A 57671-nucleotide genomic window follows, 5' to 3' on the forward strand; every position below is an offset into this window, starting at 1 on the left:
ATAGGATCTTTACGCTGCAATGCGGCGAGGATTTTAGCGTGATCGTCTAACCACTCTTCACGGTAGTCTTGACCAGCAATGTGAGAGTGTAGTTTCTTCCACATTGGGCTGCTCTCGCGTCGCTCCCAAGATTGCTTCAGCATGTCCACCAGCACAGAGTTTTGAGTTGCCTCTGCGATGCACATATGAAACTTCTCATCACCGTTACAATCTGCGGTGCCACTGGCGAGTTCTTCTCGTTCTAACTCAAGGGCTGCGCGCATTTTCACGATGTCGCCCGGCGTTACTTGCATCGCTGCAAATTCAGCAATGTTACTTTCAAGCAACTGGCGAGCTTGGAGCATTTCAAACGGACCAGCATCATCGCTGATCACGTTCTCACGGGAGTTCGGTTGAGATGGAATATTGATGACATACACCCCAGAACCTTTCTTCACTTCGACAAGGTTTTCCAACTCCAGCATGATGATCGCTTCACGCACTACTGTGCGGCTAACGTCGAGACGTTCTGCAATATCGCGCTCAGGCGGCAGCCTATCTCCGACCACGTAACGGCCATTGATAAGTTCTTGTCTAAGGACTAAACCGATCTCTTGATACGGTCTTTTCGGTTCAAAAGGCATCATGATGATATTATCACTATATTCCATCTAACTTCTCACGCCATCATAACGACCAATAACAATTGGTCAACCTCTATGTACCAGAATGTGGTAACACCTAATTTTCGATTGTTTATTACTAATTAATTTGTGAATTACTTAACCGATTTGATCTTCTCAACCAGTTCATTTAATTCAGGATTTGTCTTTTCTAGGTCCGCATACATTGGTTGAACCGCTTCAGCAAATGCCGCTTTGTTTGGTTCAACAAAAGTCACGCCCATCTTCTCTGCTTTCTTGCGCTCTTTTGCTTCTGACTCTGCCCATAGTTTCTTCATGTATTCTGAAGAATCTGCCGCTGCTTTCATCAGTGCTTCTTGCTGCTCTGGTGTTAGCTTATCGTAGGTCTTAGTTGAGATAACCAAAACGTCCGGAACCATAGTGTGTTCATCTAGACTGAAGTATTTTGCGACTTCGCTGTGACGGCTCAAGCTAAACGATGGGATGTTATTTTCCGCAGCATCCACAACTCCTTGTTGCAATGCCGTGTATAGCTCACCATATGCCAGTGGTGTTGGGTTACCGCCAAGCGCTTTCACCATCGCAATCGCTGATGGACTCGGCTGTACGCGCACTTTCAGACCTTTTAGATCTTCTGGTGTATTGATTGGTTTGTTGGTGTAGAAGCTACGAGCGCCTGCGTCGTAGTAAGTCACACCAATAAAACCGCTGTCTGCCGAAGAGTTGAGGATTTCACGACCTACTTCACCGTCTGTCACTTTGTAGTAGTGGTCTTTATCGCGGAACAAGTAAGGCATGTTAAATGCTGCGTAAGCTGGGGAGAAAGCTTCCAATTCTGCCGCGTTACTCTTCACCATATCTAGAGCGCCGTTTTGCATCAGCTCCATCGATTCACGCTGTGTACCTAGTTGTGCATCAGGGTAAATACGAATACGAACTTCACCGTCTGTCATTTCACGCACTTCTTTTGCCATAAAGTCCATTGCTTTATGTACCGCATGGTCACGAGGGTGGTTGTGACTCAGTTTCAAAGTGGTCGCAGCATAAGCAGAAGCAGTGGCGCCGAAGGTCATTGCAGCACCTACTACAGCGCATAGAAGAGTCTTACGCGTCATCATTGTTCTATTCTCCTTGGATTGGTTGTCCAATATGTAGGGTAGTTTTAATTTTTTAACGGTATTTCTTGTTTCGAGGCCATTATTGGCGATCAAAAAAGCCATCGTCAAAACAAAAATGTAAATTGATTGACCAAAATCACAATAGCAATCGTTAAATTGGTCAACCAATCCATTTGTAAACCCGCTCACGTGACAACCAAATCGGCTAACTTATAATCCGACCAGAAAGATTAGCGTATGTTGCTGCCCTACACAGAAACACATCCTTACATTGGTAAACCAATTGTTATGAGATACGCGTATTTACTGAAAGGAAACTAAAATGAATAAATTGGTCAAATACATAAATAGAGGGTTGGCCGCCTTTACTGTCTCTCTGTCGACCTTCCTCGTTTTTTGCGTGGTCTGGCAAGTGCTATCTCGTTACGTTATTGGTAGACCAAGTACCGTGACCGATGAGCTTGCTCGTTATCTGTTTATGTGGGTTGCCCTTATTGGTGCTGCTTACACCACTGGCCTTAAACGTCACCTTGCTATCGACTTATTGACGATGAAACTGCAAGGCAAACGCAAACTCATCAATGAAATCATCATCCAAATCGCCATCGCACTGTTCTCTTACGTGGTGTTGGTTCACGGCGGTACTCAACTGGCACTGAAAACACTGTCTATGGGTCAGCTAACGCCGGCACTGGGCTTGGAAATGGGCTACATCTACTTCTGCCTTCCAATCAGCGGTGCACTGATGATCTTCTACTCTGCGGTATTTGCTTTCGACCGCATCAAACAATTGACGTCTGGTGAAGCCCTACTCACCGACACCCAGCTTGATCAATAGAGGGTTCCACAATGGAATGGCAATTAATTCTCACCCTGTTCGGTAGCTTTGCAGTCTTATTGACTATTGGCGTACCAGTTTCTTTCGCTATCGGCTTGTCATCGCTAGCCACTATTTTAATGAGCTTACCGTTAGAACCAGCTATCGCCGTTGTGGCGCAGCGTATGGCGGCAGGCCTTGATAACTTTGCTCTACTGGCAATCCCGTTCTTTATCTTGGCGGGTAACATCATGAACCAAGGCGGTATCGCACTGCGCCTGATTAACTTTGCTAAAGTGTTAGGTGGTCGTCTTCCTGGTTCTCTAGCGCACGTAAACGTGATGGCGAACATGATGTTTGGCTCTATTTCTGGCTCAGCGGTTGCGTCTGCAGCAGCGGTTGGCGGTACTATGTCTCCACTGCAAAAGAAAGACGGCTACGATGAGAACTTCTCTGCGGCAGTGAACATCACTTCTTGCCCATCTGGTTTGTTGATTCCGCCAAGTAACACTTTGATCGTGTTCTCATTGGTGTCTGGCGGTACGTCTATTGCGGCATTGTTCCTAGCGGGCTACATTCCTGGCATCTTGATGGGTCTAAGCATCATGGTGGTGGCAGGTATCATTGCAAAACGTCGTGGCTACCCTGTGGCAGCGCGTCCGTCTCTTGCAATGGTTTGGAATACCTTCTTGAAAGCGGCCCCGTCTCTAGCACTGATTGTGATCATCATGGGTGGCATCATTGGCGGTATCTTTACAGCAACAGAAGCATCAGCTATCGCCGTGGTTTATACCTTTGTGCTTGCGGTGCTGATTTACCGCGAAGTGAAATGGCGTGACATTCCAAAGATCATCCTAGAGTCTGCGGTCACCACTTCTATCGTATTGCTACTGGTTGGCGCATCAATGGGCATGTCTTGGGCGATGGCGAACGCCGACATCCCTTACATGATTGCAGATGCCCTACTTGCTATCTCTGACAACCCAATGATGATTCTATTGATCATCAACGTCATTCTGTTGATTGTCGGTATCTTCATGGATATGACACCAGCGGTACTTATCTTTACGCCTATCTTCCTGCCAATCGCACTAGATATGGGTATTGACCCAGTGCACTTCGGCATCATGATGACCTTCAACTTGGCTATCGGTATCTGTACCCCACCAGTAGGTAGTGCGTTGTTCATCGGTTGTTCTGTGGCGAACGTTGCCATCGACAAAGTGATTAAGCCTCTACTTCCATTCTACGTTGCACTGATTGCAGCACTAATGGCCGTGACCTTTATTCCTCAGCTAAGCCTGTTCTTGCCTAACCTTGTTCTTGGCTACTAAGCGCTGGGTTATAAGTTTTAGATTACGAATTATTAAAATACACCATCCCGCAGGTTCGCCTGCGGGAGAAGGGATACCAAAATGAAGACTATTTCGAATTCCACTCTGAATCACTACGTTCTGCTTCCGGACTACGACCGCTCAACGCTTAAAAGCCGTATTGTTCACCTTGGTTTCGGTGCTTTCCACCGTGCGCACCAAGCTTTATTCACCAATGAGATGCTGAGCAAAACGGGTTCTGATTGGGGCATTTGCGAAATCAACCTATTTGGCGGTGAAGACTTAATTCAATCACTGCGCGCGCAAGACCACCTCTACACAGTGGCAGAAAAAGGTGCAGAATCGACAGAAGTAAAAGTGATAGGTTCAGTCACCGAGTCACTGCACCCAAGCCTCGACAGCATTCAAGCGGTGCTAGAAAAAATGGCAGAGCCACAAGTGGCGATCGTTTCAATGACGATTACCGAAAAAGGCTACTGCGCTGACCCAGCGACGGGCACGCTTGATAAAAACAACCCGCTAGTCATTGCTGACCTTGCCAACCCAACGGAGCCAAAATCAGCATTGGGTTACATCGTGCAAGCACTGAAGATGCGCCGTGAACGCGGTCTGACGCCATTTACCGTGATGTCTTGCGATAACGTGCAAGAGAACGGTCACGTAGCAAAAGCTGCGGTACTTGAGTTCGCTCAATTGCTTGACCCTGAATTACGCGACTGGATTGAAACCAACGTTACCTTCCCTTGCACCATGGTTGACCGCATTGTGCCAGCAGCAACCGAAGAGACACTGACCGAAATCGCTGAGCTACTTGGCTGTGAAGATCCATGTGGCATCGCTTGTGAACCATTCCGCCAATGGGTTATCGAGGATAACTTCGTGGCAGGTCGCCCGGATTGGAACGTGACTGGCGCAGAATTTGTTGCCGACGTTGTGCCTTACGAAGAAATGAAGCTGCGCATGCTAAATGGTAGCCATTCGTTCCTAGCCTACCTAGGTTACCTTGGCGGTTACGCGCACATCTCTGACACCATGACAGATGAAGGCTACCGTAAAGCAGCATTCGACATGATGATGCAAGCGCAAGCCCCTTCGCTGACCATGCCAGAAGGCACCGATTTAGAAGGCTACGCCAAGCTGCTTATCGAGCGCTTCACTAACCCAAGCTTGAAACACAAAACATGGCAAATCGCGATGGATGGCAGCCAGAAGATCCCACAACGCATGGGCGGCAGCTTACGATTCCATCTTGCTCAAGGTTCTAACTTCTCATGGTTGGCAACAGCGATTGCAGGTTGGATGCGCTACGTATCTGGCGTGGACGAGCAAGGCAACGACATTGATGTTCGCGATCCAATGGCAGAGACACTACGTCAGATCTGCGACCAACACGGCTTGAACGTTTCTGTTGTGCCTGCGTTGCTCGCGGTTGAAGCAATATTCCCACCTGAGCTTGGTCAAAACCCACAAGTGATTGATGCGGTGAGCAGTGCTTACCAATCGCTGATTGATAACGGTGCTCGTGCCACTGTCGCTGCGCTGTAATAGGAGTTAACGATGAAGAATTTCTTGTGTGAAGACTTTTTACTCTCAAATGAAACTGCACGTCGCTTGTACCATGAATATGCGTTCCACCAGCCAATTTACGATTACCACTGCCACTTAAACCCAGCGGAAGTGGCGCAAAATCGTCAGTTCGATAACTTGGGTCAAATCTGGCTTGAAGGCGATCACTACAAATGGCGTGGCATGCGCTCAGCAGGCATTGAAGAGCGTTTGATTACAGGTGACGCGAGCGATTACGACAAATACATGGCGTGGGCGAAGACGGTTCCTCAAACCTTGGGTAACCCGCTTTACCACTGGACGCACCTAGAACTGCGTCGCCCATTCGGCATTACCAATACGTTGTTTAGCCCAGACACCGCTGATCAAATTTGGCACCAATGCAATGAGCTACTAGCGATCCCTGAATTTACGGCTCGCGGCATCATGCAGCAAATGAACGTCGTAATGGCGGGCACGACCGATGATCCTATCGATTCACTAGAACACCACAAAGCGATCGCAGAAGACGACACCTTTAACGTTAAAGTGCTGCCGAGTTGGCGTCCGGATAAAGCGTTCAAGATTGAATTGGACGTGTTTGCGGATTACATGCACAAATTGGGCAAAATAGCAGACATTGAAATTCGCCGCTTTGATGATTTATTGAGTGCGCTTGATAAACGTTTGGCACACTTTGATTCACATGGCTGTCGTGCGGCAGACCACGGTATTGAGATCGTCCGTTACGCGCCGATCCCAAGCGAGGCTGATTTAGATGCGTTGCTGGCTCGTCGTTTAAATGGCGAAGTACTGTCAGAGCTTGAATGTGCGCAGTTCTCTACCGCGGTTCAAGTTTGGCTCGGTAAACGCTACGCGCAATTGGGTTGGGTAATGCAGCTACATATTGGCGCACAGCGCAACAACAGCACACGCATGTTCCAACTGCTAGGTGCTGATGCTGGCTTTGACTCGATTGGCGATCGCCCATTTGCTTTTGAACTAGCACACCTGTTAGATGAAATGGACCAAACCAACGAGCTGCCTCGCACCATTCTTTACTGTTTGAACCCTCGTGATAACGAAATGATGGCGACCATGATTGGTAACTTCCAAGGTGGCGGCATCGCGGGCAAAGTGCAGTTTGGTTCAGGCTGGTGGTTCAACGACCAGAAAGACGGCATGCAACGCCAAATGGAACAGCTTTCTCAACTTGGTTTGCTCAGCCAATTCGTCGGCATGTTAACCGACTCGCGCAGCTTCTTGTCTTACACTCGTCACGAATACTTCCGCCGCATCTTGTGTGACATGGTCGGTCGTTGGGCAGAGAACGGCGAAGTTCCGAATGACCTATCGTTGCTTGGCCCTATGGTCGAAGACATCTGTTTTGGTAACGCAAAACGCTACTTTGAAGAGAGGGCGTAACCAATGAAGCACATCGCCATTATTGGTGAATGTATGATTGAGCTGAATGGCAAACCGTTCGGCTCAATGCATCAAACATTTGGTGGGGATACGCTCAACGCTGCGGTTTATTTGAGCCGCGGCTGCGAAGCCAATAGCAAACCTGATGAAGTTAAAATCTCTTACGTTACAGCGCTTGGCAATGACCCAATCAGTACGGGAATGCTGACTCGCTGGGAAGACGAAGGCGTATCAACAGACTTAGTGCTGCGCGATGAGACTCGCACGCCGGGTTTGTACTTGATTCAGCTTGATGACCAAGGCGAGCGTACGTTCCTATATTGGCGTAACCAATCAGCTGCGCGTTACTTACTTCAACATCCAAATTTTGGACTGGTTAAGCAAGCATTAACTCAAGTGGATGCGGTGTTTCTCAGCGGTATCTCTTTGGCCATCTTGCCAGAAGAAGACCGAATTTCACTGCTCAACTTATTGGTCGAACTGAAAGCTCAAGGTGTTGAAGTCGCGTTTGATAGTAACTTCCGTCCAGCACTATGGCCTCAAGACAATAATCAAACCGTCAAAAACGTTTACCAAGCCATGTATCAACTGACGGACGTTGCCTTAGTGACTTTTGATGATGAGCAATTGATCTGGGGTGACGATACACCAGAGCAAACCATTGAACGCCTTACCTCTCTTGGCGTGGGCAAATGCATCGTCAAGCTCGGCGCGGATGGCTGTTTGGTTCAAGACTCAACAAATCAGGGTTCGAGCGCGGCTCTGGCTCCACAAGCCGTGCCAACCCAACCTGTCGCTCAAGTGGTGGACACCACATCGGCGGGCGACTCATTCAATGGTGGCTTTTTATCGGCATACCTTGCTGGCGCCGATCTAGCGACCTCATGCCAAAGAGGCAACGCACTGGCAGGTGCTGTGATTCAACATCGCGGTGCCATCATTCCCAAAGCATTCACACAACCGGCGCTTGGCGTCGTTTAAGGAACACTCATGTCTAGCATTAAAGAACAATTAAAAACTCTGAAAGTTATTCCTGTTATCGCTATCGATAAAGCAGAAGACATTATCCCATTGGGTAAAGTATTGGCAGAAAATGGACTACCAGCCGCTGAAATCACTTTCCGCTCAGAAGCCGCGGTAGAAGCCATTCGTCTTCTGCGAGAAACCCAGCCAGACATGCTGATTGGCGCAGGTACGGTACTGAACCGCGAGCAAGCGATCGCAGCAAAAGAAGCGGGCGCAACGTTCATCGTATCGCCTGGCTTTAACCCAAATACCGTTAAAGCGTGCCAAGAAATCGGGATTGATATCGTACCAGGTGTGAACAACCCAAGCACGGTTGAAGCCGCGCTGGAAATGGGATTAACCACCTTGAAGTTCTTCCCTGCGGAAGCCTCTGGCGGCATCAACATGGTGAAATCACTGCTTGCGCCATATACCGACATCGAACTAATGCCAACAGGTGGCATTAACCCTGCAAACATCAAAGATTACTTAGCTATCCCGCGCGTATTGGCATGTGGTGGTACATGGATGGTAGACAAGAAACTGATTGAAGAAGGTAACTGGGAAGAGCTTGCACGCCTAACTCGCGAAGCAGTAGCGCTTGTGAATGAGTAATAATTCATAAGTAGCCTCAAGACTCTTGGGTAACCCCTTAGCGATTGAGATAAAGTGCCCAGCCCTCCCCTTATGGAGGGCTGATTCGTTCAAAGCATAGCTCAATTGATTGGGTTATCGCGGTAAGTAGATTCCTGATCTCGCCTAGGCTCGTCGAATGACGATATGACAAATATCGCCCTAATCGTCACCCTGAAAAGCAAGGCACGAGCGTGATTCAGGATCTACTCACAGAGCGAATCGAACTCTAAAAGAGCGGCAACTTTGCAGGATGCTCATTTGCCTACTCACTTAACGAGATGAATCAAAGTCCAAAACTCTAGGAAAATTAATGGAAAACTGGTTAGCACAAGCCGTTGGTGGCATCGCGTTTATGGTTGGCGTGATGGCATTCTGGCAGAAAGACGACATGCGCTTTCGCTATCAGATGATGGCGTTTTGCTTCATCATGGGTATTCACTTTACCCTAATGGGGGCAACCGTCGCCGCCATTGGCGTGATCATTAATGGCATTCGCAGTTTCGCCTCAATCAAAACTCAATCGCGCAAAGTGATGTGGTTCTTCATTGCATTGATGTGGCTAATGACCCTTCCAAACATCACTCACTTTTTTGAGCTACTCACGGTAATCGGATCATCGGTCGCCACTTGGGCGCTCTTTTCCAAACAAAGCATCACCCTACGCAGCTTAATTTTGTTTAATTCCTTCTGCTGGGTCAGCCACAATATTTGGCTTGGCTCTATCGGCGGCTCATTGGTCGAAAGTACATTTATCATCACCAACTTACTGACTATATATCGCTTGTATCAATCAAATAAAATTAATAATCAGATGAAAACTGTGAATGATAACTGATGTATTTGTCCCTTTTTATAATCAAGTAATCGTTCCGAAGTAAATAATAGCAGCCATGATATTACATAGAATTTGGAAGCAACCTAACACTTATGTAAATACATGATTTAAATGAAATTAATCAAAAACATCTCAATTCGAAATCACGATAACATTTAATGTGGTCAACCTATTTTTAATAATAGATTGAGTTAAATCACCTAAATAAAAAATATGGTGATCCAAATCTGTAGTTTAATTAAATTTGGTTAACCAAAATACGGGTAATTATTAATATTTGTCTAGAACAAACAACTATACCAACATTAGGACAGCGACATGAAACGTCTTACCCAACTCACTCCTATCGCAGTGGCGCTTGTTCTCGCAGGGTGTAACTCATCCGACGATGACAACAGCTATGTTCAACCAGAAGTCTTCTCTCGAGTACATGACGTACTGAGTGTTGATGGTTATCAATTCAGAGACTCCAATGGCAACGGAACGTTAGAACCATTCGAAGATTGGCGCCTAACACCAGAAGAGCGTGCCGCCGATCTTGTTAGCCGAATGACGCTGGAAGAAAAAGCCGGCATGATGCTGATTGACACTCTCAATTCTGGTGAAGGTGGTGTCGTGACAAGCAAAGGTCAAGACATGATCGCCGACGCTCAGATGACCCGCTTTATTTTCCGTAATAGTGTGGTTGAAACGCCGGAAAACGCCCCGAACTGCGACAGCGGACGCTCTGGTTGCCAAATCTCGCCGAAAGAAGCAGCCACCTTCATGAACAACGTTCAAGAGTTACGAGAGAAAACCCGCATGGGTATTCCTGCTCTATTTAAGTCCAATGCACGCAACCACATCGACCCATCTGCAAAAGCGGGTATCAACGTCTCTTCGGGTGCATTCTCGGCTTGGCCAAAAGAAGCTGGACTTGCAGCCACTCGCGATATGGCGCTGATTGAAGAGTTTGCGGGCATCATGAATGAAGAATGGTCATCGATTGGTTTACGCAGTATGTATGGCTACATGATGGACTTAGCGACAGAGCCTCGCTGGTACCGCGTACATGAAACCTTTACAGAAGACGCGGATCTTGCGGCAGATATCATGCGCTCTTTGATCAACGGTCTACAAGGTGGTGGAGCCATTGACCAAGACAGTATCGCCCTTACGATCAAACACTTCCCTGGTGGTGGTCCTCAAGAAAACGGCGGTGATCCGCACTACGACTTTGGCCAAAACCAAGTTTATCCAAAAGACAACTTTGACTACCATTTGATTCCGTTTATCGCAGCAATCGATGCTGGGGCTTCTTCCATCATGCCTTACTACGGTATCCCTGTAGATCAGAAGTGGATGCCAAACGATGTGGGCATGTCCTTCTCTAAAGGCATTGTCACCGACCTACTGCGCGGTGAGCTAGGCTACACCGGTAATGTCAACTCCGATACAGGTATCATCGGCGACAGAGCATGGGGTGTAGAAGACAAAACCATTGATGAGCAAGTTGCGATGGTGATTGAGGCTGGTGTTGATGTGTTATCAGGCTTTAATGACAAAGACGTCATCGTGAATTTGGTCAACAAAGGGCTGATTGACGAAGAACGTGTCGACCTCTCAGTAACCCGCCTAGTCAAAGAGCAATTCCAACTTGGCTTGTTTGAAAACACTTACGTGGACGTAAGCAATGCACAAGAAATCTTAGGCAATGCCGAACATCAAGAGCGCGCAGATTACGCTCAGAAGAAATCCGTGGTTCTGTTGCAAAATACAGAGAAGACACTGCCGCTTGCTAAACCAAGTACGGACAAAGCAGTTTCGCTCTACGTGATGGGTATGGATGAAACCATCGCAGGTGATGAACGTTATGGCTTTGACGTGACGTCTGGTGATTACGAAGAGGGGGAAGTTCGCCCAACAGTACCTGCAGGAACCGATTACGCCGTTATTCGCGTCCGCGTTTCCAACGAAGGTGCGGATCCTGAGCTTATCTTTGGTGGTGCAAACCCTGATGAACTCGACCTGCTGGCGTTCAGCCAAATGGCAACCGCGGCATCATGGACAATAGAACCAAGCCTAACCGATATCCAAGCTGTCATGAGTGAAGTTGGCGCAGAAAATACCGTGCTTTCGATTAACTTCCGTCAACCGTTTGTACTGGATGATGCAAGCAACATGAAAAAAGCAGGCGCAATCTTAGCCACCTTTGGTGTATCAGATAGCAACCTAATGGAAGTCCTTTCAGGCAACTTTGCGCCACAAGGTAAGCTTCCATTTGCACTAGCAAACAGCGCACAAGCCATTTTGAACCAACACTCCGACTACCCAGGTTATGACGAAGCGGACACGCTATATGAATTTGGTCACGGACTAAGCTACAAATAATCTTTTACCCATCTAGCTAGGCAGCGTCTCAACGCTGCCTTTGCTGGATCAACTTGAGGAATTAACCATGGAACACATACTGCAGTTAGACTGGGTTGACCAAAGCATTCCCCATAAAGTTTGGGTGGAACAATACTACGATGGTTGCCGCATTTGCTTAAAAGTCGTTAAAGATGTTGAGCCTGAAATGCTCTCGCTTGTGGTACCAAATATTGAAGTAAAAAACGTTCGTCAGGCGTGGCAAGGAAAAGCCATCAACATCACACCCGCTTATGATGATGGCGCACTTTTCACCCAAACACGCTCTCTGTTCAACCTACCCCACGGATGTGTGATTTGGGCTGTCACTCATATCAAGATGCAAAATGGGTTAAAGATGTCCGCAGACAAACTCTGTTTTGTACCCAAACATTCAAAGCAAGAACCTTGCTTTCAGCAAGCGCGTCACTCAGAAGCATGTTAAATCGACAAGATCAGCCTCATCGCTGATCTTGTATTTATATGTATCGCGTCTTTGTATTGAACCAAACTCGACGTAACCAAACTAATGAGGCTAGTGCTTCTGTTACAGCAACGATTTACGACTAGGTAGGAACACTTCACCTAACATGCAGCGTACGGAACCACCACCAATAGATTCGATGGTAGAAACATCGAATGGCAGCAATTTACCGTGTGTCGCTAGTTGATTTCTTTGTGCTGGAGAGAATGCATCGTAAGCCGATTGAGACATGGCAATCACCTTGTCGCCTCGCACTGATTCCAGTTGCAATATGTTGCCGCAGAACTGGTTCATCTGCTCTAGAGAAATCGAGATCACTTGCTTGTCTTTCGCTAACGACTTCAAAACAAAACGACGTTCAAATTCTGGGATCACTTCATCGCAAATCACACAGAACTGTTCACCCACCGCCATCATCACATTCGTATGGTAAATAGGTGCACCGGATGGCAAACGCGTTTGGAAAGAAATCACACGCTCGTAACCGATGCGCTTGGCATAGTCTTCTAACACAAGTCGATCACAACGTTGTGAAAGGGCCGCATAGACGGTTTTATTGAAGTGATCGAACACCATAACGCCAGTACTTTCTAGGTAAGCTTGCTCATCTAGGTATTCTGTTAATGATTCTTGTTGATGTACTTCGCGCCCCGCTTGCGCTAGTGCGGCAACCAATGCATCCGGACGAACCTCTTGCTGGCGATTTTCACACGCCATTGGGAATGTATATAAAGAACCTTCCGGCGTCGTACTAAACCAGTTATTTGGGAATACAGCATCTGGCGTAGCGATATCAGATCGTGGGTAATCAAACTCTACTACTTGCACACCTGCTTTGCGCAGAGCCACAACCATTGCAGAAAACTCAGCCATCGCACTGTGGGAGACTTCTTCTTGCGTCAGAGACACTTGGTGTTGAAACTCGTTGTCTTGCGCGGTTTCTTCATTAAAACAAAACTCTTTCGGCGGAACCATCACAACGCAATTAGCGGTATGACGCTGAGCACTTTGCGTGCTTTCTTCTGGTTCACGTGCATTCTGAGGCACTGATTCGTGTAATAGCATCCATCTCAACCCTTATCACTAGAATGAGAAGATTGTAAAATTATTGTTAACCGAAATTTTACTTTTTTTAATAACAATTCCATCAACCAAAAGTAAAGTTTGCTGCAAAAACACACACCAACCCGACTTTTTATTGTCACTTTGTAGGTTTGCTGCTTTATAGCATGTGAATGACATTCTCAAGAACAATGCACTGGTGACATAACCAACTAGTTACATTTAAAAAGCAATCGGTTAGACTATTTTTTCGCCTCTCTCACATACGAAATTTGTCTGCTTTCTGGCTAGCAGACCACAATATGTCTTACCCCATGCTCGGTATTAACTGCTTCGTCCAAAGCAGGAAGAATTGATGGATTCAATTACTGAGATGGCAACTATTAACTTTAGGATGAGTTATGTTTAAACGATTTGAAGGCTTTACCGAGCCATTCCCCAAATCAAACCCTGATCAGCCCCCCTCTGGGATCTTTGCGTTTTTACGCCACTATACTCGTGGTTATGAAAAACCGTTGATCATCATGTCTCTGATGTCGACTATTGTTGCGATCGTCGAAGTATCGCTGTTTGGCGCGATGGGACAACTGGTTGATTGGCTATCTACAAGTAATCCAGAAACATTTCTACAAGACAATAAAGGCGATCTCTACTTCTATGGCAGCTTGTTGCTGATCGTCATGCCAGTTTTGGTGGTGATCTACTCTTTACTGATCCACCAAACCTTACTTGGCAACTATCCAATGTCTATTCGTTGGCTAGCACACCGCTATTTGCTCAATCAAAGCTTAAACTTCTACCAAGATGATTTTGCTGGCCGTGTAGCCACTAAAGTGATGCAAACCTCTTTAGCTGTGCGAGAAACCGTCATGAAGACCATGGACGTATTTGTCTACGTCACGGTTTACTTCACCAGCATCATCGTCATGCTGGCGGCTGCCGACTGGCGCTTGATGATTCCTATGCTGATATGGCTAGCCGCTTACATTGCTATTCAAATTTACTTTGTTCCTAAGCTAAAACAGGTAGCAACCGAGCAGGCAGATGCCCGTTCAACCATGACCGGACGTATTGTCGATAGCTACACCAATATTCAAACCGTGAAACTGTTCTCTCATAGCAAACGAGAAACGCAGTATGCCGAAGAAGGTATGAAAGGCTTCCTCAATACGGTTTATCGTCAAATGCGCTTAGTTACGGGCTTTGATGTCGCAGTGGAAATCTCCAATTATATCTTGGTGTTTTCCGTGGCTGCACTTTCTATCTTCCTTTGGTTAGATAGCGCAATCAGTGTTGGTGCAATTGCGATTGCGATCAGTTTAGCGCTGCGTATCAACGGTATGTCTATGTGGATCATGTGGGAGGTCGGCGCCCTGTTTGAAAATATGGGTACCGTTGTCGATGGTATGAAAACGCTCTCTAAACCTATCGATATCCAAGACAAACCGGGAGCGAAAGATCTACAAGTGTCTAACGGTGGTATCCACTTTGACAACGTCAGTTTCCATTACGGTGAGAAAAAAGGCGTGATCAGCAACCTTGATCTCAATATCAAACCCGGTGAAAAAGTCGGTTTGGTTGGCCGCTCTGGTGCTGGTAAATCGACCTTGGTAAACCTATTACTTCGTTTCCATGATGTTGAAGAAGGCTGCATTAAAATTGATGGTCAAGAGATCTCAAGCGTAACTCAGGACTCTTTGCGTTCAAAGATTGGTATGGTAACGCAAGATACCTCTCTGCTGCACCGCTCTATCCGTGACAATATCCTGTATGGCAATCCAGATGCCACAGAAGAAGAGCTACTAAAAGCAACCAAGCAGGCGCACGCACACGAGTTTATCGACACACTGACTGACCCATTTGGAAACGTTGGTTACGATGCTCAAGTTGGTGAACGTGGTGTGAAGTTATCTGGCGGTCAACGTCAACGTATTGCTATCTCACGGGTACTACTTAAAGACGCGCCATTGCTGGTTCTTGATGAGGCAACCTCTGCATTGGATTCAGAAGTCGAAGCCGCTATTCAAGAAAGCTTGAACGAGCTGATGCAAGGAAAAACGGTTATCGCCATTGCACACCGCTTATCGACTATTGCTCAAATGGATCGTTTGATTGTGCTCGATAAAGGCAATATCGTCGAGCAAGGCACGCACAAAGAGCTTATCGCTAACAACGATATTTATGCTCAACTTTGGGCTCACCAAACTGGGGGGTTCCTTGGTGAGGAGATAGAAGATAAGCGAGCTTAAGCAATAAATGCCTCAAAGCAAAACACCGCCTTTCGGCGGTGTTTTATTATCTGATGCTCAAAGCTATGGCGCTAAGCGATCAATATCCCACTCACCATCGTGCTGAGAGAATAAGAAACGGTCATGCAAACGGTGCTCACCACCTTGCCAAAATTCAATACTTTGAGGTTTGACTCGGAAGCCCCCCCAAAAGGTAGGCACGGGAATCTCGCCTTTGGCAAATTTCTGTTTCAGCTCCAGAAATTTTCCTTCTAAAACACCTCGGGCTGAGATTCGACTACTTTGCTTACTCGCAATGGCCGCTAACTGGCTCTCTTTTGGACGTGAAGTAAAGTACTTCATGTTCTCCAGTGGTGACAGTTTCTCTGCGATGCCGGTAATATGGATTTGTCGCTCAAGCGGATGCCATGGGAAATGGAGGCTGATATTACTGTTATGCTCAAGATGCTGAGCTTTACGGCTGCCTAAGTTAGTGTAAAAAACGAAGCCGTCTTTATCGACGTTCTTAAGCAAAACAATGCGTTGAAATGGCATACCGTTTTCATCAACCGTGGCAACTGTCATTGCTGTTGGATCAGTCAAGCCCGCTTGGATTGCTTGCTCCAACCATAAATTAAATTGGTCGATTGGATCCGCTTTTAGGTCTTTACGGCGTAAGCCACCTTTTGTGTATTCACGGCGGATGTCGGAAAGTTCCATCTTCACTCCTTCACTATTTTTTCTCGATTGTGCGCTCGATGATGGGGAATTACAAGGTCAGCCTTGTTAGCGCAAAGGTCATGGGCCCTCACCCTACTCTTTGAGACACAGATATTCCTTGTTCAAACCCACAAAATTCAGATCTAATTCTCGTTGTGGTTGTGGCTCAATGTACCTTTAAATACCTTTTGATAACATGGCGTTAAAAACCAGTGAGCACGCCGTGAATATACTCAGCCCCAAAGCCATTCGGCATTTTGTTTTATTGATTAGCGCGATAGGACTCGCGGGGTTGCTACTTACCCACTACTATGCGATGCAATATCAACAACGCCAATGGCAGGCGACTCTTACTACATTGGCCAATCAAGTTTCACAAAAGATCGACGCAGAACTGGCTAAGTTTGAACAGATCCCCAATTTACTAAGCCATGATCCTCGCCTGTTAGCTGCGGTGAAAAACCAAACTTCTTCACCCTCACTGAATCCACTATTATCAGATTGGCTCAAGCAAAGCCTTGCCGACACTATCTATGTTCATGATAAAAACGGCGTCGTAATCGCATCAAGCAACTTTGATCAGGCTGATAGTTTTATTGGCGCAGATTTTAGCTTTAGGCCCTATTTTCAAGATGCGATGAAAGGCGAGAAAGCTCAATATGTTGCTTTAGGGGCTCGTTCAAATAAACGCGGGTACTTTTTCTCTTCTCCTCTAATCATTGACGGGAATGTTGCTGGTGTTATCACGGTAAAAGTAAATCTTGAACAACTCGAACAAAGCCTTGCTCAAGAATCAACGGATATACTCGTTGCAGACGAACACAATATTGTGTTTATGAGCAATTTGCCCAACTGGCGGTACAAAGCGCTGTTTCCCTTAACAAAAGCTCAAACGAATTATCTCACGCTTACACAACAGTATGGTGAATCATTACCTCAATACCGTAGTGATGTTACCCAGAACAGTGATATTTCTAATTTTGAGCACTCATCTTTGCTGATCTCCGAACAATATCTTGCCTTTGCTGAGCCTTTACATGCTAAGGATTATCGGGTTATTGCAATAATCACAAAAAATGAAATTCTGATGACCGTATTGCAAGCCGACGTCATCTTTCTCATTTTTTACTGCTTAATGAGCCTAATCGCATTCGCTTGGTTTCAAATGATGGTCAACAAAGCCCGTTTAGCTGAAATGAATGTCAGCCTGGAAGAGAAAGTAACGCAGCGTACCATCGTATTAAGCCAAGCCAATCAAAAGCTGCAGCAAACTATTAGTCAATATCAGCTGAGCCAACAAGAATTGAAACAAACTCAACAAGAACTCACCCAAGCAGCAAAGCTGGCTTTATTAGGGGAGCTTTCAGCCAGCATTAACCATGAAATTAACCAACCTCTAGCCGCACTGAGAACATACACAGAAAATTCTCAGCGTTTGATGGCAATGGAACAGTACCCGATGGTCACAGACAATCTGGATAAAATGCTGAACTTAAACGATACGATTTCTGAGGTGATTGCTCGCTTAAAAGTATTTACTCGTCGAACAGATCAAAATACACACAATGAAATCGCCAATTTGCATGATTCTGTTCACAACGCTACTAGCATACTAAGTAACAAATTGATAAAGCTAGGCGTCACACTAAAAGTCCCAACCATTCACCACAACATAAACTTGGCTATTCACAGCGTCGAGCTAGAGCAAGTGTTGATTAATCTTTTTCACAATGCAGCCCAAGCGATGGATGGCCGACGTATTGACCCTCAGATATCACTGGCCGTTCAGTGTCACGATAATTTATGCGACATTTTAGTTTCTGATAATGGTCCAGGAATGTCAGATTCTTCATTGGAGAAAGTATTTGATCCTTTCTTTACAACCAAACCGGAAGGCTTAGGGCTAGGCCTTACGATTTCTAAAAGGATTTTGGAAAGCTACGGTGGCAGTTTGACTGCATTTAATCACGGTGACAGGAATACCGATAATTTAGCCGGCATGACCTTTGTGATCACTGTTCCTCTCGTAGCAGAACCTACGGAGCAATCTCATGAATAATCTGATCTACTTTGTCGATGATGAACCCCACATTCGTGATGCTGTATCCCAAGCATTAATGATTGAAGGCTTAACCGTTACTTGCTTTCCAAATGCCATAGAAGCACTCCGTGAAATCGACGTGCAAACGCCAGCAGTAGTTATCACGGACATTCATATGCCCGTGATGGATGGGCTCGAATTCATGAAAACCCTACTGAGCAAAAATGCACACTTTCAAGTCATTGTTCTCACTGGACATGGTGACGTTAAAACGGCGGTGGAAGCAATGAAAGCTGGGGCCTATGATTTTTTGGAGAAGCCCTTCTCAACAGAACAGTTAATGAAGTCATTGAACAATGCCAACGACAAACTACTGTTACTTCAAGAAAACGTATGGCTTAAAAAAGAGCTCGACATGCAAACTCATGTTGGCCCAAAGATGATCGGTCATAGCCAAGCAATGGTAGCAGTGCGTCGAACCATCATTAGCAGTACGCCCAATAAACCTATGATGTTCCTTGGTGAAGAAGGGACTGGTCGACGCTTAGCTGCACAATTTGCCCACGATATTCACGCAACGCCAGACAGCGAACTGCTTATTGCTTCAGGGTACGATCTATCTGAACTTTCTGATGAAGCATTTAGCAAAAGTATTGATTATCTGACGCAAGACAAACCATCATCCAGTTTGTACGTCCACAGTATCGAAAATCTCTCTGCCGATCGTTGGGATAAACTGGTGCAGCATCCTGGACTGAAACGTGTTTTAGGCGCAGGAGTCAGTGCAAGCATCGACATTCAAAACACCGCTCTCGTGATTCACTTACCCACGTTAGACGAGCGAAAAGAAGATATCGCACCGTTATACAAACACTTTGTCCGTTACTCTGCGAGCCGATATCAGTTGCAGCCACCACAAATCACATTGGAAGAACTAAACCAAATCACACAAATGTCATGGCCTGAGAACATCAAACAGCTACGACAGTTCGCCGAGCTACGCGCACTAAAACCAGCTGCGTTTCCAATGAGCGAATGGAGTAACGAACGCAGCATTGAGCTTCAAAGTATGACTCAGCGCACAGAACACTTTGAATACTGTTTGTTATTTGATGCTTTACAACGCCATAAAGGCAGGCTCAAAGAGGTTCAACTAGAATTGAACGTGTCACGCAAGACATTGTATGACAAGCTAAAAAAGCATCAGTTGGATAAAACACAGTTCAAGGCCTAGATAGAATTAATTTATTGATCCTGTCGCTATTACTTAACATGGTCAATAAATGAGAATAAAATCAAAAAGATATTTATTCTTTATAAAACAAGGAATGTAATGAGCCGAGATAACTACAACAAACTCAGCAACGAAGAGTTGGACTTTGTTGACGACAAGACCGCGGCATTGCTTCTCAATACGCCAAGTAGCGCCCGTTTAATGCTTTGGGTAATGGTGCTCTTTTTTGCTGCTGCTATTGGCTGGGCATCTTGGGCAGAGATTGATAAAGTGACCGTTGGCCAAGGAAAAGTCATTCCTTCATCCCAAATACAAGTCGTTCAGAACTTAGAAGGGGGGTTGGTCAAAGAAATTCTGGTCAAAGAGGGCCAACAAGTCGAAAAAGGTCAACAATTGCTTTTGATTGATGACACACGCTTTCGCTCTGACTTTCGCGAACGAGAACAGCAAGTAGCCAACTTAACCGCTTCCGTTTTACAACTTTCCGCTTCTATTAGCAGTGTTGAAGTTAACCGCGATTTTGATGAGAAAAATTGGGAAGATAGCGTTCAACTCGATTATGGAAAGCTGACTTTTCCACCTATTTTGGAAGAAAATCAACCTAAGCTAACAAAAAGACAAAAGGCAGAGTACCGCGAAGATCTCGACAATCTGCGTAACCAAATGTCAGTGATTGATCAACAGGTAAAGCAGAAGCAGCAGGATCTGGTTGAGATAGAAGCTCGCGTACGCAACCTACGTCAAAGCTACTCATTTGCTAAGAAAGAACTGGATATTACCAAGCCTCTTGCCGACGAAGGCGTCGTTCCGCGTATTGAGTTGCTGAAACTACAACGCCAGGTTAACGAGTCTCGCCGTGAGATGACATCAAGCGAACTTAAAATTCCGGTGATCAAATCTTCGATCAAAGAAGCGATGTTGAACCGGATAGATGTGGCACTTAAGTTTCGTTCGGAGCAACAAGAGAAGCTCAATAAAACTCAAGATCAGTTGTCTGCGTTAGTTGAGTCTACAGTTGGGTTAGAAGATCGTGTAAACCGGACTATCGTCGTTTCACCTGTAACAGGTACGATCAAAACATTAAACGTCAACACGGTTGGCGGTGTAATTCAGCCTGGTATGGACATTGTAGAAATCGTACCAACCGAAGATACTTTATTGGTAGAAGCAAAAATTGCTCCTCAAGATATTGCATTCTTACGTCCTGATTTGCACGCCATCGTTAAGTTTACCGCTTATGACTTCACTAAATATGGGGGCTTAGAAGGGGTACTCGAGCACATCAGTGCAGACACCACTCAGGACGAAGAAGGCAACAGTTTTTATATCGTTCGCGTGCGTACTGATAAAACCAATTTTGGTAAAGGTGCCGATCTGCCGATTATTCCGGGTATGACAGCATCCGTTGATATCATCACTGGTAAGCGAACAGTATTGGAATACCTATTGAAGCCAATATTGAGCGCAAAAAATAACGCATTAAAGGAGTAAGCATCCGAAACAAAGATCCGATCAACGCACTCAAGTTAAGTGAGTTCTCAATGACGAACATTGATCGTGATAACAGTTGTGATGTATATCGATTATGCCACTGAATTTAAAGCGTAAAGTTAGCGTTCTGTTGAGTTTAAGCTTGGTCGCTCTTCCTGGAGGAGCGCAGAGCCAGCTTGAACAGAAATGGATAAACGCTGTCACCAATACCTACGGTGAACGAGCAGGCTTACGTGTTAAAACATGGCGAGAAAACATTGAGCTATACCAACACCTTACTACTCAAGAAAAACTGGCAGGCATCAATGACTTTTTTAACCAAATGTATTTTGTCGATGACATCAAGCTTTGGGGAAAGAAAGATTATTGGGCGACACCTTTAGAGTTTTTAGGCAGTAGCGCTGGAGATTGTGAAGATTTTACCATCGCCAAGTATTTCTCATTGCTTGAATTAGGCGTTCCTGATTCAAAAATGCGCTTGGTGTACGTCAAAGCTATTGAGCTGAATCAGTTCCATATGGTTTTGGCGTATTACCCAACACAAAGCTCAGAGCCTTTGATTTTGGACAATATCAATCCAGAAGTCGTCAAAGCCTCAAAACGTAGCGATTTGCTACCGATTTACAGTTTTAACGGTTCAAACCTTTGGTTGATGAAATCTGCTGGAAGCAACGGCGAACTCGCCGGGAAATCATCACGTTTGAGCCTTTGGAATGACTTACGTTCGCGCGAGCGTAAGTTGCACTTAAACAAACCTATTATTAACTATGACGAGTAAGAAACATGACCCTTTATAAGAAACTTGTAGTGGGAATGGTTACGGTCTTTATACTCTTGATGGCATCAGTATTCGTAATCGAATTCAACACTACTCGTAACAGCTTAGAGCAACAGCAACGTTCAGAGGTCAACAATACCATTAATACGGTAGGTCTCGCTCTTGCACCTTATCTGCAAAACAAGGATAAGGTCGCGGTAGAATCTGTGATTAACGCTCTGTTCGATGGCAGTACCTATTCGGTAGTGCGTTTAACAGCGTTAGATTCAGACTATCAAATCGTACGCTCGTATCCTGTAAAACCAACCTCGGTACCGCAATGGTTTATTAATCTAAACCTCTTCACTGCTATCCATGATAAGCGTGTGGTAACCAGTGGCTGGATGCAATTGGCTGAAGTTGAAATTATCAGCCACCCTGGTGCGGCTTACGAGCAATTATGGCAAGGATTTATTCGTCTACTAAGTGCTTTTGGTTTAATTTTCCTAGCGGGTCTAATCTCTATCTCTTACATCTTACGCCGCTCATTAAAGCCGCTCGATGCGATTGTGAAAAAGATGCATGAAATCGCTAACAACCAGTTTGGTGATCCGCTAAAACGTCCTAAGACAAAAGATCTGATCGCCGTTGTTGATGGCATTAATACCATGTCAGCACAAATAGAGCTTTCTTTCAAAGAGCAAGCTAAAGAAGCCCAACGCCTACGTGCTCAAGCTTACCTAGACCCAATTTCAAAACTGGGTAACCGTTCGTTCTACATTAACCAAGTAGACCAGTGGCTAGCAGAGCAAACTCAAGGTGGTATTGCGTTGCTACATGCAGAGTACATTGGTGATATCTACGAAACAAAGGATTACCAACGTGCTGACGCGCATGTAAAAGAGCTTGCTCAACGCTTGAAGAACACCATTGACGTTCCGGGAGCAACAATTGCCCGTTTATCTAGCGATGAGTTTGGCTTGCTATTCCCGCACATGGATGAAAGCGAACTTCGCCTAATGGCAGAAAGTATTGTCAACTGTGTCAACGGATTGAATACCGATCCAACAGGCATGGCGAAGCCAAAAGCCTCTCTTGGTGTAGCTCATAGCAAAGAAGAAAAGACCAGAACTGAAGTGATGTCGATGGTCGACAACGCTCTTTCTAAAGCGAAATCAGAACCAGACAAATCTTATGGTTTCATCGGCAGTGATAGCGCTTCAAGCTTAATGGGTAAACAGCAATGGAAAGCACTGGTTGAAGAAGCCATTCATAGTGGTTGGATTAAATTCCGTTTCCAAGAAGCAAAAAATTCTTGGGGTAAAGTTTTTCATAAAGAAGTGTTCTCTAGCATTGAAAAAGAAGGAGAGACTTACCGCGCCAATCAATACCTGTTTGCACTAGAGCAGCTTGAAGCGACCAACATCTTCGACCAATACGTTATCGAATCCATGATTACGATGTTGGAAAGCGGTGAACTTACAGATCCAGTTGCCATCAACATTGCGCAAAGCAGCTTGGCTCAACCATCCTTTATTCGTTGGACCACCAGTATTCTGGAGAAGCATGCCAAAGCAGCGTCAATGCTACACTTTGAGATACCTGAAGACTGTTTTGTAGAACATCCGCACCATACTGCACTGCTATGTAATGCGCTTCGCCAAGCTGGAGCTGAGTTTGGTGTAGATAACTATGGACGTAATTTCCAATCACTAGATTACATTCAAGAGTTCCGTCCGGGGTATGTGAAGTTAGATTACCTATTCACTCATAACTTACATGATGAGAAACAGAAGTTTACTTTGACTTCTATTTCTCGCACCGCACATAACTTGGGCATCACAACGATTGCATCACGTGTGGAAACACAAATTCAGCTAGATTTCCTAACTGAACATTTTGTTGAAGTATTCCAAGGCTTCATCGTTGATAAAGAATAAAAAGGTTAAGGATGAAAGACCCTTTATTAAACTCGCTCATCTACGTTAGCCGATACTATGGGTTAGCAAACTCGCCAGAGGCACTTATTAACGGCCTACCGTTATCCGAAGGCAAGCTAACCCCGTTTTTGCTTCCTAGAGCGGCTGAAAGGGCTGGCCTTGTCGCTAAAGAGAACCGTGCAGGGCTGGAGAATATCTCCAGCCTTATCTTACCGGCAATCTTACTTTTAAAAGGCGGCGACTCCTGCGTCTTAAACAGTATTAACTTAGAAAAAAAAGAAGCCGAAGTCACAACACTAGAAAGTGGCTTGGTGCCTATCGCAATCCCTCTCGAAGAGCTGCTAGAACAATACACTGGCCGTTACTTTCTAGTAAAAAAACAGTTCCGTTACGATGAACGCTCTCCCGAAGTACTAAAAACTAAAGAAGGTCACTGGTTTTGGTCGACCTTGTGGCAATCTAAACGCATTTATCGTGATGTCTTGATTGCCTCTTTGCTCATCAATATCTTTGCTATTGCTGCTCCGATGTTTACTCGTTTAGTGTATGACAAAGTCGTCCCAAACCTGGCGTTCGAGACTCTGTGGGTTCTCGCTAGCGGTATCTTTGTCGTGTTCCTCTTTGATTTCCTCTTGAAGACGTTACGAAACTACTTCATCGATGTAGCAGGAAAAAAGTCGGATATTCTGATTTCATCGAAACTCTTTAGCAAAGTCATGGGCATCCGAATGGAATCCCGGCCACCTTCTGTCGGTGCTTTTGCTCGCCACTTGCAAGAGTTTGAGTCTATTCGAGAGTTCTTTACCTCAGCGACGGTTAGCGCTCTGATTGACCTTCCATTCGCCATTTTGTTCTTAGTCATTATTTGGCTAATGGCTGGCGATCTCGTTTATGTGCCAATTGTTGGTGTCGTCATTCTTGTTATCCACTCACTGTTGATCCAAGGTCCATTGCGCCGCTCCATTGAAGAAGGTTCACGCCTTGCTTCTCAAAAGTACGCCAACTTGATTGAGAGCCTATCTGGATTAGAAACGGTGAAACTGTTAAGTGCACAGGGCCAGTTCCAGTACCGTTGGGAAGAAGCGGTCGCGCACATGGCAAACTGGAATATCAAGAGTCGCCGTATCACAGACAGCATTCAAAATGCGGCTGGTTTTGTTCAGCAAAGTAGTAACGTGGGGATGATCATCTTAGGCGTATATCTCATCGCCAATGGAGATTTGACGATGGGTGGTTTGATTGCAGCAACCATGTTAAGTAGCCGTGCTATTGGTCCACTTGTGCAACTGTCATTGCTTTCAACGCGCTACAACCAAGCGAAATCTTCGATGACCATCATTAATCAAGTGATGGAAATGCCTGATGAACAAGAAGAAGGCAAGCGTTATATTCACCGACCAATTATCCAAGGTAAGGTAGAACTCGATCGTGTGACTTTCCACTATCCAGACGCTCCTGTCGCTTCAATTCGTGATCTTAGCTTGACGATCAACCCAGGGGAAAAGGTAGCGATCATCGGCCGTATTGGCTCTGGCAAAACGACTCTCGAACGTTTAATTATGGGACTTTACAAGCCGACTGAGGGCCATGTTCGTATTGATGATACAGACATGGATCAACTCCACCACGTCGATGTACGTCGCAACATAGGCTGTGTTCCGCAAGACAGTAACTTGTTCTATGGTTCAATTCGCGACAACATTACTCTCGGCCGACCTTTGGCTGACGACCGAGATGTCATGGATGCAGCCAACCGTGCAGGAGTGACTGTATTTACTCAAGCCGATCCAGCAGGCCTTGAGCGCCAAGTTGGCGAAGGTGGCGCAATGCTTTCAGGTGGTCAACGTCAAGCCGTTACTATTGCGCGAGCGCTTCTAGGACGCCCTCCAGTGCTACTTATGGATGAACCGACGAGTGCAATGGACAATCGCTCTGAAATGCAGATTAAGCACCAGTTGGCGCAGCTAAAAGCATCGGAGACCTTAATTCTGATTACACATAAAACTTCGATGCTAGATGTAGTCGATCGAATTATTGTGATGGAGAAAGGTAGCGTTATTGCTGACGGTCCAAAGGCTCAGGTTCTGAACGATCTGAAGCAAGGTAAAGTAAAAGCCGTTAGTTAATAAAGCTGATAATTAACAAAGTTAGCCCATAATAAAGCCCCGTATGATGAACATCAGGCGGGGCTTATTTATTTGTCATGGTTAAGCCAAAATAAGCAAACTCTTCTAAAAACACCCACAAGAGAACAAAGCCAACAATAGCGACTAATCCCATGATTGCCCTTTCGTCTTCTTCCATCGCATCCCTTCTCTTCTACTGCTAAGCTACGTATTTAGCTTAGCAGTAGCTGACGGCGTGGCTAGAAGGCTTCATAACGTCTCAATTCGGAACTGAGAGATAGGTCAAAATTCGTTCAACACAAATATCTATCTTCAATCAAAATAGTTAATTACTTGCGCGCAAAAATCGGCTATAACACGCGCCTTCTTAATATTCTCGAGTTGAAGAAATGAATCAATGGATGCATATAGAGCAAATCGGCCAGTATTTCAGTGCCGGCTCTATCGGTTATAAAGTGTTGATGGGCATTATCATTCTGATCGCTTATCGCCTACTAAAGAAAGTCGCTAATCGTGCAATTCTGAACTTAGCAGAGGCTAAAGGTGTGAGCAAAGCACGCTTGAGCTTTATTCAACGCTGCTTCAACGTCACGTTCTTGTTTGTGTTTGCTTCACTCTTCGCCATCGTAACTGGCGTAGGTTATGGCGATGTGTCGCTATTCCTATCATCGATCTTTGCGGTGTTAGGTGTCGCTTTTATTGCTCAGTGGTCGATATTAAGCAATATCACAGCAAGTTTTCTGATTTTCTTTGTCTTCCCATACCGCGTTGGTGACCGCATCAAAGTCGTGGACAAAGATGAAGACATCAGCGGTGAGATTCAAGAGATCCGCATGTTCCATGTGTTGATCAAGCACGACAACGGCAACCTGATCACTTACCCGAACAACCTGATGTTGCAAAAAGCGGTACTTAAACTGGCAAAAGAAAAAGCTAAACCTGAAGAGGCAAAAGCCACCGCTCGTATTTATACCCGTAGACAGAAATAGCCTTCACCAGTACCGACATTGCAGTATCTTCTTACATTGGCAAGCCAGCATGGCATGATTTGGGTAGGGTTAGACTCAGCTCATGGTTTTGCTGACAAAGGAATTAATCGCCTCGGAACACAGCTTGGTGTGGTATCTAAGGCAGAAGATGGACAACTTCATGAAGTAGATGCTGCAACCGCGCGCTATCTTGGACACCACGTGGCTCACCTTGTTAAACGACTAGCTCGTCCAGAATAGTGAGTCTAGAACAGCGTTTGCCGATCCAGTATCGCTACAGGTTCGGCAACAAACCATGACTCATGTAATTAAATACTTGGTAATAGCAGCCTGAACCTCTACGACTTGTCGCTCGAACAGTTCGAGACATTGTTCGTTGTGGCTCTTAGCAATTGGCACCCAATGCAAACCAGTACCATCATTTAGAGCAAACTCAACCCTGAGCTCGTACTTAGCACCGAAGTAAACTCCGAAGCCAATACCTATTAACACCGACGTTAGCGCTATCCAATAATACCAACTAGGGTAGTTCGTATCCCACGCTAACCAAACTAATGAAGAGACGATAGACATCCAACACAATGTCTTAAAAAGTTTTTCTCTTATGCTCAGACATTTGATTTCAATATCATGGATTCGTGACAGAGGATAGACATCATTCTTCACATAGAATTGGCCTCGCTCTATACGAAAGTCATCCACTTTATACATACTAGTTACCCTCTCATAAACCACGCAAATTGATTAGGTTTCATGACCATACTAAAGCACTAATAGTTGCGCACCTCCAATTCAATGTTTTATAAGATAAATGAGAGCTTGGTTTAACATTCACGGCTGAACGATTCTTCTGAACAACTGATTTTTAACACTTTCCTAATGCAACTCGGTTGTTTACGACATTTAAGGAAACAGTTCAATAAACATTGGCGAGAGTCTAAAATCAATCTGACAGCATTTTGAGAGCAGACAAATGAAAGTATTCGATACTTGGTTAAGTGGCCAAGTCATAAAAGATCATGTAACCAATCCAAATATCGAAGTGGGGGACTACAGCTATTATTCCGGCTTTTATCATGGCAAAACATTCGAAGAGCAATCTGTCCGTTATCTATTAGGCGATGCGGTCACCCAAGATGTTTGGAACTCCGGCGCGTATGGAGAGGTAGACAAACTTAAAATAGGCAAGTTCTGCTCTATTGCATCTGGTGCAACATTTATGATGGCTGGCAATCAAGGTCATCGCGTTGACTGGATTTCAACTTTTCCCTTTTCTCCAGAAGAATTTGGTGATGATGTACAAAGTGGCTTTGAACGCGCAGGCGATACCGTGATCGGAAACGACGTATGGATTGGCACCGAGGCAATGATAATGCCAGGAGTAACAATCGGCGATGGTGCCGTCATTGGATCTCGAGCTGTCATTACGAAAGACGTTGCGCCCTATTCTATTATGGTCGCAAATAATCATGTCGTTCGGAAGAGGTTTGATGACGACGCAATTGCCACCTTACTCGAAATAAAGTGGTGGAACTGGCCCTTAGAGAACATTAAACAAGCGATGAGAATTATGTGTAGTGGTGACATAGAAAAGCTCGCGAACTACTACGCTGATCATATTCAAACACGTTAAAGAAGTCGATAATATAGCCCAGATATTAACTGGGCTAAGTGCTTTTAACTGTAAGTTCTAATGCCAAAGGCATGATTGCAACTTATACTGCGACGTCTTCTTCTTCAAGGTTAGCTGCCACTTTGATCTCGTACTGATTGAAACTAAAAATACAGCCTCCATGAGTACGCTTCGTGATCACTTGTTCATCACCAAACTGAACTGTCACTCGAGTGAAAACTCGCTCAGTGGCTTCCACAACATTTTCTTCCAGTAGCACTTCAAAATCAGTTTCTAGCGTATTGAGTTTAGATTTGACGTCTTCAAGATGCTTATTATTGCGTTCTTTCAGATCATCAATTTGAGCTTGCTCCTCATCCGTTCGGTCGGCTTTTGGGCGCTTCTTAAACTCAAGCTCCTTACGAATGACTTCCATCGTACCTTCTTGAGCAAGTTTGTATTCCTCTTTTAAGGCGCTGATTTTTTCTTTGTACGCAATGTAACGAGCAAAGGCTTCCACTTTAGTAGCTGTATCTCCCTCTACACCAAGCTGCAAACATTTGACCTTATCGCCCACTTTTGCAATCCCACCACTCAACGTTCCGTTTCGTCCTGCAGCATCCATAACTGTGAGATTATGGCCACACTTGATATCGTTATTCATACTGTGCACAGCAAGCTCAATATCCTGGCCAGATTGAAGCTCACTAAACTGGGCGTAGTTGGCCTTGATCGTTCCTTTGGTTTTAACATGACAGCTCTTTGGCGATCCATCTGGTACGGTGTGACCAATAATACCTTTGCCAACTTCAATATCGCCTTGTGCTTGCACGTCAGCTGATTCGATAAACCCACCCACTGTCACTGAGCCCGTAGCTTTGACGATCATACCGGACTCAATATCGCCGGAAATAAAAACATTTCCCTTAAACTTAATGTGCCCTGTATTAACGCCAACGCTATTAAGACATAACGCATTGTCTACTTCGATGGTTTTTTCTTTGATCATAGGCATACCGGAGACCGTAGCTAACAACAAGTTGGGATCATGTTTTGCTAGTTCAGTGCCTTTGCCTGGCTTGATAGGGCTGTCTTTCCCGGCCTGAGGCGGGATTATTTTTCCTTGAACCGTGTACCCTGGATTTCCTTTCGTCGCGGGAATTCGGCGCATAACCTCATCACCAGCATCGACCGTAATGGTTTCACCTAGGTTCTTTAAATCAATCTTATCGCTGTCTGAATTTGCTTGCTTAGGCTTAAGCACACGTTTGGATATATCTTTAACTAATGGAGTGAATATGGCATCTTTGCCTTTTACTGGCTGCTTGCCGACGGCGACTGGCTGAACAAATGTTTCTCCAGGCTTGAGCTGCGTGCTCACTACCATGACTTTCTTTAGCGCCAATTTATTGATGCCTTTAGAGACCTTGGCATTTGCCAATGCTTGCACTATCTCTGGGCCTCTCAAACCTCGGCCTCCATATGCGCCAACAACACACATACTTGCCAACATATCATTATTGCTAAGTTCAACCGTGACTTCAGCGTTTCGTAACTCAGCAACGACAATACCATCGTAAGCTTCAGCTTTTCTCTCCCGAGCACAGTTTATAAAGCGGACGACTTCCCCTTCATCTACAAACAGCTTGCTTGCATTCATCTCTGCAAGTTGCTCAGGCAATTCCTTTTGATTTAGCTCACCACCCAGATCTACATCACCAGGAATGTGAGCAATAATCTTCTTTTGGTCTTCAGACCATTTAAGACAGATCTTCCACATATCAGCCACACCAGCTAAACATTTACTGCTTCAGTCTATCTAAAATTGTTTTTGGAACAAAACTCTCAACATCAAGAATCAGGCTCACATCACTAAAGGAGATAACACAGATTTGTAACCGTGTGTTAAGGCTTACCATTCCTTATGAACTGCGTTTTACACTGTAAATCTTATTCCGATTTCAGCTAAGCTTTGCTAATTATTTCGTTTGCACAAAACCGCCTTCGAAGGCGTAAGAAATAACCAAGATGAAAACTCGTGCTTTAGCGTTTCATCCAAGTTGGCAGTAACGAGTCAACGCAACTTACTTTCCGCTATAGCTCAGATTTGTATCTAAATGACTGTGAGTAACTACCGCTACAGTTGAATCTTTTTATCTTGGCCGGTAGTAAGTTCATCAAGAATGATTTCAGCTTTATCGCTCCAACCTCATATGGCGCAGACACACTAGTGTAGCAACTTAGTCTAGCTCCCATTTCTTTTTGTGGTTTACAGTGTAAATCAGAACAGTCATAAAAACACATAGGGTTAAAGCGTATAGAAGAATAAATAGCTTAGATTGGGTGACTAGAATTTACAGTGTAAAATCACCCCGGGTAGTATTATCCGTAAAGTGTTAAATCAGCTTTTACAGTGTAAATTTACAATCTACCCTATACTTTACACTGTAAATTTTTTCAGCATAACTTGTAGTTCAGAGCGCAGTGCCGCTTCGACTTGTTTACGCCCTGATAGCCCATATTGTTTAGCACACATACTCCAGTCTTGATTTAAAAGTAACTTACTGATCGTCAAGTCAGAAACTTCACTTAAACCGTTTCTACAAAGCCATTGCTGAATCCATACTGATACGGATTCAAAACTATTTCCTCCCTGGGCGTAATACTCGATCAACGCCAACTTTGTTGGGCTAAATGTAGACTCCCCTATTGGCAAAGATAGTAAAGTGCGAATTAGAGAGGGCTCTAATCGAGGATAGATTGTAGAAGCGCTCAAAGAAAGTAACTCTTCAAATAACACTTTAGCATTTCCAACCCAGCTTTTAGATTGGGCATTACATTGACGAGCCATCAAAAGTGAATAGCAACCACTTGCCGAGTCTCGCATAGTACCAAGACGAATCGGCTCAAAGCCTGAACGTTGCCAAAACTGAATTAACTCGGATGTTGCGCCAAAGCTGGTGGATAAATAAGAGATATGAGGAGGCACCATCTCCTGTAGCTGTGACAACATCTTTTGTCCGATACCAAGTCGTTGTAACTCTGGATGAACTGCAATTCTCATCACACGCAGGGTAGAAAGCGCTCCAACTTCTGGATAGCCGAGTTGGTTGATAATTGTGATTGGCGTCAGGTGACCTTTAGGCCTACGTTTTCCAAGCTGGACATCTCTAATGAGTTCTTCATCAAGATTACCCTCCTCCACAGTTAAGATCACACCAACGACTTTATTATTATGTTGAGCAACGAAAATCTGACTACTTTCATCTTGAAGCAGGTGAAGTAAATCATTGGGTGAAGTTTGATAGTGCGCATTAACCAACAGCGCAAAGCAGGTTTCCAATACGGAAGGATACACAATCAATGCTGACTTACGGTAACTGACTAATGTAATCTCGCCGATATCAGCCGGGTTAATTGGTTCAAGCTCAGAGTTCAAAAGAAACGCCTCATACAACCATGTCTCTAGTTTGTCATTAGCGCTCCAACGAATTGGCTGTTGAAGGTGGTAAGTCTTCATTCCAGGTCTTTGCTTTGTTAGCCACTCAATAAACTTGAGCGTGAAACCTCGACCACTTCCTTCATAGCCATATATCGTGCTTGAGAATACTAAGCGATGATATTGTTCGGTGATTTGCTTAAGCATCGGAACAGGAATAGCAGCGGCTTCATCCACTAACAACAAATCACATTCCGGCAAGGCTAACAAAAGTTCGTCTGGTGCAATAAATTGGATGTACCCCAGCCCTACTTCCAATCGGTCTTTCTTAACTCGCTGTGCTATAGGAAGCAATCGTAGAGCATGTTGATAAACGGGTTCGACAGCTTTAATGTTTGGCGCGGTAACTAAAATACGCATTGGCTTTCGTTCAAGTAATTCCGCGCAAGCAATACCTAAAGCGCTGGTTTTACCTCGGCCACGGTCAGCGGTAAGCACCAATGGACGCTTGCGGTGTCCCGTTACAACTTTCTCTACCAAAGCTACCGCTTCTATTTGTTGCTTGAATTGGTTTTCCTTTGCCTCTGGTTGCAAGCTTGATAACCTCGGTAACGGAAGGTTTTGGTCAATCACCGTAAGTTTTTGCCACTGCATATGCATCCACAAATCCGCTTCACTTGGATGCTCATGTTTGTTGGCGATAACAAGCAGTAATCCACCACCAACCAAAGCACCAAGAGCAGCGGTAAAACTGTTAGCATCTACACCACTTCTCGCATCAAATACTAAAACATCGCACTCACGACCAAGCAGCATATTGCCTTGTTTGCCAGAAACACAATAAGCCCCTTTGGGACAACAATTACCAACACAGAACCAAGTCTGATTCGATTGATGGTCATAAAAGTCAGCAATTAGTGCATCTTGCCATTCAGCGTCACCATAGATAACCACACCACTACGTTGAAACGCATCATGAGATTGAGTTTGAAGTTGAGAAAGGAATTCAGATTGTGCGAGCATTACGTATATCCAAGCATTGAACTGACGCCATATTATCACATCTCAGAACCCGGAGAATTTCCTAAATTCCAGACATAAAAAAACCGCCCGAAGGCGGCTTTCGCTATGCTATATAACTACTTTAATTTGCTTTCAACGAAAGCAAGAATTTCGTCCATCAAGCTGTCTTCTACTTTCTTCAAGTTCAAAGCAAGGTTGTTACCTTTGCGGCTGTAGCTTGCTCGACCTTTCACTAAGTCGACTTTTTGTGCTTTCTTAGCAGGCTTCACTGGCGCGAGTTCTGAAATCCAGTTCTCGATGCTTTCCGTTACTTCTTTAGTTAAGCGAGCGACACCTTGAGCTGTACTACGCTGCCACAAATAACCTTCAGATGAGCGGCACTTATCAAGTAAGTTTTTCTGCTGTTCTCCCGACAGTGAAGAAAACTGCTTGTGTAGTTTCACGATAGTTGGTCGACCTAAGTCTCCAACATTAGGATACGCTTGCAGAAGTTCTAGCGGCAGCGCTGCCGCTTTCAACGCACCACTGACCAATGCTTCACTGCACTGAAACATTTTTGCTAGCGCTTTTTGGTCTTCTGCTTCGCCACTTTCTAGCTTTGCTTGCATCTCTTTACCTTTTTCGTACAGAGACAGTGGCTTGTGCGCGTTTGCCACATCAGAAAGGAACTTCGCATGTTCTGTGTTGATGCCATCAGCAACGTATACCAAGAAATCCTGATCAGCCAAGATACAAGACATACGACGACGACTACCATCGAGAACTTCAATCTTGCCTTGTTCAGTACGACGACCAACCGCTGGATACTGCTGACCACGCTCTTTCAACGTAACCAAAACATCCGACAAAGCATGTTCATTTAAGAACGATTGCTCACGTGCGTTGTCTGCAAATACAGTCGTCTCTGTCGCAACTTTCTCAGCAGGGATACGAACCAATTCAAATTGAACCGTATTCTCGCCTGCTACAGCAAGTTCGATGGTTTGTGCTTTATCTTTTACCGCCGTTTGCGCTTCCTGAGGTGTCGCAACACGACGCTTATTGGTTTTACCAAATAATTTCGCGTTTAATTCAGACGTTTTTAATGCCATTTATCCTTTACCCCTGATTCAATGACGACCAATTAGAGTGCAATACGCGCTCTAATTCTAATGCACTCTTATGTACCGCATCTTGTGCCGTTGCGAGTGTTTTCTTACCACCTTCAAAATCGCCAACAGTCAAATCAAATACTGTACTGTAGGTGTCGGCACAGGTTTCAAATGCACGACTACGAGGAATCGTGGCCATCATAACTTGGTCACCAAGAAGATAGTTCATTTCAGTGAGAACTGAAACTTGCTTCTTGTTGTCATCTTCGAACATCGTTGGCATAAGACGAACAAACTCAAGACCATTCCAGTCTTCAGGAAACATCTCATAAACCGTAGGTAGGTGTTGGAAAAAGTTTACTGTAGATGCCCAGTCTAGACGTTTTGCAGCACAAGGAATTAATAATGCGTTAGAAGCAAACATTGCATTCCAAACCAACGGATCTACATGGGGGCCTGTATCAATCATAATGACATCAAAATCGTTCGCAATCTTGTCAATCAACTGCTCTTTCAACAAACGAACGATATCCAATGATGGATCTTCAGACAACGTTTGCCACGCTTCCGCATTGAACATTGCGTCTTCTGGGAATGCCGAAATTGACTTCAAGTTCGGGTATTGCGTAGGTAGCAACACATTCTTATGCAGGAACTCACGGTCGATTTCTACCCCATCGGGTACGTTACCTAACATGATATCGACCGCAGAATAAATATTGTCGTGCTCTGCTACACTGATTTGTGGGTTCAGGAACAGACGCAGAGAACCTTGAGGGTCAAGGTCAATCAAACAAATACGGTAGCGTTTATCAAGGTTTAGCGCTAAACATGCAGCTAAGTGAACAGCCGTCATCGATTTACCCGTACCGCCCTTTTGGTTTTGTACGTTAATGATCCACGGTTTGTTTTCAGAATTCTTTTTGCGTTCATGGAATTTAGGCACTTCAGCCGCATCCATTAGCATATGCGCTTCTTCAAGCGTGATTGAATAATGATTGGCATTATTCTTTGTAAATTGATGACCTTCCGCTTCCATCTTACCGATAGCATCATCCAGCTTACGGCGAGTTAGACCAGAGCGGGTTTCCATCATTGCCTTAGACATTGGTGGGAAGTAGTTGTCGCTACGCTCTTCCAAAACAATCTCAATACGGTCAGCTTGAACCTGTTGCGTCAGTTCTGCTAATTCCTGGAGATTTTCAATCGTTGTTTCTCTTTTCATGCCAAATTCCGTTGGAAGGATATCTGCATTCAATTGTACAGCACTAAAACCCAAAAACAACAAAAAGGTGCACGAGCATTTTGAATAACCATCACATAAAAAACACTCACAAACGCCTGATTGATGATTTCACTATCAAAGCTTCACGAAATTTTTTCAAATCTATGCGAATAAAGTACTTCAAACAGCATTACTTTAAAAATGTCACAGCGTCACTTATTTACAATGTAAATAGTGTTTTCTCGGAACGATTATAAAAGAAAGCTAAATTACGGACTGTGTGAGATCAACCTAACAATATTGTGTTTTGATATTTCAAATAACCACATCTTCCTTTAAACCTCCTTGATCATGTGTCCAATGTAATTTCCAACAAATAACCAGTAAATCTAGTGGAAGAATGATCAAGGGCTCTACATGATCATGCTTCCAGTTGAAACTCCAAACTTGAAAGCATGATCAAGGGAATCATACTTCTATTTACATATCAGATGGATTTTTCAATCAGATCAATTTATCGGAAAAATGATCAAGTACAATTCCGTCACGGAAGCATGTATTTTCTTCTCTAATTTACGGAGGAATGTAGATAGACAGGGGGATAGCAAGAAAGTAAGAACAAAAAACCCGGAACGATGAAACAAAGCATCATTCAGAATGTATTAAGAACAATCATGATCATGCTTCCGTTGTATACTAGTGAAACCTTATCACGTGGCTACATTCAAACAAAATAGCGGTGTGAGCTCGAATTGAATAATTTGTGCTCAATATTGGCAACAGAACGATGAAATGCTTCTCTCTTGATCATCGATCCGGATGTAAAATGAGAGCAAAGAAGCAATTAGTGCCGTAGAGTTTCCAACAGAGCTTCGATCTTCTGTGGATAAGTTGTATAAATATGATGATCATCGTTTCATGAATGTTTTGATCATCTTTTCAATGATTTAATGATCATGCTTACGGCGTTATATGATCATGCTTTCAAGTCATAGTTGATCATTGTTTCGATAAATACATGATCATAGTTCCGAAACGGCCTAAATAAATACCCATAAAAAACAGCACCTTACAGCCACAAAAAACACCAGATCAATAGATCATATAATCAATTAAGATCAGTTTAATCAAAAAGATCAGTTATTTAAAAACAAAGATTTTTTCTTTATTTATGATCTATTTTTCTTTATTCTTCGGAACCATAGCAAAACTACGGCTAGTGTGATCTGGATCTAAAATGACAGCTGATGAAAAAATTCTGATTAAAGCGCCAAGAAGCCATAAGGATGGGCACCTTTTTGAGGTACACGAATCTTCTGCAGATTGGGTGGAACAATACCAACACTTCAAAGGGGTAACTAAAAGCATCTTAGAGCTGCTTAATTTGATTTCATTGCGTGGATTCAGTAGCAAAGATGGTTTAGTTTCTACCACAGAAATCGTAGAAGCCACTGATGGGCAACTAACACGGGCAGCGTTACAGCAACGTTTACGAGCAGCGGTAAGTATTGGGTTATTCACCCAAACTCCAGTTCGTTTCGAAGAAGGCCTTGCTGGGAAAACCATGCTTCATAAGTTTGTTAATCCTAACCAGCTGATTTCTGCTTTAGGTGCCACCAGCTTAGTAACAGAAAGAGTGCGCCAAAACGAAAAGCAAAAGCGCTCAAAGGCACTAGCACAAACGCAAGTAAACAAACGTTTACTCAATGAGCACGGCCTCAATACTCCACCAACGATGAAAGATGAAGCGGACCAATTTATCGTTTCTCCAACCAATTGGGCAGGGATCATTGACCAAGCACTAGCTCCACCCCGCACTCGTAAAAGCTATCAGAAATCAATGGTGTCGATCTCTGGTACTAAAGCTGTGATTGAAACACGGTCCTCGAAAAATATCATGACAGTAGATGATCTGATGACCTTGTTTGCGCTGTTTACGCTGACTGTGCAATATCATGATCACCATAAAGATCAATACCACATGGATGCAGCCCATGTGCCAAATAAAACACCGTTATACATTACCGATATCCTATCTTTGCGCGGCAAAAAGGACAGTGGTCCTGCTAGGGATTCAATCCGTGACAGTATTGATCGTATCGAATTTACCGATTTTCAATTACATGAGCTGACTGGTCGATGGCTGAGTGAGAACATGCCTGAAGGCTTTAAAAGTGATCGTTTCCGCTTTATTGCCCGAACCATTACAGCGTCGGAAGAAGCACCAGTAGAAGGAGCCGACGGCGAAATTCGTATTAAACCAAACTTGTATATCTTAGTTTGGGAGCCGTCATTCTACGAAGAGTTACTCACACGTGATTATTTCTTCTTGTTTCCACCAGAAATTTTAAAACAGCATACCCTAGTATTTCAGTTGTATTCGTTCTTCCGTAGCCGAATGGTACGAAGACACACTGATTGCATGCTGCTAAGTGAATTGAATCAAAAACTGGCACGTAACATTGAATGGCGACGATTTTCTATGGATTTGATCCGAGAATTAAAACGCTTGTCAGATGGTAAGGGGACAGAAGATCTTTTCGTTGTAAATCTGTGGGGATACCACTTAACGATCGAAACAATGATCCAGAATGGAAAAGTGATGGATTACCAAATTGATATCAAATGCGATGTGGAAGAGGTTTTACGTTATTCTCGTGCCCGTACGACCAACGCAGGAAAGCGCAATATGGCGCCTACGCTGCCAAACCCACTTCGTAATGAGATGGTTAGTCGAAAGCAACTAGATGAGCTCTCAGGTATCATAGACGGCGAATTTGAGCCTATTCAACGTAAAGCACCATCTCCACGTGGCAATTTGGGCCGTCGAGTTAAGCAGAAAAAACACCTGGTAGAGATCAACGCGGATGAGATAACCATTACACTATCCAAATATACCTCTCCAGAGGCGCTAGAACGCAGTATAACGGCTTTATCGGCAATGACAGGGCATTCGTATGCCTCAATCAAAGAGGAGTGTTCTGACTTCATAGACAAGCTCGACTTTTTGAGAGTAGGGGACACACCTCTGCCATATGAGACGTTGAGCAAGACTGTGGAGCTGTTTAACAGCCAGAATGATGTAAAACATCTCACTATTGAACGCTTAATTGCTGGTTTGGCGGTTCGTCGAAAAGTATGTCGACAAGTATTTGAAGGCCATGTTGATGAGATGGTAATTAGAGCGCTCGATGAAATGGCAATCTGATCGTCAATGTTAGAACGTTATTTAAGCAATAACTATGACTGATTGATTCCAAATGTAACAATGATTTTCACTGATAGAATCCAGACTTAACTCTTACAGAGGGCTGACATTGCAGTGCAATTCAATGACTAATATCTATCTCGAATAGACAACCTTTTGTCCTTTCTGATGATTAATAGATTGGCTCATATTGTTACATTCATTCTGAATAGACTTCGCGAGTTTCCTTCTGGGGACTCGCTTTTTTTTGCCCGAATTTTGCCAAGTTAGTCCTTCTCATATTCATATCAGTACTAGCCGCATATAGAATATAAATAGGCTAAAATCCCTTTTTATTTAGGTGTTTATGCGATGTTCGGCTATAAAATTCTGGGTTACTTATAAGATAACAATTCCTTGGCTGTTAATTGAAAACACTAACAGTAATGAGCGTGATAATTTCTTTGTAGATTCGAATGTCTATAAATTCATGAAAAAGTAGAAGTTGCTTCCAACAGCAATACCGCTTAAAAAGAGGGGGCTCCAAGCCCTCTCTTTACTCTAGCTTTGATATTCTCTCTGCATTTTATTTCTCTCATTCCAACCTAAAAAATCCATCAGTTTTACGTGAGTATCGATAAGTGAAGTCGCATTGGTGCCCCAAAATGTTTGCTCATTTTGTTGATTGCAAAACTCTAATGACAGCACTGTGATGTGCTGAAGTCGTTTTAGACACCAATCTTTAATCAAAATATCAGTCATTGAATCACAAGCCGCTTGCTCCAATTTTGCACTGATATACTGCAGTGTTTGAAATGCTTTATGTGGATCTTGATGCCTAGCATGTTGAAATACTCTTAACCCGCCGTCTAACCAACATGCTATCGCTCTGCTCTGCTCATCTGTTAATTGTGGCCCGAACACAGCTTTGGGTACTTGGTATACGATAACTTCAAGAGTTTCTACTTGATCATGCTTCCGATTTTCGTACCAATCTGAAATTTGATCTTGCCAGGTAATCAAGTCCATTAAGCCGCCTCACTCCAATGCTTTACAAAGTGGTTTGGTCCAATTTGATCATAATCTTCCACGACGACACTGCTGCGATTACGGATCTCATCGGCATCTAGTGAATAGTCTGGTTCATTTTCGACTAACTTGCCAAATGGCAGATCAGGATCCGGTACGGCGGAGATCAGTAACTTAGTGTATGGATGCTGGGGATTCTTTAAGATCGCTTGTGTATCACCCCACTCAACGATCTGACCTTTGTACATCACCGCAGTTTCTTCTGCGATGTAATGTGCAGTTGCAAGATCATGTGTGATATATAGGAAACCAATGCCCAGCTCTTGCTTCATACGTTGCATGAGGTTCAATACCCCCAAACGAATAGAAACATCCAGCATAGATGTCGGCTCATCAGCCAGAATGAGCTGTGAACCTACTGCCAGTGCCCGTGCAAGATTTACACGTTGACGTTGACCGCCACTCAGCTCATGAGGGAATTTGTTGAGTGTTTCTTCTGGCAGTTCGACTAGGTCCAATAGCTCAAGAAGCTCGTTTGAGATCTCTTTATCACTCTTCACTTGCTTATGAATTTTTAGTGGACGAGTGAGATGGTGGCAAATGGTATGTGTTGGGTTCAATGAGCCGAATGGATCTTGAAATACCATTTGAACCTTGCTGCGATAATCTTGGATCTCAGCACGAGCAGTAATGTCGTTAATGTTTTTTCCGTTGAAGAGGATCTCTCCATCACTGGCCGAATACACCTTAGTGATCAAACGGGCACAGGTGCTTTTGCCACAACCAGATTCGCCAACAAGAGCGAGTGTTTTCCCTGCATAAAGATCAAAGCTAACACCCTGTAGCGCGCGGAAGGTTTCTTCTTTGGCGAAGCCACCACCGACTTTGAATTCCTTGATCACGTTTTTCATTTGGATAATCGGTTCACTCATGCTGGAACTCCTTCCGTTTGTGGCTGTTTGTGGACATCGTGGATATTTGGGAATGAAGCCCAAAGCTTTTGGGTGTATTCGTGTTGAGGATGATTGCGGATTTCGTATGAACTATTCACTTCGACAATCTTGCCGCGGCGCATGATGGCAATGCGGTCGCACAATTGGCTCATTAGTGCTAAGTCATGGGTAATGAAGAGTACCGAGAAACCAAACTCATCACGCAACTGGTAGATTTGTTGCAAAATTTCACGCTGTACCACGACGTCAAGCGCAGTGGTCGGCTCATCCATGATGATCAGTTTTGGATTGAGAGAAAGGGCAATCGCAATGACCAAACGTTGTCGCATACCTCCGGAGAACTGGTGTGGATATTCGCCAAGGCGGCTGCGAGGAATATTGACCAAGTCGAGAAGTTTCTCTGCGCGATCTTTGGCTTGCTCGTTAGTCAACCCTTTATGGTGACGTAATACATCGGCAAACTGCTCCTGAACGGTGAGAACTGGGTTAAGGGAGTTCATCGCGCTTTGGAATACCATCGCAACTTCACTCCAGCGTAACGTATTTAGCTCGTTATCTGGTAAGCGAAGGATGTCTCTACCTTCAAATAGAATTTGTCCGCCAGAGATAAATGCAGGCGGCTTGTGCAGACGGTTGATAGAGAAAGCGATGGTACTCTTACCGCAGCCAGATTCGCCAGCAAGGCCAAATATCTCACCTTTGCCAATGTCGAAGCTCACCGATTTTACGGCATTAAAGTCGCCGTTGTCGGTGATATAATCTACGCATAACTCTCTGATCTGAATAACGGGATCAGAGTGAAATGCCTTATTTTGATTAAATTCATTCATAATTACACCTTACCAATACAAAAGATAATTATTATCATTATCAGGTGTGGGAGGTTTACGAAAGATATAACCGTCTAATCAGTGAAGTGACTCGAAAGTTGAGTGTAATAAAAAGATATGTTTCCGTTATAGAAGTGTGAATTAGCGAGGGGAAAATGAGAGCTGGATCAGCTCACTTTTCATAGGGGGAATTCTTCAAATTTAAACGCTAAAAACGTGGTTTGCAAAAACTAAATGATGAATCTATTAACGAGTTGATGAAAGGTCGAAAGGGGTCACATTTCCCCACAGTTTTTCTTACCTCTGCATTGGGGGTTTGCTATAGATTACCCATCGAAAACATGGTGTGTTCGGAGGAAATATGTCCATTAATTCTATCGACCATGAAGAGATGAGCAACATCGCTCACAAATGGGAACTCCCAGAAGAAGAATCTGTTGTGAAGCCTGAGAAGACGATGAAGTCTGCCGAAGCAAGACGTCGTATTGAAGCACTTCGTGAGATCCGTGAAAGCGGTTTGAGCATCGAAGAAGCAAGGGAGCTTGGTTTAATTCACTAATTCTCGAACAGCGGTATTAAAACCATGGGGTAGTCATTCGGCTGCCCTTTTCATTTTTGTGACTCATACGCGAAAATACGACCGTGTCTTGTTGGTTCTAAACCAGATTTTTTGAAAATACCTTCCCGCTCTCTAAGTACAACTTGAATTTGATCAAGATAAGTGTGTTTCTATTCTGCAAGTTCGGATCTGTGTGTTATAGTGCGCGGCTAGTGTTTTAGTACCTTGAGGCTGTTAATGTCGTTCAATCTATCCCTATTGCCGCCTGACGAGAAAAACAAAATCGAACTTGATAAGCAAGCGTCGTTTTTGGTTTGGAAGCTTAAAGAAGCGAAATCTGGTCCTGAGGTGATAGAAGAACAGTTGTCTAAGATTAGCGATGCTGATGAAAAAGCGTTTTTTCAGCAGGCAGTTGATAAGTACAAACGAGTAATGGGTGTCGCATAGAGCGAATTGTGGCTTCGTGATTAACGATAGCGGCGAATGAGGTTTCCTCCCCATTCCTTTGCAGGGTGAAAGGTAAAACCGTTCACTCTTTGCTAAAATCCTTCGCATTAAATTTGAATTTAGAGAGACATCCCGATGGGAAGAAGTTTTGAAGTGCGCAAAGCCTCTATGGCGAAAACTGCAGGCGCAAAAATTAAAGTTTATTCCAAATACGGTAAAGAAATTTACATGTGCGCGAAAAACGGTGGTGGTGATCCAGACATGAACTTGTCTCTGAAGCACCTGATCGCAAAAGCGAAAAAAGACCAAGTTCCTGCACACGTTATCGATAAAGCGATCGACAAAGCGAACGGCGGCGGTGGTGAAGACTATACTCCAGCACGTTACGAAGGCTTTGGCCCTGGCGGCACAAGCGTGATCGTAGACTGTCTAACAGATAACGGTAACCGTACATTCCAAGACGTTCGCCAATGCTTTGTAAAAGTGGGTGCGAAAATTGGTGTTGAAGGTTCTGTTTCTCACATGTTCGATCACCAAGCGGTATTCCAGTTCAAAGGCGAAGATGATGAAATCATCCTAGAAACGCTAATGATGGAAGATGTAGATGTGACTGACGTTGAGCTAGAAGACGGTGTAATCACTGTATTCGCACCTCACACTGAGTTCTTCAAAACAAAAACTGCGCTTAACGGTGCATTCCCAGATCTAACGATCGATGTTGAAGAAATCACATTCGTTCCTCAAACTCACACGCCAGTTGCGGGTGAAGATGCAGAGAAATTCCAGAAGTTCCTAGACCTTCTAGATGACTGTGACGACGTTCAACAGGTATACCACAACGGCGAACTGTAATTCGGTTCTCCAGTTGTAAAAAAAAGGCTTCCCGAGGGAAGCCTTTTTTGATCGTTTTGTTTGTCTTTTCTATTGTGACTAGCGTTTAGGTGTTTCGGTACTTGGAATAACACAGCGACATGATCACGCCAAAACAGATGCCTTGAGTCAGCATCGCCGTACCACCGTAGCTGAAGAAGGGCAGTGGGCTACCCATAACCGGCAATAAGCCACTTACCATGCCTGTGTTGATGAACGCGTAAAGGAAGAAGCTCATCGCTAATGCGCCGCTCACTAAGCGACTGAAGAAGTGCTCAGATTGGCACGCCAGTAGCATCACACGCGCGGTAATGAATAAGTACAGTGCCAACAACACCACGCAGCCAATAAAGCCCCATTCTTCCGCATAGGTCGAGAAAATAAAATCAGTATGACTTTCTGGAATAAAGCCCAGCGTGCCTTGGGTAGCGTTCATCCAGCCTTTGCCTTTCATGCCGCCTGAGCCAATCGCAATCAAAGATTGAATAATTTGGTAGCCTGAACCCAAAGGGTCTGACTCAGGATCTAGGAACTGGGTTACACGGCTCTTTTGATAAGATTCCATGACAAAGAACCACAGGATTGGGGCTAGTGTAAGAACGCTTACTAAGAATCCACCAATTATCTTCCAGCTCATGCCTGCAAAAAACAGAACGAATAGCGTGTAAATGACAGTGAAGATCGCCCCATCTAGATCTGGTTGTAAGGCGATCAATCCTGCAGGAATAAAAGTGATCAACAGACAGAAGGCTATTTTTCTAAAGTCTGGACGGCCACCCTCAATATGTAGCATCCATGCAATCATAATAGGGATCGAAAGCTTAATTAGCTCAGAGGGCTGAAAGCGAAAGAAGCCAATATCGAGCCAGCGCTGTGACCCATTAGTGCTATCACCAAACAAGGCCACGGCCGCTAAAAGAGAAACGGCAATGACATATAAATAGGGTGCTGAGCGTTGATAACTGGACGCAGGAATCGACGACATGACCAAAATACACACCAGCGTCAAACCGCATCGAGCGAGGTGTTTATATAGCATAGCTTCATTGAATCCACTGGCACTCCATAGAGTGAGCGAACTCAATAGCATGATCGGAATGATCGCCATCAGCAGTGGCAAATCAATCCTAGGGAAGAAACGCTTGTTCATCTTCTACAACCTAAAAACGCCCCAACGCGGGGCGAAAACAACCAGAACTCAGCGAGCTCAAACTATTCCGATGCTAAGAATCCAATTTGGAAATAACAGACACTACGCAAGGGTGTGCAAAGAGAGGAGTGTGCGACGCTGCCTGTTATGGGTAAGCTGACTTGGAAAGTCGTGGGATGGATAAATACACCAGGCTGAGGTTTTACGCCACACTTTTTATAAGGTTGAAATGGAAATTGGTACAGACAGCGCAATGAAATGGGCAGATTCACCTTAAGTATTGTGCACTTAAGGCGATGGCGTGATTACGCTTGGGCTTTTTCTGCTTTATGCGTGAAATGGTATAGCGCCCAAAGCACAAACAAAGTCACGGTGAGCTCCCAAGCTCGAAGGAAGGTGCTTTCCAAGCCTAACTCGTTACTGGTCATGTAGAGTTGAATCGGCAACATGGTCGCCAATAACGCATCGGCATGGACATCTTTGGCTGGGCCTTTCGCTTTTGCCATTGATGCGGTGATCATAAAAGCAAGCAGACCTAATACGATGGTGTAGTAACCGAATGTTGATTGATGTCCTGCCATCAACAAGGTAAACACTACAGCTAATGCACAGCCGCCCACTTGAGTTTGAAAACGGCGGTCAACCACGTCGATAAAGCTTTTGTGTGTGGTTTGTGTTGCGGCGGCAATCACTGGCACCAAACAAAACGTTGCCGAGATGATGTCGACAATCATCAAGAACGCCACACCAAGCCCAATCAACGCGAGTGAAATAGCTCGGCTTTCAAAGGTAACAGGTTCTTCTTTAAATGCTGGTGGCTTGCCGCCACGTTCAACTGGGAAGAGAGCCACCATGGTTTTTGCGACAATCATGGTGATCAGCATTGATAGAGCAATCTCATGAATGCGCATCGGCATGTCCATGTTGGTGTGCTGAGCAAACACCACAATCAGAATCCAATTGAAGGTTGGCATGAGCATCTGACCTTTCTTCGGCGGTGTGGTCGCTCTGCGGCGCATAAAATCGAAGAAGAACAAGCTAATGGTCCACACCACAAATGGATGCTGTGAAAACACTTCGGTTACCACCAATGCTGTACTTGCTGCCAATAACGTAGGTAGCAAGGTGCGAAGCAGATCAAGCCAAGAATAGTCTTTGTTCTTGGTCATGATGATGGTTGGGTACAGCGCCAGATAAACTGGAGAATCAAGGCTCAGCAGTTTGCCTAGCACCATACAAGTCGTCACAGTAAGGGCAACGCGCAGTGCTTCATTGCGCTCAGAACGACTTTGAAACAGGCTTTCGAAGGTCCACATGGTTAACCCCCTAGTAGATGTAGCGGAACATCGCCACTAAGTGAATCCAAGCCGAGCCAATGAAATCCATAACAGGGTTGCCGCTTTTAACGATCACACTCGCTCGTGAACCAGAAATCATCGAAGGATCCAGCTCGTTAACTGTAATGCGGGTACGCACTTTCTGTTGTTCACGGATCCAACGAGTATCATTGGTCACGCTAGAAAGCTGTCCATTAGCATTGTTGGTATCGTAAATCGCACGCTCTTGGCTGCGGACTTCACCAGTAAATACTTTGCCCGGTAGCGCATCGAAGGACACCAACACTTCGCGACCATTGGTTAGCTTATCAATGCCTTTTTCGTTGAAGTCCGCACTGATCCACGCATGAGCTTCGTCCACCAGCAGCAACGAAGCTGTGCCTTGTGTGATGTAGCTGCCTGATTGCAGTTGCAAGTTCGTTACTACGCCTTCAGTTTGCGCCACGATTTGGGTATGGCTTAAATCCAGCTCTGCACTGGCAAGCTTTGCTTCTGCCAACTCGATAGCTGCCGTACGGTCTTGAGTAGAAAGCTCTGCTTCAATACGCTTCACTTCTGCGTTCGCCGCTTCTACCGCACTGCTGGCGACTTGTGTATTGGTGATCGCGTCATCCAGCTCTTGCTCGGTTGCCAGCCCTTTGTTGCGCAGTTTTTGGTTACGCGCCAGTTTTTGCTTCGCGTTGTGGTATTCGAATTCGCGTTGGCTTTGGGTTTGTTTCGCTGCTGCCAATTGTTGCCATTTCGCGGAATCTGATTCACGTGCTTGGCGCAGTTCGGCTTTGGCTTGTGCCACTTTCAATTGGTAGCTGCTGGCATCGATAGCAAACAGTGGCTGACCTTTTTCAACTAATTCACCGTTATTCACCATCACATCTGTGATCACGCCAGATACCTCGGGCGCAATGGTTGCGACATTACGATGCAGTGTCGCTTGGGTGGTGAAAGGGGAAACATTGTCTGAGGTGACTAAAAAAGCGGAGAACAAGGCTGCCGCTGAAAAAACAGTGTATATCGCGTACTTATAAAAATTTTCTTTCACGTCTGTACCTAGTATTCATTCGTTATTACGCGCCGCGTTCACGGCATATTCGGGTCTCTTTTCTACGTGGGCTAGGTTATACTCATCTAAAATTGGAAAAAATAACCAATGGAAGAAGTATGAATTCCATATTTGGAAATGTTGATGATCTGTACCTGTTTTGCTCAGTGGTTGAGCAAGGCTCTCTGCTCGCGGCGGCGAAAAAGCTCGAACTGCCGGTCTCTACTATGTCTCGTCGTTTATCGGCGCTGGAAGCGCGCCTAGGATTGAGATTGCTGGAGAAGAAAGGACGTGAGTTGGTGGCAACCGAGACAGGCTTACAGGCGTTTGATCAGCTCAGCAGTGCGATGTCTCAGATTGAATCCGGCATCTTGCAGCTCAACCAACAAAGCCAACAAGTCGAAGGGCGAATTCGATTGGTGATGCCAAGCCGCTTCTACAATGACTTGGTTGACAAGGTGGTTGAGGACTACATCAAAAACTATCCAAAAGTGACTATTGATCTTCTGCTTAGCCAAGTTAATTCGATTCCAGAAACCGATCGTGATCTAGTGGTGACGTTCGACTTGGATGGTTTGGACGATATGATCGCGCGCCCATTGTTTAAAGTAGAGCACGCTTTCTTTGTTAGCCCTGAATATCTAGCGCAAGCGGGCGGCAGCATTGAAAGCTTAGAGGATTTAGCCAAGCAAGACTGGGTAGCCAGCACGCACACTACACAAGTGCCTATCTACCAACAAGACAAGCTGGTGGACATGCTCAATTGCAAGCCGCGCTTAGTGGTCAATGACATCACCGCGGTGATCAAAGCGGTGGAAAACGGTTTGGGAATTGCGTCGATCCCATTACGCCACGTTAAGCCTGAATTGAATCTCGTGCGCGTCGCACCATCCTATAGCCGCGGGGATCGCGAAGCCTACTTGGTTTATCGTCAGCGTAACTATCAGCCTAAAGCGCTGACCTTAATGGTCGAAGCGATTTTGCAGGCTTCAGAGGAGCGAAACCATTCATCCTCTCTCAATACCATTCACTCCATATAACTGCCATTGGTCGCATGCAAAAGCAGCGTGCGATCTTCTCCCTTAATCTGAAACCATCAAATCACGTTCAACTAAGGACAGTACATGATGGTTTCTCTATCTCGCTCAATCAAAGCTCTTAAACTGGCAAGTACGTTTATCGCCGCATTTGCACTGAGCAGCAATTTGGCTCTGGCTAACCCAAGCGAGCGCACACTCAGTCAATTCAACCAAGCGGCGCAGGGTGACTCTGGTTTAGTTGATACCGTTTACGGCGAATTATCTAAACAACTCCAAGAGCAGGGCGCAACGCCGGTGACCTTGGTTTACTTGGGCAGTGCGGAGACGTTGCAAGGTCGTGAGGCGTTTATGCCTTGGAACAAGATGAAGTTCACCGAGCGCGGTCTTGCCACAATCCAAAAAGGTTTGGATTTAATGGCGAATCAGCCAGTACCACTGCAAGAGCAGCAACGCTTACAAGGCTTACCTGAATACCAACTGGCCACCGCCATGGCAGCCACTACCTTTACCTCTCTGCCAGATATGTTCAATCACTTTGAGCGCGGCTACGAGCTGTACCTTTCTCTGCTCGATGAACCGAGTTTTAGTCAGCAACCTTTTGCCGCAACGTCTTGGATTTACCGTTATGCCATTGAAGCAGCGCTGCGTGCTGAAGACGTTCAACAAGCCAAAACATGGTTAGCGCAAATGGAGCAGTTGGGTGACAGCAATTTAGAAACGCAAACCGCGAAAGCGCTGCTAGCGAAATATTAGGGAGGCGTCATGATCGTTTTTAATCAACTTAGCCGCGATTACGCCCTTGGCAACCAAACGGTACGTGCATTGCGAGACGTGTCTGGTGAAGTTTTTGCCGGCGAAATGGTGGCACTGTGCGGACCGTCTGGTTCAGGCAAAAGCACCTTACTTAATGTGCTTGGCATGCTGGATACTCAATATCAAGGTCAGGTGACATTTGCCGGTAGCCCATACCCAACCGGACAAATGCAGGCTGCGAAAATGCGCCGAGAAAAGCTTGGCTTTGTATTTCAAAAATTCAACCTTGTGCCTGTGATGACGGCGTTAGAGAACGTGGCGTATCCGCTACACCTCAACGGCTTTTCAAAAGCAGAGCAAACCGAGCTCGCCACACAAATGTTAGAACACGTTGGCTTGGGCGAGTTTATTCATCACATGCCCGATAACCTATCAGGCGGTCAGCAGCAGCGTGTGGCAATTGCTCGTGCTTTAGTGCACAAACCGGCGCTGGTGATTGCTGATGAGCCAACCGCAAGTCTTGATAGCCAAACTGCCAACAAGGTCATCGACATTATGAAAGGGCTCGGACACGAGCTTGGCACCACTTTTATCGTCGCCACACACGACCCTCGTATGGCATCTCGCTGCGATCGAACCATTGAATTGGTGGATGGTAAAATCACCCAAACGCACGCAAGTGTGGAGGAGGTTTCATGGGCAAGCTAATTCCTGTTTCCGTTCGCCTTGCTTGGTTGAACCTACAACGTAATCGCCGTCGCAGTTTGTTATCGATGTTGATCATCGCCATTGCCGTGTTTGCCTTAACCAGTGCGGGCGGTTTTGGTCTGTACACCTACGACAGTTTGAAAGAATCGACAGCGCGTGACACGGGGCATCTGACGTTAACCACGCCGGGTTACTTCGCTAAAGAAGAAGAGATGCCGTTGAGTAACGGTTTAACTCACGCCGACGACATCACCAAGAAATTGATCGGTTTAAACGAAGTGCGAGGCGTGCAGCCACGAGTTGAGTTCAGCGGCTTGATTTCCAACGGCAACAAGTCCTCGATCTTTATCGGCATTGGCGTGAACGAGCGCGAATTCGATATGAAAGGACCGTTTTTGGACGTGCGCGAAGGGCAAACGCTGTCCAACATTCATGCATCGCGTTATGACCCTACAGAGCCAGAAGTGATGCTTGGCGTTGATTTAGCGAACAACCTAAGCGTGCACGTTGGTGATTGGATCACCTTGCTGGCGACTACAACCGACGGTGCGTTGAACGCGTATGACTTCAAAGTACGTGGCATCTATTCAACAGGCGTACCAGAGCTTGATAAACGCCAGCTGTACGTGCACATCAACAGCGCGCAATCGCTGCTCGGTTCAGACAAAGTCAGTGCGTTATCTGTCTTCCTGTTTGACACCAGTTTAACTAACCAAGTCGAGCAACAAGTGGCTTCGGTTCTGAGTAAGCAAAAGCAGGACTTTGGTGATCAAGATATTGAGATTACGCCTTGGCAAGGACGCGCGTTCTTCTATCTCAAAGTGAAAGATTTGTACGACCGTATCTTCGGCATCATGGGCGCAGTAATGGCACTGGTGGTATTTGTCGCGCTGTTTAACACCATGACCATGTCGGTCACCGAGCGCACCCGTGAAATCGGCACCTTGTCGGCTCTTGGTAGCTACCCTCGCGAAATCATTGCTGGGTTCTTGCGCGAAGCAGGGTTACTCGCGGTGATTGGCAGCTTAATCGGCGCTTTGTTTACTGGGTTAGTTACCGTCTTACTGATGGTCGTGGATGTGCAAATGCCGCCACCACCAGGACGCACCGAAGGTTATCCATTGACGATTTACTTCTCTTGGGAGTTGGTGGCTGTCGCAGGATTCGCAGTATTGATGATTTGTTTGGTTGCGGCGTTTTTCTCGGCACGCAAAGGGGTGAACAAGCCAATTACGGAGGCTCTGATTTATGTTTAATTTCAAATCAATATTACCAATTGCACTGCTGACGGTTAGCGGCATTGCAAGCTTGAGTGCCAGTGCAAATGAAACAGCGCTAGATGCACAGCAAGTCGCGCAATTGATTGAAAAAGCGGATAGCTACCGCTTGCAAGATGATTCCTCCAAAGTGGTGTCACTGGTGCGTTTATATCAAGACCAAGAGTTAGATAAAACCCGCCTTTACCACGTTTACACGCGCCCAAATCGTGAATCGCTGGTGGTGTTTAAATCGGCAGTCGAAGCTGGGCAAAAGATGCTGATGATGGGCGACAACTACTGGCTGCAAATGCCAAAGAGCCGCCGCCCGATTCGCATCACGCCGATGCAAAAGCTGCTTGGTGAAGCGTCTATCGGCGACATCTCAACTCTGACGTGGAGCCAAGATTATCAAGGTGAATGGAAAGCGACAGAAACCGTTTCGGTGAACGGAGAGAGTGTTGCGGCTTATCATCTTGCTCTAACCGCGAAGACCAAAGGGGCGAGCTATCAGAAGATCGACTTGTGGTTGTCTGAGCAAGATGCGTTTCCTATCAAAGCCGATCTTTACTTGCGCTCTGGCAAACTCGCCAAGCAAGCGCAATACGGACGTGCAACCGACAACGGTGAAGACTACGTCAGTGAGATGACCTTGCTTGATAGCATTCAGCCGAGCAAAAAGACCGTTATCGAGTACCAAGAAATCGTGCCTTGGCAACTGGATAACAAGTTCTACAACCCAAGCTATCTGCCTAAAGCCAATACGACTCAGCTTTAGCCTGAACTCCGTAAATAGAACCATGAAAACGAGCAAGGAAGTTACATGAAATCGCACCAGCCTAACCTTAACAAAAGCACCAGTTTGTTGATTGCTGCCTCATTGTGTGTGGGCGCGTCAGCCCCTGCTTTTGCCAATGACGAACTGAGTTTTGAGTGGGATTGGGCTGTCAGTTACGAAACTGCCAAGCAGCGTGACAGCGCATTTATGCAGGCGCAGGGCAGTTCTCGTGATTCACTTAATGCACTGTTGGATGTGCAAGTGAACTATCAAAACTTCAGTGGCTTGTTTGCTCTGTATAGCCAAGGTTTGTACCTCAATCAACAAGGCAAGAGTGATTGGTGGAGTGAAGCTGATAACCAACTGCTGATTCGTGAGCTGGCTTGGCTAGGGGAGTGGCAAGTCGGTGATACCACTCTTGATGTGAGTTTGGGTAAGTTGCGCGTGGATTGGGGCGTGGGTTATGGCTACCGACCTTTGGACCTGTTTAAGCCGTATCGACAACATCCTGTTGGCTTAGTCGCAGAAGAGGGCGCGGGTGTGTTTTCACTTTCACACTACGATATGGCAGGTGAGTGGACCGTCATTGCGACCGATTCAAACTGGGGGCAACAAGAGCAAAGTGCACTTGATCAAGCCGCAGAGCAACAAGGTGTTGGTATTCGTCGTTATGCGCTGGTGGGTGACACCGAGTATCAACTGATTGGTTATTACGATGATGTGCGCCGAGGTTTACTCGGAGCCAGTGCCATTGCCGTGTGGGATGAATCCATCGCAATGCACGGATCAATGCTGTGGCAAAAGCAAAGTGTCGGCTATCAGTTCCAGCAAGACGATCTTTACCAACCCGTTTCTGTTGAGAAGCAGGGCAGCGCATTCCAAGCTTTGGTTGGGGTGAACTGGGCAAACCAAGCCGGACACAACGTGATTGCTGAATATTGGTACGACAGCCGTGCATGGTCGAAAAGCGAATGGCAACAAGCAATAGAACGTGGTGAATTACTCTCTCAACCCCTTAATTCCCAAACGTCTCTACTTGCGACAAGCTACGCCCAAGGGTTTCAGCATGCCAATATCGTTCAGCATAACGTAATGCTGCACTGGAGTTGGGATGTAGAAGCGTGGGCTGCATGGAACGGCAAAGTAGATATGGGCTGGCTAAGTGATGTAACCCCCACGTTGGATGCGATGCTGTCGCCGCAAGATGGCGGTGTGATTGTCACGCAGTGGCTTAACTACCAATGGATTGATACCGGCGATCAAAGTGTAGAAGTGGAAGTTGCCGCACGCTTTTTAACTGGAGACGACCAATCTGCTTACGCACAAATCAATGATAAGCATATGATTGTATTTAATATCAAAGGGAAGTTTTAAATGTGTTCAGCAAAATCAGTAGTTGAGAATGGGTGGTTACGTAGTTTATTAGTGACCACTGTATTTTGTCTCTTTATCTCAGCAATGACGCTCTCAGTTTGGGGCGGTCCATACTATGTGCATGTGCTGGTAAGCTTTGGATTTGGCTACTCGGCGATCTTCTTCTCATGGTTGATTGACCGTTTGTTTCCAACCATTCCACGTATGATAGAAGTGGTTTGTTCGCTTGTTGCCTGTTTATTGTTTGGGGTGATTAATGCGCAATTTTGGCTCGGAGAGTATTTTGGTATCTCCGATATGATCCCTGTTGGTTTAATGGGATTACTGTTTAGCGGTATGTGTTATTTCTATTTTTACTCGCGCGAGAAAGAGGCGGTTGCTCAGCGAGAGTTGGAAAGCATCAAACGTGAGAAAGCAGAGCAAGACCGCGCATTGTTATTAAGTCAGCTGAAGCAGATGCAAAGTCAGATTGAGCCCCATTTCCTATTTAATACCTTGGCGAACATCAGCGCGCTCATGTCGCAAGATGTTGATAAAGCTAAGCTGATGCTAGAACAGTTAACCGCGTTACTGCGAGCAACGCTAAAAAGCTCACGCGAAGAACACACCACCATCGACGATGAAACTGCGTTAATTGAGGCCTATTTAGGTATTCAACAAATCCGTTTGGGTGAACGACTGAGTTACCAGATTGAGGTGGAAGAGGGTTTGGGCAGAACCGAATTACCGCCGATGATGCTACAACCCTTAATAGAGAACGCTATCATCCATGGCATTGAGCCAAAGCGTGAAGGTGGCGAAGTGAGTTTGCAGATTAAGCGTGAGCAACAGAACTTGCAAATTGAAGTCAGAGACACTGGTGTTGGCCTAAATCACGTTAGCGGCCATATGGGCTCAGGTGTTGGTTTAAGTAACCTCAAGCAGAGAATTGAAGCTTTGTTTTTAGGGAAGGGAGAGGTCTCCATTAGTGAGTCTGCTCAAGGTGGAGTTTGTATTCGCTTGAGTTGGCCAATTGAATCGTGATTAGGGAAAGATATAAATGAATACTGGGTTTACTGCGATTATTGCTGATGATGAACCGTTATTGAGGCGTCATCTAGATAAAAGCCTAGCCGAAGTGTGGCCAGAGCTAGAGGTGATCGCTAAGGTCGCAGATGGCGAACAAGCGTTACAAGCCATAGAGCAAAGCCTACCTGACATTGCGTTTCTCGATATTCGTATGCCAGTTTTGGATGGCATGACATTAGCTCAAAAGCTCAATCGACTCGCGAACCCACCTTTGATTGTATTTGTCACCGCGTACGATGATTACGCCATCAAAGCCTTTGAGCAAAATGCCGCCGACTATCTGCTTAAGCCGATTTCGGATGAGCGCCTCCTGACGACTTGTGAAAGAGTGAAAGCACGCCTTGCTAAGCGAGAGCAAGAAAGCAGCAATGTGCAGATGAGCAGTCTGTTAGAACAGTTGCAGCAATTATCCGCGCCACAAACGCCGCAATATCTTCAGTGGATCAAAGCGACGCAAGGGGAAGATATTCATCTGATTGCTACGTCTGATGTGTTGTATTTCAAAGCGGAAGAAAAATACGTTTCTGTGTATGCCCAACAAGGACAAGGCAAAGTGCAGGAGTATTTGATTCGCACATCGTTGAAAGAGTTGATAGGGCAGCTTAACCCAGAACAGTTCTGGCAAGTGCACCGTTCAAGCGTGGTGCAAGTATGCAAAATTAACAAAGTAAACAAAGACTTTGCTGGAAGAATGTTTGTGCATGTTGGGGAAAACAAGCTCCCCGTGAGCCGTGCATCCCAAAGTTTGTTCAAAGGGATGTAATCGCTAGAACTGCTCACTCTTTACACTGTAAACTCGTCGATCATTTGCTTCAGCAACTACAATCAAAAAGCGCCTAAGTCATCAGACATTAGGCGCTTTTTTCGTTTTATAGTGACGACTTCTCCAAAGAGGTGAATGTGCTTATTCGCTGATCGTCACTTTCTCGATAATGATTGGATCGCATGGCACATCATCATGACCAAGCTTAGAAGTTGTTTTCACTTTTGCGATGCGGTTTACGACATCCATACCTGCAGTCACTTTACCAAACACCGCGTAGCCCCAGCCTAGGTTGGTGGTCGCTGTATGGTCTAGGAAATCATTATCTTCCAAGTTAATGAAGAACTGTGCCGTTGCTGAGTGCGGTGCATCGGTACGCGCCATTGCGATGGTGCCAACAAGGTTCTTAAGACCACGGTTTGCTTCATTCGCGATGGGTGCTCGCGTTGGCTTTTCTGCCATGTTTTCTGTGTGACCGCCACCTTGGATCATAAAACCATCGATAACGCGGTGGAAAATGGTGCCGTTGTAGAAGCCATCTTCACAGTATTTTTTGAAGTTCTTTGAGCTAACTGGTGCTCGTTCTAGGTTCAGTTCAATCTCGATATCACCGAAATTGGTGGTCATGATAATCATCTTGTTTGCCCTTGTGGGTGCTAAGTTGGCGGCATTATAGCTAAGTCGTATGAAGATAGCAGAAATAAAAACAGCGACGTTTTGGCGTCGCTGTTTGCATGTTGAGTGGTTGAGGAAAGCTCTAAACCGTATAGCGACCGACCAAGTCGTACAGCTCGTTGGCTTTGTGGTTAAGGTTGCCACTGCCTGCACGGTTTTGATTCGCAAGGCTTGCCGATTGACTGCTTTGTTGAGAGATCACTTCGATGCGTTGCGAAATTTCTTGGCCAACTTGGCTCTGCTCTTCGGTTGCCGTTGCGATCAGCGTGTTCATGTCCATGATATTAGCGATGGACGCTTGGATTTCTTGTAATGCAGAGGAGGCAGCGCGAGCTTCTTCAACGGTTGCTTCACCACGCGCTTGGCTAGATTCCATTGCTTTCACGGCAGCATCGGACCCTGACTTCAACTGTTCAATCATCTGATGAATCTCACCAGTACTGTCTTGAGTGCGGCTTGCTAACTGACGAACTTCATCAGCTACTACGGCGAAACCGCGCCCTTGCTCACCCGCACGCGCGGCTTCAATTGCTGCATTCAATGCCAATAGATTGGTTTGTTCGGCAATGACTTGGATAACTTCTAGAGAAGAGGAGATGTTTTTAACATCGCTCTCTAAACGAGAAATCACCGAGCCAGCTTCAGATACTTCTACAGCTAATGCTTCAACAGAGCTCGCAGCAGAGTCTACGATGTGCTTCGCTTGTTGTGCGTTCTCATCGGCATCTTTGGCTGATTGCGCTGCTTGGTTAGCATTGCTTGAAATCTCATGGGCAGTTGCGGTCATTTCAGTCATCGCAGCAGCAACTTGCTCGGTTTCTTCTCGCTGACCAGAGGCAAGCTCGTCAACTTGAGAAGCTCGCTGAGACATATTGTTAGTTTCAGAAACTACTTCTTCACCAACATGGCTCACACTCTTAATAATACCCTGTAGGCTTTCTACAAACTTATTGAAGTTATTACCGAGCTGTTTGAACTCAGGCACACTTGATTCTTCCATACGCGCGGTCAAGTCTGCATCCCCTTGTGCAAAGGAATGGATGGATGCATCAAACAGTTCGATTGGTTTCATGATACTGCGATTCACAAATACGGCGAATACCGCGACTGCGAGGGCAATGGAGATACAGAATAATGCGATAGCATAAAGCGTCGTATTCAGTGCTTCATGCGCAGAAGCTTCCATATCTGCGATAACAGCATCAATGTCATCGGTATAAAAGCCTGTGCCTAGCATCAAGTCCCATTCAGGAATGAAGATGGAGTAGCTCAGTTTTGGCAGCGCTTCGTTTTGACCGAGTTTCGGAAAGTAATACGTGGTGAACTCACCAGTTCTGGCATTTTTCAGTAAGTCCTGAATAAGATAGTTGCCTTTTTTGTCCTGCAAGTAGAGAAAGTTCTCCCCAATACCCTTGTTGTTTTTACCTACGACAATACGTACCCCTTTCGAGTCGTAACCGAAAATGTAGCCTGATTGACCATATTCAAGTTCTCTTAAAACTGGCAGAGCTTCTTCTAAGGTCGCTTTTCTGGCTAATAGAGGCTCTATCGCTGATCGCGCCATTTGGATATAGTTTTTGAGCTCAGCTTGCTTCATATCCATCATTTTGGAACGTGTGAGTTCAATTTGCTGTTGGTTATAAGAGTTGGTTTGTAGATAGGTAAACCACATCATACCTATGGCTATGGTTAGAACAGGTATGATGGAAAGAATATAGAGTCGCTTTCTTATAGTTAGATTCATGGAAACTTCCTTACTTCTCGGCTCAGCGTCACAACGTGGTGGGTTTGCCCCACCAATGTTAAGGTTATGTTTTGCCCTTGTTATGGTTAAAGACTACCCGAACTAAACTGAGAGAAGTATTGGAAATTGCACATCTAAGACTAAGGTATTATCTAAACTGGCAATCGATCACATTTAGCGTGTACATGAGTTTGTATTGCAACGGGATTTGCCAGTTAAAAGATATGAGACGCGATACCTATTTTTAGCGAACTTTAGGTAAAGCCAGTCCGCAACAGGTTTGACAACGCGCCAACGCAGCGGCGCGTACAGCCAACCGCGACCGACCAGTTGCCATGCACGATGAGTCACATCCAACCCTAGTAGTAATTCCCCTTTCTGGTTAAGGGCATGCAAAATGGTGTTGGCTTGCTCAGGATCGATCTGAGGATAATCGGCGAACGCATCGCTGTAGATGTTGATGATTTTGATCTGCTGCTCGGCATCACATTGTTTTAGCGCTTCCATCTCTTTGGCGCACAAGGGACAAGTGCCATCGTAAAATACGGTCAGTTTGGTCATGGTTGGGCCTATTGTTCGTGCTTATCCCTTCTACGCGATTATTTTTCTTTTAGTTCATTGTCTTGCAAGTAATGCAGCCAATTATCGCGGATGTTGCCGTAATTGAATTGGCAGAATTCTTTGCGATCGCGCAGGTAGTCTTTCTCCACTTCATCCAATAAAGATCTGTATTGCTCGGGATCGCTGCCGTAAACCAAACATAAGGTAGAAAAGTAGCGCTGCAAGTCGAAGCTATGTTCATCAATGTATTCGCCAAAATCGTAGTAGTCCGGCCTATCGTCAGATTCGAACGCGAACATGTCTGCGGTACTGATCGCCACATCGGCACCATCATCAACGTAATCAATCAGCAAAATGGTGGC

At 45.2% G+C, this 57671-nt stretch carries 50 protein-coding genes (2 of these 50 only partly in view); 31 read left to right on the forward strand and 19 right to left on the reverse strand.

All coding sequences use genetic code 11. The features are described from left to right. Both ACTS60_RS16040 and ACTS60_RS16045 read right to left on the reverse strand, forming a co-directional pair. Positions 1-650 carry the 5' portion of an FCD domain-containing protein gene (locus tag ACTS60_RS16040; RefSeq protein WP_440889059.1) on the reverse strand. It extends 142 nt beyond the left edge of the window, so only the first 650 of its 792 coding nucleotides appear in the window; it begins with the start codon at positions 648-650; its stop codon lies off the left edge, out of view. A gap of 107 nt (positions 651-757) precedes the next feature. Continuing rightward, positions 758-1741, reverse strand: coding sequence for a TRAP transporter substrate-binding protein (locus ACTS60_RS16045; RefSeq protein WP_440889060.1), 984 nt, complete (start codon positions 1739-1741; stop codon positions 758-760). A 322-nt stretch (positions 1742-2063) separates the two neighbouring features. Here ACTS60_RS16045 and ACTS60_RS16050 point away from each other — a divergent pair, with 322 nt between their 5' ends. The 9 genes from ACTS60_RS16050 to ACTS60_RS16090 all read left to right on the forward strand — a co-directional run bounded on the left by ACTS60_RS16050 (position 2064) and on the right by ACTS60_RS16090 (position 12171). Continuing rightward, positions 2064-2579 carry a TRAP transporter small permease gene (locus ACTS60_RS16050; protein WP_274681909.1) on the forward strand — a complete coding sequence of 172 codons (516 nt, stop codon included), beginning with the start codon at positions 2064-2066 and terminating at the stop codon, positions 2577-2579. Between the two features lie 11 nt (positions 2580-2590). Further along, positions 2591-3892 carry a TRAP transporter large permease gene (locus tag ACTS60_RS16055; RefSeq protein WP_009706640.1) on the forward strand — a complete coding sequence of 434 codons (1302 nt, stop codon included), beginning with the start codon at positions 2591-2593 and terminating at the stop codon, positions 3890-3892. A gap of 81 nt (positions 3893-3973) precedes the next feature. Beyond that, positions 3974-5437, forward strand: coding sequence for a mannitol dehydrogenase family protein (locus ACTS60_RS16060; RefSeq protein ID WP_440889061.1), 1464 nt, complete (start codon positions 3974-3976; stop codon positions 5435-5437). 12 nt (positions 5438-5449) lie between these two features. After that, entirely contained in the window at positions 5450-6862 is a 1413-nt protein-coding gene (gene uxaC, locus ACTS60_RS16065; protein ID WP_440889062.1) for a glucuronate isomerase, read from the forward strand. A gap of 3 nt (positions 6863-6865) precedes the next feature. Beyond that, the gene (locus ACTS60_RS16070) at positions 6866-7843 is read left to right on the forward strand and encodes a sugar kinase (protein ID WP_440889063.1); all 978 of its coding nucleotides are present in this window, start codon (positions 6866-6868) and stop codon (positions 7841-7843) included. A gap of 9 nt (positions 7844-7852) precedes the next feature. Then, positions 7853-8482: a bifunctional 4-hydroxy-2-oxoglutarate aldolase/2-dehydro-3-deoxy-phosphogluconate aldolase gene (locus ACTS60_RS16075; RefSeq protein ID WP_029853939.1), complete on the forward strand. Its 630-nt coding sequence runs from the start codon at positions 7853-7855 to the stop codon at positions 8480-8482. Between the two features lie 331 nt (positions 8483-8813). After that, positions 8814-9338 carry a YgjV family protein gene (locus ACTS60_RS16080; protein WP_440889064.1) on the forward strand — a complete coding sequence of 175 codons (525 nt, stop codon included), beginning with the start codon at positions 8814-8816 and terminating at the stop codon, positions 9336-9338. Positions 9339-9656: 318 nt separating this feature from the next. Next, a complete protein-coding gene (locus tag ACTS60_RS16085; RefSeq protein ID WP_440889065.1) occupies positions 9657-11708 on the forward strand; it encodes a glycoside hydrolase family 3 N-terminal domain-containing protein in 2052 nt (683 codons plus the stop codon). A 67-nt stretch (positions 11709-11775) separates the two neighbouring features. Continuing rightward, positions 11776-12171, forward strand: coding sequence for a hypothetical protein (locus ACTS60_RS16090; RefSeq protein WP_440889066.1), 396 nt, complete (start codon positions 11776-11778; stop codon positions 12169-12171). Between the two features lie 102 nt (positions 12172-12273). Here the strand turns inward: ACTS60_RS16090 and ACTS60_RS16095 are convergent, their stop codons facing one another. Beyond that, positions 12274-13275, reverse strand: coding sequence for an arginine deiminase-related protein (locus ACTS60_RS16095; protein WP_440889067.1), 1002 nt, complete (start codon positions 13273-13275; stop codon positions 12274-12276). A 398-nt stretch (positions 13276-13673) separates the two neighbouring features. On the opposite strand from ACTS60_RS16095, the gene ACTS60_RS16100 reads away from it, so the two are divergent. Further along, positions 13674-15521 carry an ABC transporter ATP-binding protein gene (locus tag ACTS60_RS16100; RefSeq protein ID WP_440889068.1) on the forward strand — a complete coding sequence of 616 codons (1848 nt, stop codon included), beginning with the start codon at positions 13674-13676 and terminating at the stop codon, positions 15519-15521. 63 nt (positions 15522-15584) lie between these two features. Here the strand turns inward: ACTS60_RS16100 and pdxH are convergent, their stop codons facing one another. Beyond that, positions 15585-16220, reverse strand: coding sequence for a pyridoxamine 5'-phosphate oxidase (gene pdxH / locus ACTS60_RS16105; RefSeq protein WP_440889069.1), 636 nt, complete (start codon positions 16218-16220; stop codon positions 15585-15587). A 196-nt stretch (positions 16221-16416) separates the two neighbouring features. Between pdxH and ACTS60_RS16110 the strand changes: the two genes are divergently transcribed. From ACTS60_RS16110 to ACTS60_RS16145, 8 genes are all read left to right on the forward strand, one after another. Then, the gene (locus ACTS60_RS16110; RefSeq protein WP_440889070.1) at positions 16417-18279 is read left to right on the forward strand and encodes a sensor histidine kinase; all 1863 of its coding nucleotides are present in this window, start codon (positions 16417-16419) and stop codon (positions 18277-18279) included. Continuing rightward, the gene (locus tag ACTS60_RS16115) at positions 18272-19495 is read left to right on the forward strand and encodes a sigma-54-dependent transcriptional regulator (protein WP_440889071.1); all 1224 of its coding nucleotides are present in this window, start codon (positions 18272-18274) and stop codon (positions 19493-19495) included. The genes ACTS60_RS16110 and ACTS60_RS16115 overlap by 8 nt, the downstream gene beginning before the upstream one ends. Before the next feature lie 99 nt (positions 19496-19594). Next, positions 19595-20986: an HlyD family type I secretion periplasmic adaptor subunit gene (locus ACTS60_RS16120; RefSeq protein ID WP_440889072.1), complete on the forward strand. Its 1392-nt coding sequence runs from the start codon at positions 19595-19597 to the stop codon at positions 20984-20986. A 94-nt stretch (positions 20987-21080) separates the two neighbouring features. After that, positions 21081-21764, forward strand: a complete 684-nt coding sequence (locus ACTS60_RS16125) for a transglutaminase-like cysteine peptidase (protein ID WP_440889073.1) — start codon at positions 21081-21083, stop codon at positions 21762-21764. 5 nt (positions 21765-21769) lie between these two features. Next, positions 21770-23683: a bifunctional diguanylate cyclase/phosphodiesterase gene (locus ACTS60_RS16130; RefSeq protein ID WP_440889074.1), complete on the forward strand. Its 1914-nt coding sequence runs from the start codon at positions 21770-21772 to the stop codon at positions 23681-23683. A gap of 11 nt (positions 23684-23694) precedes the next feature. Then, entirely contained in the window at positions 23695-25809 is a 2115-nt protein-coding gene (locus ACTS60_RS16135; RefSeq protein ID WP_440889075.1) for a type I secretion system permease/ATPase, read from the forward strand. A gap of 401 nt (positions 25810-26210) precedes the next feature. Next, a complete protein-coding gene (locus ACTS60_RS16140) occupies positions 26211-26798 on the forward strand; it encodes a mechanosensitive ion channel domain-containing protein (protein WP_440889163.1) in 588 nt (195 codons plus the stop codon). A gap of 18 nt (positions 26799-26816) precedes the next feature. Continuing rightward, positions 26817-27038 carry a hypothetical protein gene (locus ACTS60_RS16145; protein ID WP_440889076.1) on the forward strand — a complete coding sequence of 74 codons (222 nt, stop codon included), beginning with the start codon at positions 26817-26819 and terminating at the stop codon, positions 27036-27038. 60 nt (positions 27039-27098) lie between these two features. On the opposite strand, the gene ACTS60_RS16150 is transcribed toward ACTS60_RS16145, so the two are convergent. Beyond that, positions 27099-27371, reverse strand: a complete 273-nt coding sequence (locus tag ACTS60_RS16150; protein WP_440889077.1) for a hypothetical protein — start codon at positions 27369-27371, stop codon at positions 27099-27101. A gap of 400 nt (positions 27372-27771) precedes the next feature. Between ACTS60_RS16150 and ACTS60_RS16155 the strand changes: the two genes are divergently transcribed. Then, positions 27772-28431: a CatB-related O-acetyltransferase gene (locus ACTS60_RS16155; RefSeq protein ID WP_440889078.1), complete on the forward strand. Its 660-nt coding sequence runs from the start codon at positions 27772-27774 to the stop codon at positions 28429-28431. A gap of 82 nt (positions 28432-28513) precedes the next feature. On the opposite strand, the gene ACTS60_RS16160 is transcribed toward ACTS60_RS16155, so the two are convergent. The 4 genes from ACTS60_RS16160 to ACTS60_RS16175 form a co-directional block, all read right to left on the reverse strand. Then, the gene (locus ACTS60_RS16160; RefSeq protein ID WP_440889079.1) at positions 28514-30190 is read right to left on the reverse strand and encodes a DUF342 domain-containing protein; all 1677 of its coding nucleotides are present in this window, start codon (positions 30188-30190) and stop codon (positions 28514-28516) included. 660 nt (positions 30191-30850) lie between these two features. Continuing rightward, positions 30851-32872, reverse strand: a complete 2022-nt coding sequence (locus ACTS60_RS16165) for a GNAT family N-acetyltransferase (RefSeq protein WP_440889080.1) — start codon at positions 32870-32872, stop codon at positions 30851-30853. A gap of 116 nt (positions 32873-32988) precedes the next feature. Continuing rightward, positions 32989-33963 carry a ParB/RepB/Spo0J family partition protein gene (locus tag ACTS60_RS16170; protein WP_440889081.1) on the reverse strand — a complete coding sequence of 325 codons (975 nt, stop codon included), beginning with the start codon at positions 33961-33963 and terminating at the stop codon, positions 32989-32991. Positions 33964-33970: 7 nt separating this feature from the next. Continuing rightward, positions 33971-35188 (reverse strand): AAA family ATPase, encoded by a 1218-nt coding sequence (locus ACTS60_RS16175; RefSeq protein WP_440889082.1) that lies wholly within the window; start codon positions 35186-35188, stop codon positions 33971-33973. A gap of 1237 nt (positions 35189-36425) precedes the next feature. Here ACTS60_RS16175 and ACTS60_RS16180 point away from each other — a divergent pair. Continuing rightward, positions 36426-38396: a replication initiator protein RctB domain-containing protein gene (locus ACTS60_RS16180; protein ID WP_440889083.1), complete on the forward strand. Its 1971-nt coding sequence runs from the start codon at positions 36426-36428 to the stop codon at positions 38394-38396. A 540-nt stretch (positions 38397-38936) separates the two neighbouring features. Here the strand turns inward: ACTS60_RS16180 and ACTS60_RS16185 are convergent. The 3 genes from ACTS60_RS16185 to ACTS60_RS16195 are packed head-to-tail and all read right to left on the reverse strand — an operon-like array spanning position 38937 to position 41187. Next, complete coding sequence (locus tag ACTS60_RS16185; protein WP_440889084.1) at positions 38937-39404, reverse strand: transcriptional regulator; 468 nt, start codon at positions 39402-39404, stop codon at positions 38937-38939. Continuing rightward, a complete protein-coding gene (locus ACTS60_RS16190; protein ID WP_440889085.1) occupies positions 39404-40336 on the reverse strand; it encodes an ATP-binding cassette domain-containing protein in 933 nt (310 codons plus the stop codon). The genes ACTS60_RS16185 and ACTS60_RS16190 overlap by 1 nt, the downstream gene beginning before the upstream one ends. Beyond that, positions 40333-41187, reverse strand: a complete 855-nt coding sequence (locus tag ACTS60_RS16195; protein WP_440889086.1) for an ABC transporter ATP-binding protein — start codon at positions 41185-41187, stop codon at positions 40333-40335. Before ACTS60_RS16195 ends, ACTS60_RS16190 begins: the two co-directional genes overlap by 4 nt. 361 nt (positions 41188-41548) lie before the next feature. On the opposite strand from ACTS60_RS16195, the gene ACTS60_RS16200 reads away from it, so the two are divergent. The 3 genes from ACTS60_RS16200 (at position 41549) to ACTS60_RS16210 (ending at position 43045) form a co-directional block, all read left to right on the forward strand. Beyond that, positions 41549-41746, forward strand: coding sequence for a PA3496 family putative envelope integrity protein (locus ACTS60_RS16200; RefSeq protein WP_440889087.1), 198 nt, complete (start codon positions 41549-41551; stop codon positions 41744-41746). Positions 41747-41983: 237 nt separating this feature from the next. After that, a complete protein-coding gene (locus tag ACTS60_RS16205) occupies positions 41984-42193 on the forward strand; it encodes a DUF3283 family protein (protein WP_440889088.1) in 210 nt (69 codons plus the stop codon). Between the two features lie 135 nt (positions 42194-42328). Continuing rightward, the gene (locus tag ACTS60_RS16210; protein ID WP_005428886.1) at positions 42329-43045 is read left to right on the forward strand and encodes a YebC/PmpR family DNA-binding transcriptional regulator; all 717 of its coding nucleotides are present in this window, start codon (positions 42329-42331) and stop codon (positions 43043-43045) included. Between the two features lie 85 nt (positions 43046-43130). On the opposite strand, the gene rodA is transcribed toward ACTS60_RS16210, so the two are convergent. From rodA to ACTS60_RS16225, 3 genes are all read right to left on the reverse strand, one after another. Continuing rightward, positions 43131-44213, reverse strand: a complete 1083-nt coding sequence (gene rodA, locus ACTS60_RS16215) for a rod shape-determining protein RodA (RefSeq protein ID WP_440889089.1) — start codon at positions 44211-44213, stop codon at positions 43131-43133. 305 nt (positions 44214-44518) lie between these two features. Beyond that, positions 44519-45529: a DUF2955 domain-containing protein gene (locus tag ACTS60_RS16220; RefSeq protein ID WP_440889090.1), complete on the reverse strand. Its 1011-nt coding sequence runs from the start codon at positions 45527-45529 to the stop codon at positions 44519-44521. A gap of 10 nt (positions 45530-45539) precedes the next feature. Then, positions 45540-46589, reverse strand: coding sequence for an HlyD family secretion protein (locus ACTS60_RS16225; RefSeq protein ID WP_440889091.1), 1050 nt, complete (start codon positions 46587-46589; stop codon positions 45540-45542). A gap of 119 nt (positions 46590-46708) precedes the next feature. On the opposite strand from ACTS60_RS16225, the gene ACTS60_RS16230 reads away from it, so the two are divergent. The 8 genes from ACTS60_RS16230 to ACTS60_RS16265 all read left to right on the forward strand — a co-directional run bounded on the left by ACTS60_RS16230 (position 46709) and on the right by ACTS60_RS16265 (position 54329). After that, positions 46709-47629, forward strand: coding sequence for a LysR family transcriptional regulator (locus ACTS60_RS16230; RefSeq protein WP_440889092.1), 921 nt, complete (start codon positions 46709-46711; stop codon positions 47627-47629). Positions 47630-47713: 84 nt separating this feature from the next. Next, on the forward strand, positions 47714-48382 hold the full coding sequence (locus ACTS60_RS16235) for a hypothetical protein (RefSeq protein ID WP_440889093.1): 669 nt from the start codon (positions 47714-47716) through the stop codon (positions 48380-48382). Positions 48383-48391: 9 nt separating this feature from the next. Further along, positions 48392-49090 carry an ABC transporter ATP-binding protein gene (locus tag ACTS60_RS16240; protein ID WP_005448872.1) on the forward strand — a complete coding sequence of 233 codons (699 nt, stop codon included), beginning with the start codon at positions 48392-48394 and terminating at the stop codon, positions 49088-49090. Continuing rightward, complete coding sequence (locus ACTS60_RS16245) at positions 49078-50346, forward strand: ABC transporter permease (RefSeq protein ID WP_440889094.1); 1269 nt, start codon at positions 49078-49080, stop codon at positions 50344-50346. The genes ACTS60_RS16240 and ACTS60_RS16245 overlap by 13 nt, the downstream gene beginning before the upstream one ends. Beyond that, a complete protein-coding gene (locus ACTS60_RS16250) occupies positions 50339-51124 on the forward strand; it encodes an outer membrane lipoprotein-sorting protein (RefSeq protein ID WP_440889095.1) in 786 nt (261 codons plus the stop codon). Before ACTS60_RS16245 ends, ACTS60_RS16250 begins: the two co-directional genes overlap by 8 nt. Positions 51125-51169: 45 nt before the next feature. Next, a complete protein-coding gene (locus tag ACTS60_RS16255) occupies positions 51170-52498 on the forward strand; it encodes a hypothetical protein (protein WP_440889096.1) in 1329 nt (442 codons plus the stop codon). Then, entirely contained in the window at positions 52499-53521 is a 1023-nt protein-coding gene (locus ACTS60_RS16260) for a sensor histidine kinase (protein ID WP_440889097.1), read from the forward strand. A gap of 16 nt (positions 53522-53537) precedes the next feature. Next, positions 53538-54329 (forward strand): LytR/AlgR family response regulator transcription factor, encoded by a 792-nt coding sequence (locus ACTS60_RS16265; RefSeq protein ID WP_440889098.1) that lies wholly within the window; start codon positions 53538-53540, stop codon positions 54327-54329. A gap of 141 nt (positions 54330-54470) precedes the next feature. Here ACTS60_RS16265 and ACTS60_RS16270 read toward each other — a convergent pair whose 3' ends face one another. The 4 genes from ACTS60_RS16270 to ACTS60_RS16285 form a co-directional block, all read right to left on the reverse strand. Beyond that, entirely contained in the window at positions 54471-54965 is a 495-nt protein-coding gene (locus ACTS60_RS16270; protein ID WP_440889099.1) for a peptidylprolyl isomerase, read from the reverse strand. A 121-nt stretch (positions 54966-55086) separates the two neighbouring features. Continuing rightward, the gene (locus ACTS60_RS16275; protein WP_440889100.1) at positions 55087-56748 is read right to left on the reverse strand and encodes a methyl-accepting chemotaxis protein; all 1662 of its coding nucleotides are present in this window, start codon (positions 56746-56748) and stop codon (positions 55087-55089) included. A gap of 174 nt (positions 56749-56922) precedes the next feature. Next, positions 56923-57309 carry a thiol-disulfide oxidoreductase DCC family protein gene (locus tag ACTS60_RS16280; RefSeq protein WP_440889101.1) on the reverse strand — a complete coding sequence of 129 codons (387 nt, stop codon included), beginning with the start codon at positions 57307-57309 and terminating at the stop codon, positions 56923-56925. A gap of 38 nt (positions 57310-57347) precedes the next feature. Then, positions 57348-57671, reverse strand: the end of a protein-coding gene (locus ACTS60_RS16285) for a DUF4344 domain-containing metallopeptidase (RefSeq protein WP_440889102.1). The gene runs 450 nt beyond the window's last position; the window shows 324 of its 774 coding nt (coding positions 451-774); the start codon falls outside the window, past its right edge; its stop codon occupies positions 57348-57350.

It is taken from the genome of Vibrio sp. WZ-1 (assembly GCF_052037695.1).
Taxonomy (GTDB): domain Bacteria; phylum Pseudomonadota; class Gammaproteobacteria; order Enterobacterales; family Vibrionaceae; genus Vibrio.

Excerpts from the sequence above, each read along its gene's own strand:
- ACTS60_RS16045 (WP_440889060.1), bottom strand. The coding sequence starts at position 1,741 with ATGATGACGCGTAAGACTCTTCTATGCGCTGTAGTAGGTGCTGCAATG.
- ACTS60_RS16050 (WP_274681909.1), top strand. The coding sequence starts at position 2,064 with ATGAATAAATTGGTCAAATACATAAATAGAGGGTTGGCCGCCTTTACT.
- ACTS60_RS16055 (WP_009706640.1), top strand. The coding sequence starts at position 2,591 with ATGGAATGGCAATTAATTCTCACCCTGTTCGGTAGCTTTGCAGTCTTA.
- ACTS60_RS16060 (WP_440889061.1), top strand. The coding sequence starts at position 3,974 with ATGAAGACTATTTCGAATTCCACTCTGAATCACTACGTTCTGCTTCCG.
- uxaC (WP_440889062.1), top strand. The coding sequence starts at position 5,450 with ATGAAGAATTTCTTGTGTGAAGACTTTTTACTCTCAAATGAAACTGCA.
- ACTS60_RS16070 (WP_440889063.1), top strand. The coding sequence starts at position 6,866 with ATGAAGCACATCGCCATTATTGGTGAATGTATGATTGAGCTGAATGGC.
- ACTS60_RS16075 (WP_029853939.1), top strand. The coding sequence starts at position 7,853 with ATGTCTAGCATTAAAGAACAATTAAAAACTCTGAAAGTTATTCCTGTT.
- ACTS60_RS16080 (WP_440889064.1), top strand. The coding sequence starts at position 8,814 with ATGGAAAACTGGTTAGCACAAGCCGTTGGTGGCATCGCGTTTATGGTT.
- ACTS60_RS16085 (WP_440889065.1), top strand. The coding sequence starts at position 9,657 with ATGAAACGTCTTACCCAACTCACTCCTATCGCAGTGGCGCTTGTTCTC.
- ACTS60_RS16090 (WP_440889066.1), top strand. The coding sequence starts at position 11,776 with ATGGAACACATACTGCAGTTAGACTGGGTTGACCAAAGCATTCCCCAT.
- ACTS60_RS16095 (WP_440889067.1), bottom strand. The coding sequence starts at position 13,275 with ATGCTATTACACGAATCAGTGCCTCAGAATGCACGTGAACCAGAAGAA.
- ACTS60_RS16100 (WP_440889068.1), top strand. The coding sequence starts at position 13,674 with ATGTTTAAACGATTTGAAGGCTTTACCGAGCCATTCCCCAAATCAAAC.
- pdxH (WP_440889069.1), bottom strand. The coding sequence starts at position 16,220 with ATGGAACTTTCCGACATCCGCCGTGAATACACAAAAGGTGGCTTACGC.
- ACTS60_RS16110 (WP_440889070.1), top strand. The coding sequence starts at position 16,417 with ATGGCGTTAAAAACCAGTGAGCACGCCGTGAATATACTCAGCCCCAAA.
- ACTS60_RS16115 (WP_440889071.1), top strand. The coding sequence starts at position 18,272 with ATGAATAATCTGATCTACTTTGTCGATGATGAACCCCACATTCGTGAT.
- ACTS60_RS16120 (WP_440889072.1), top strand. The coding sequence starts at position 19,595 with ATGAGCCGAGATAACTACAACAAACTCAGCAACGAAGAGTTGGACTTT.
- ACTS60_RS16125 (WP_440889073.1), top strand. The coding sequence starts at position 21,081 with ATGCCACTGAATTTAAAGCGTAAAGTTAGCGTTCTGTTGAGTTTAAGC.
- ACTS60_RS16130 (WP_440889074.1), top strand. The coding sequence starts at position 21,770 with ATGACCCTTTATAAGAAACTTGTAGTGGGAATGGTTACGGTCTTTATA.
- ACTS60_RS16135 (WP_440889075.1), top strand. The coding sequence starts at position 23,695 with ATGAAAGACCCTTTATTAAACTCGCTCATCTACGTTAGCCGATACTAT.
- ACTS60_RS16140 (WP_440889163.1), top strand. The coding sequence starts at position 26,211 with ATGCATATAGAGCAAATCGGCCAGTATTTCAGTGCCGGCTCTATCGGT.
- ACTS60_RS16150 (WP_440889077.1), bottom strand. The coding sequence starts at position 27,371 with ATGTCTATCGTCTCTTCATTAGTTTGGTTAGCGTGGGATACGAACTAC.
- ACTS60_RS16155 (WP_440889078.1), top strand. The coding sequence starts at position 27,772 with ATGAAAGTATTCGATACTTGGTTAAGTGGCCAAGTCATAAAAGATCAT.
- ACTS60_RS16160 (WP_440889079.1), bottom strand. The coding sequence starts at position 30,190 with ATGTGGAAGATCTGTCTTAAATGGTCTGAAGACCAAAAGAAGATTATT.
- ACTS60_RS16165 (WP_440889080.1), bottom strand. The coding sequence starts at position 32,872 with ATGCTCGCACAATCTGAATTCCTTTCTCAACTTCAAACTCAATCTCAT.
- ACTS60_RS16170 (WP_440889081.1), bottom strand. The coding sequence starts at position 33,963 with ATGGCATTAAAAACGTCTGAATTAAACGCGAAATTATTTGGTAAAACC.
- ACTS60_RS16175 (WP_440889082.1), bottom strand. The coding sequence starts at position 35,188 with ATGAAAAGAGAAACAACGATTGAAAATCTCCAGGAATTAGCAGAACTG.
- ACTS60_RS16180 (WP_440889083.1), top strand. The coding sequence starts at position 36,426 with ATGACAGCTGATGAAAAAATTCTGATTAAAGCGCCAAGAAGCCATAAG.
- ACTS60_RS16185 (WP_440889084.1), bottom strand. The coding sequence starts at position 39,404 with ATGGACTTGATTACCTGGCAAGATCAAATTTCAGATTGGTACGAAAAT.
- ACTS60_RS16190 (WP_440889085.1), bottom strand. The coding sequence starts at position 40,336 with ATGAGTGAACCGATTATCCAAATGAAAAACGTGATCAAGGAATTCAAA.
- ACTS60_RS16195 (WP_440889086.1), bottom strand. The coding sequence starts at position 41,187 with ATGAATGAATTTAATCAAAATAAGGCATTTCACTCTGATCCCGTTATT.
- ACTS60_RS16200 (WP_440889087.1), top strand. The coding sequence starts at position 41,549 with ATGTCCATTAATTCTATCGACCATGAAGAGATGAGCAACATCGCTCAC.
- ACTS60_RS16205 (WP_440889088.1), top strand. The coding sequence starts at position 41,984 with ATGTCGTTCAATCTATCCCTATTGCCGCCTGACGAGAAAAACAAAATC.
- ACTS60_RS16210 (WP_005428886.1), top strand. The coding sequence starts at position 42,329 with ATGGGAAGAAGTTTTGAAGTGCGCAAAGCCTCTATGGCGAAAACTGCA.
- rodA (WP_440889089.1), bottom strand. The coding sequence starts at position 44,213 with ATGAACAAGCGTTTCTTCCCTAGGATTGATTTGCCACTGCTGATGGCG.
- ACTS60_RS16220 (WP_440889090.1), bottom strand. The coding sequence starts at position 45,529 with ATGTGGACCTTCGAAAGCCTGTTTCAAAGTCGTTCTGAGCGCAATGAA.
- ACTS60_RS16230 (WP_440889092.1), top strand. The coding sequence starts at position 46,709 with ATGAATTCCATATTTGGAAATGTTGATGATCTGTACCTGTTTTGCTCA.
- ACTS60_RS16235 (WP_440889093.1), top strand. The coding sequence starts at position 47,714 with ATGATGGTTTCTCTATCTCGCTCAATCAAAGCTCTTAAACTGGCAAGT.
- ACTS60_RS16240 (WP_005448872.1), top strand. The coding sequence starts at position 48,392 with ATGATCGTTTTTAATCAACTTAGCCGCGATTACGCCCTTGGCAACCAA.
- ACTS60_RS16245 (WP_440889094.1), top strand. The coding sequence starts at position 49,078 with ATGGGCAAGCTAATTCCTGTTTCCGTTCGCCTTGCTTGGTTGAACCTA.
- ACTS60_RS16250 (WP_440889095.1), top strand. The coding sequence starts at position 50,339 with ATGTTTAATTTCAAATCAATATTACCAATTGCACTGCTGACGGTTAGC.
- ACTS60_RS16255 (WP_440889096.1), top strand. The coding sequence starts at position 51,170 with ATGAAATCGCACCAGCCTAACCTTAACAAAAGCACCAGTTTGTTGATT.
- ACTS60_RS16260 (WP_440889097.1), top strand. The coding sequence starts at position 52,499 with ATGTGTTCAGCAAAATCAGTAGTTGAGAATGGGTGGTTACGTAGTTTA.
- ACTS60_RS16265 (WP_440889098.1), top strand. The coding sequence starts at position 53,538 with ATGAATACTGGGTTTACTGCGATTATTGCTGATGATGAACCGTTATTG.
- ACTS60_RS16270 (WP_440889099.1), bottom strand. The coding sequence starts at position 54,965 with ATGATTATCATGACCACCAATTTCGGTGATATCGAGATTGAACTGAAC.
- ACTS60_RS16275 (WP_440889100.1), bottom strand. The coding sequence starts at position 56,748 with ATGAATCTAACTATAAGAAAGCGACTCTATATTCTTTCCATCATACCT.
- ACTS60_RS16280 (WP_440889101.1), bottom strand. The coding sequence starts at position 57,309 with ATGACCAAACTGACCGTATTTTACGATGGCACTTGTCCCTTGTGCGCC.